Here is a 51,811-nt window from a genome sequence, read left to right as displayed (position 1 = left end):
GCTGGCGGTGCGAGAGAGGCTGCGTCCGGTTTTGCGATGGCGCATGAGTCGTCGAATGTGCTCCCCATGCGGCCGAGGCCGATCACGGCGGCGCGGTATCTGCTGGCCATGCTGTCCTCCGGGTCATCCGGGAGAAACCGGGTGAGGCTCGTGTACCGGGATTATAAGATGGCCCAGGACACGGGACAAGCAACAATTACGCCACATGGGCCTACCCGCGGTCCGCGCGACCGGACCAGAACCGTCCCCACGATTCCAGGTAGTCGGAACTGCTCCAGGCCTTGTCCAACCCCACCCCCGAAATCACTTCGATGCCGAGTTCCTTGCATACGCTCCACTCGGGGATGTTGGACATGCCGGTCCGGTCTCCGCCCTTGGTGAACACGCGGGGCCGGATCACCCTCAGGGCCTCGCAGACCGTATCGTCGTCTTCTATTTCAAAAGGTATGACGAAATCCACGCCGCGGATACAGGAGACCACCTGGCAACGGGCCCTGAGATCCATGAAGGGCTTACCCTTCTTGCGGCGGAGAAAACCGTCGCCGTTGACGATGACGACCAGGGTATCGCCATGGGCGGACGACTCCAGCAGGCAGGAGACGTGGCCGGGATGGAGCGGATCGTACCCGCCGGAAGTGGCCACGATGGCGCCCAGATCTTCTCTGGACCCCAGGCCGGGAAACTCTTCCAGGTCGACGATGCGGGCTGCATTTCGCTTGTGCTTCGGCATGGTCCGGGATGATGGTTGTGGCAGGGAACCCGGAATCCGGCTCAGAAGTCCAGGGTCTGCGTGACCTGCTGGTTGTCGAAGACCAGGCTCTTCTTCTGGCCGTTGGCATTGACGTGCACGAGATTGACCTGGTCTTCGAACGTCTCGAGGAGCAGCGAATTCGTCATGGTCATCGATTCCAGCACCGGGATGTTCTCGACCTCCACGTAACACCAGATCGCGTCCGGGTCCACTTCTTTCCCGAGAAAGGCGGCGCTGACGCGACGTCCGTTTATCTCGATAACGACGTGGCGAGCGAGATACCGGCCGATGTAGATGTCCGCCTTTTCGGCCTCGCGCTCCGTGCCCAGGTGCAACCGTTCTGTGCCCATCGTTTCCAGGGCCAGTTCAAGGTCGTCCATGAAGATGCGAAAAGACATCTCCAGCGCGCCGGTATCGGCGTTGTGATCGACCTGGCAGACGCTGATGTAGAATGGATGGGCCGCGTGGCGCGTTGCTCCCATGGAACGGGCTGCGCTTTCCGCGTCGACCGTCAGAAGGAGTCCACCGGCCAGCAGCGTACTCGACACGGCCATCCAGGTGTGTAACCACTTCATCGGCTCCTCCCATATGCCGGCGCAGCGTGACACTACGCACCACGCCACTGCGCGACACGAATTTCGGGTCGTCCCCGAGCACCGAAGTTATCCGATTTCGGCAAGGCAGGCAACTCGAATCTTTTGTCGGATCTTGCCCTATGCCTGCCTCGATGTCCGCGGGGGTTATCCATAGCGTCTTCGACCGGGACGTAAACGGTCTGCGACCTCATTAAAGGATAACTTCCTGAATCATGCATAATCGGACAAAATCACGGTATTGTCATAGTAAAGGTATAAAACAGTTCGATTTACGAACCCAAAGCATGTATCTTCAGGTACAAATCGAGTAGCCAGGCAGCACCCCGTAGGAAACGGGTATACCAGGCGACAAACCAGATCGGAATACCCATCCTCCCGCGAGAGTTTGGCGGGACCTTCCCGCAGGAGATATGACATGCGCGTTCTACTGATGCTGACCGTCATGTTCACACTGGCCTGTGGCGATGACGACATGCCAACGGCCCCGACGCCTACCCCGGAACCGGATCCTGCCGCCAAACTGATCGGCACATGGAGATATACGGGGAACGATTTCGATGCCAAACTGGCGGCCAACCTGCGGGAGTACCTTGTCGGGGAGGGCCTGACTGCAAGCCAGGCCGACATGGTGATAGCCGACATGCTTGGTGATACCAATGTTACATTCGCCGTTACCCTCCACTTCAGGGCCGACGGCACCGTGGTTTTCGATAACGAACCGCCAGACCGGTTCCAGGTGTCCGGCAATCGAATCAACGTCACCACATCAGACGGCGAGACGTTCAGCGTGGGTTACACGGTTACGGACACCACGCTGTCACTCCAGTTTCCAATTGCTGCGCTGCTGGCTACCGCGGGTCTTGAAGCAGAGGACGAGGAGGAAGCGGAACTGCTGAGAATCATGTTCAAGGATATAGAGGTCGTGACCATGTATTTCGCCAAGGGGTAGGTAGTTTATTGATTGGAGCAAGCCAACGCGAACCAGACGCGGGCCGTGTTGTCCCATGTGGACTGCGTCGTCCATTCGTTCAGCCTTGCGCCGCCCGGCGTGCGCCCCGTCCTCCGGCACGCGCTTCCCGTCCCCGGCACGCGACCTCCGTCCCCGTCCTCCGGCACGCGCCCCCGTCCTTCGTCCCCCCGGATGATTCTTTACACGCGCCCGTCCAATCCATATATTTCATAATTCATATCGATCTGTATTGACTGAAACGCAACACTTTAAGAAACCAGGAGACCATCCATGGCGAAACGCCTTCTATTCTACGTGTACGCGTTGAGCATCGCGTGCCTTTCCACCTCCGTGATAGCCCAGAAGGGCCCTGAATCGATCAATCGGAGCAAGTTCCGCCAGATCAAGCAGGAAGCCCCGACGCCGAACGTGTACCGGACCGCTTCCGGCGCGCCGGGCCACCAGTACTGGCAGAACGAGGCGGATTACGAGATGGAGATCGAGCTCGACGACGAGACGCAGCGTCTCTACGGCACCGAGGTCATCACCTACCACAACAACTCGCCCGACGAACTGGCCTACCTCTGGGTGCAGCTCGACCAGAACGTGAGGGCACTGGACTCGGACACGCGCAAGATCGCGGGCAGCCGGGTTTCGGGGCAGATGAGTTTCGCCCAGCTGCGCAGGCTGCTGAACGACTTCGACGGCGGCTTCAAGATCGAGTGGGTGCGGGACCGGCGCGACAACCCGCTGCCCCATACCATCAACAATACGATGATGCGCGTGGATATCCCCGAGCCGCTCCGTCCCGGTCGGTCCTTCACGTTCAAGATCAAATGGTGGTACAACATCAACGACCGGATGAAGATCGGCGGCCGTTCCGGTTTCGAGTACTTCGAGGAAGACGACAACTATCTCTACGCCATCGCCCAGTACTTCCCCCGCATGGCGGTGTATAACGAGGTCGAAGGCTGGCAGAACAAGCAGTTCCTCGGCCGGGGCGAGTTCACCCTGCCTTTCGGCGACTACAAGGTCAGCATTACCGTGCCGGCCGACCATATCGTCGCGGCGACCGGCGTGCTCCAGAACCCGAAGGACGTGCTGACCGACGAGCAGCAGGCACGTTTCGAGCGGTCCAGGACGGCGGACGAGCCCGTCATGATCGTGACCGAAGCGGAGGCCATCGAAGCGGAGAAGAGCCGTGCGACCGAGAAGAAGACCTGGGTTTTCCATGGCGATAACGTGCGTGACTTCGCCTTCGCCAGTTCCCGAAAGTTCATCTGGGACGCCATGGGCGTCATGTCCGGCCCCCAGCACGTCATGGCCATGTCCTTCTATCCCAAGGAGGGCAACCCCTTGTGGGAACGGTATTCCACGAAGGTGGTCGCCCATACGATGGACGTCTATTCGAAGTACACCTTCTACTATCCCTATCCCACGTCGATTTCCGTGCACACGAACCGCATCGGCATGGAATACCCGATGATCTGCTTCAACGGCGGCCGGCCGGAACCGGACGGCACCTACAGCGAGCGGACGAAGTACGGCATGATCAGCGTGATCATCCACGAGGTCGGCCACAACTACTTCCCCATGATCGTCAATTCGGACGAGCGGCAGTGGACGTGGATGGACGAGGGGCTGAACACCTTTCTCCAGTACCTGGCCGAACAGGAATGGGATACCGAGTATCCTTCCCGCCGCGGACCCGCCCACCAGATCGTGAATTACATGAAGGGTGACGTGGAGCGCATATCCCCCATCATGACCAATTCGGAGTCTGTGTTCCAGCTCGGGCCCAACGCCTATGGCAAGCCCGCTACCGCGCTGAACATCCTCCGGGAGACCGTCATGGGCCGGGAACTCTTCGACCATGCCTTCCGCAGCTATTCACAGCGCTGGATGTTCAAGCATCCTTCCCCCGAGGATTTCTTCCGCAGCATGGAAGACGCGTCCGCGGTGGACCTGGACTGGTTCTGGCGCGGGTGGTTCTACAGCACGGACCACGTGGATCTCGGGTTGGGCGACGTGAAGTGGTTCCAGATCAATACGCGGGATCCGGAGGTGGAGAAGGAGATCGCCCGGACGGACCGGGAAGAGGAGAACCGCGGGATCAGCTACGCGCGCAACCGGACCGATATCACGGACCCGATGGTCGCGCAGGACTCGACGCTGGTCGATTTCTACAACAGGTACGATCCCTTCGAGGTTTCCATCCTCGACCAGGACGAGTATGAAAGCTATCTGGAAAGCCTGACCCCAGAGGACCTGGCCATCCTGGAAAGCGGCAAGCACTTCTACGAACTGACTTTCGAGAACGTCGGCGGGCTGGTCATGCCGGTGATCCTGGAGTTTGAGCTCGAGGACGGCACGAAGGAAGTGCAGCGGATTCCGGCGGAGATATGGCGGTACCGGGACGACAGCGTGACCAAGGTGTTCGTCATGGACCAACCGGTGGAGAGGATCACCCTCGATCCCTTCCTGGAGACCGCGGATACCGATCTGAGCAACAACGTCTGGCCGCCGCAATCGAAACCGACGCGTTTCCAGTTGTTCAAGCAGCGATTCAGGACGCCGGAAAACCCAATGCAGCGTCAGCAGCGCGCGGAAGAGAGAGAGAAGGAAGAGGCAGGGGAAACGAAGACGGAAACGCAGTAGGACCCACGGTCAACCGGGGCCGGTGCTCACCCGGTCCCGCGTTCCGCTACAGCTTCAGCCAGCAGAGGCCTTCGCCGTCGCGGTAGTAGACGGACACGGCCCGGCCGTAGACCGCGTCTTTTGAGATGAATCCGAAGACCCGGCCGTCCTTGCTGTTCCCCCGGGCGTCTCCGATGGCCAGGAGATACCCGGGGGGAATGACTTCCGGACCGTAGTCCTCCCCCCCGCTGTAACTGAGGTTCAGACGGACCCGGCGTTCGCCGTAGAACTCCTCCCGCATATCCGTGTAGGAACCCATCGTCGTGCCGTTGATGGAAACCTGTCCCCCGCGGATAGACACGGTGTCGCCTCCCACGCCGACGATCCGCTTCACCAGGCGGATGTCTTCCACGGGCGAATCGAAGACCACCACCTCGCCCCGTTCCACTTCCCGTCCCTCGGTGAGCTTCCAGTCCGTGAAAGGAATCCGGAAGCCGTAGGTGTACTTGGCCACGAAGATCCGGTCCCCCGGTAGGAGCGTGTATTCCATGGAACCGGATGGGACGGTATAGTGGTCGGCAAGGGTAGACCGGGCCGCCAGCAGGACCAGCGCGATGAGCCCGAAGGAAACGACTTCCCTGCCGATGGTCCTGATTCTGGGGTGCATGCGTACCTTTTCTGATGACACCGCCCGCGGTCCGGTTACTAAGATTACTAAGGTTGCTATGAACGCGGTCCGGTGAAAACGGTGAGCGATGAACGCGGCGTTCTGGGCTAATCCCGTTCGAAGAAGAAGCTGATCCCGCCATCCTCACCGAAAACTACGTCGAAGAGCATCAGCTCGTCCTGCGTCGGGGGTTCTTCGGAACCGGCCTGGATCAACTGCAGCACATGATCCCTGGTCAGGGTCAGGGTCAGGCGGTCGTTCTCGACCACGTAATTGCCGAGAAAAACGACGGTGTCGTCCTGTTTCAGGACCAGAATGCTGCCGTTGGCCGACCACACGGCCGATTCATCCAGGTGATTGGAGGCGGTGGCGTCGGCGTTCAGCGTCAATGTCCCGAGGGACGAGTTCGCCAGGTCTGCTTCGATTTCCTTGAGAAACTCGGCGACAATGGCATCGGCGGTCGCTTCGTCCAGTCCCCCTATGTTCATCAGGAAATCCCGTAGGTTCTGCGCAAGGGTCTGACCGAGATCCGTACCCACGGCCCGCCACGAGCCGATCAGGTCCAGGTCGATGACCCGAACCTCGCCAGGCGGTCCCTGCGGTCCTACCGGTCCCGTACTTCCGTCCGTGCCAGTTGGGCCTCACGGCCCCTCCGGTCCTCGCGGTCCCTCCTGTCCCGGCGGCCCTTCCGGTCCGGTCGGTCCCACCTTTCCCTCGCAAGCCAGCGCAAACAGCGCCGGCACGAGGGCCATCAGGCCTATGGACAACGTAGTCTTGATACGCATGTATTTGAACATCCCTGGAATTCCTCCCTGATCGATGAATTGGCGCCTTGGTGCCTCCTGCCCGGGTGTATTTAGTCTCTAGAGGACAGGAAGAACTGCAGAATGTACCAGAACAACAGCGCCACGGAGGCGAAGAGTTGAAGCGCCGCGCCAACGTGCCGGTCTTCGGGATAGTGATGCAATACGTTCGATGTGTCGTAAAGGATCGCGCCGCCGGCCAGTACGATCATAGCCACGGTGAAGATCGTCCCCAGGTGGAATCCGAATAGCACGCTGGCCACGATCAGCACGAGCGCGCAGATGAACCCCCACCTCAGCAGTCCGCCGAGGAAGGAGAAGTCCTTGCGGGTATGAAAGGCCACGATCGTCAACCCGAGAAACCCGAGGAGCGTAACCGTGGCGGCGCTGTTGATCACACCCGGCGCCATGGAATCGGCAACGTAGAGCAGCGGCGTGAAGATAATGGCCTCGCCTACGACGAACAGCCCCAGCGCGCCGTACTGACCGCCCTTGGTCTGCGCACTGTGCGCGAAATGGGACGCGATCCAGCTCAGGATGATGAACCCGCCCAGTACGATGAGCCAGGACCCGCCGAGCAGCACGCGGGCGATCGATTCCGCCATGCCGGTCTGGAACAAATAGATCTCGATCAGGGCGAAAGCCAGGATCGCCCCGAGAAGATGGGTGTAGGTACGGGTGATAAACGCCCCGCGCACGTCGACACCCAGTTGCGCGACAGGTATGCCTTGCTGTGCCCTGCTGTAGGCCGCCGTCCTGTTCATTGGTTCACGCTCCTTCTATTGGGTTAATCAACCGGTCTTAAGATCCCGTTACTCTTCACCGAGCAGGTCCTCGAGGTCCTGCAGCACGTTGCCGTCGGATCGCACCAGCGCCAGGATGGCGTTGTGCGGGACGATGATATAGGTTTTCTCCTGGTAATTGATCTCGATGGACTCCTTGCGCAGGTAGAAGGCGAAATCGCCCGTCTGGGCCTGAAGCGGCAGGTAGCGCACCGATTCTGCGGGCCTGGTTACCGGGTCGCCCTCGTTGTAGTCCGGATTGGGCATCAGGTGCCCCGGTCCCACGCGGACGACTTTTCCGGTCCCCACCTTTTCCTTCTCGGTCACCGTGGCGGGCAGGTAAAGTCCCGAATGGGTGAGCTGCTCGCCGTCGTGCTGCTCGACGAGCACCCGGTCTCCTACAATAATTAACTCGCTCATATCCCTTCGCATTTCGTGGAATCTGTGTGACGTCCGAACCCCGGCACCTCTCCTGGTCCCGGTTCAGGGTTCGATGCCGAAGCGCTCCCGCAACAACTGCAGGAACTCCGCCTCGTCGGCCAGGTCCCGTTCCTGGCGTCGGGCGTTTTCCGGTTTATCGCTGCCGGCGATAGCCCGTGACGGGAACCCTTCCGTCTCGATCAGGCACCGGTCGCTCAGCGTGATCCGCCCGGTCTTCGTAGCGATCGAACACAAGCGCTGCTGCGTAAAATGGGACTCCGGCGAGTGCTGGTGATGCTCGCAACCGGGCGTAAAGTCTACCAGATGACGCGGCCGCAGCCGGAAGCGATACTCGGTTTTCCAGTCACCGGCTGTCGTGCGGCTCGAATGCAGGCCCTCGCAGCCGTCGTGCTGCACACGCCAGATGCCATCCGAGCGCGCCTGCGGCCTCGCCTCGTCCAGTAACAGCGGTTCGCGAAAACCGTCACCGAAGCCCACATCCACCAGCCAGCGCTCCTTCAGGGTGACCTGCAACGTCATATGGTCCCAGGGCAGGCTGTCCTCCCAGGGTTTCGCGCCCACGCGCGCCTCCAGCAGGTCGACCGTGAAGCCGAGTTCGCGCAGCACCAGGGCAAACAGGCCGTTCTGCTCGTAGCAGAATCCGCCGCGGCTCCGCGTCACGAGCTTCTCGAAGAGCCGCGCTTCCTCCAGCACAATCGGGCGGCCCCAATGGATGTCCAGGTTCTCGAAGGGCACGGCCAGCATGTGCGCATGGTGCAGCCGGCGCAGTGTCGCTGCCGTTGGCGGCAGCGGGCCGCTGACTCCGATGCGCGCGCAATAGGCTGCGATATCAACGTCCATCTGGCTTCCCTGTGCATTCCGAGGCGCAAATGGATTTTGACGCAGCAGTGTACCGTGTGCTTCGCGCCCTCACGCCTTCAACCCGTGTTAATATACGGCATTTCACGTAGTGCCAGCAACCGAAATCCGGTCGTTGGAACAGGGACCGTACCACCTGAAACGATTGGACTACAGGACCGCTCCCGCGTCCCTTAGCACCTGAATCCGTTCCTCCGTATATCCCAGCACTTCGGCAAGCACATATCGACTGTCGGCATCGAATGCCGGAGGCGAATCCAGTGTGGGCGGGGGCGTTACGACATCGCTTTCGAAAGCGACCGTGCGCAGGCCGTGGATCGGGACGCCGTCGCTTCGCTTCCCTTGAAGCAGCAGCGGTTCCACGGACGCGTGGGCAAGAACATCGTCCAGACGCCGGACCGCGCCGGCCGGTACCTGTCGCGCCTGTAACTCCGTCAGCAAGGCGTCCCTCTCCTGCCCGCCGATTCGTTGCGTCAGCAGCGCGTTCAGCGCGTCGCGGTGGACCACGCGTTGCTGGTTGGTGGCGAACCGCCCGTCCGCGGCGGCTTCGGGAATATCCAGGACCTCGCATAGGGCCTGGAACTGGCTATCGGTGCCGACGGCCAGCACGACGGGTTCCCCGTTCAAGGTCCTGAACACCGTTCCATACGGCGCGATGTTCGGGTGATCGGAACCTGCGCGGCCCGGCACGGTACCGGCCACCAGGTAGTTCGCGGCCTGGTTGGCGAGAGACGCGACACCGGACTGGAACAGCGAAACCGTGTTGTACGAGCCCCGTCCCGACTGCATCCGTTCGATGAGGGCGATCAGCAGGGCTTCTTTCAATTGATGGGCCAGCAGCAGGTCGATCAGGGCCACCGGCATCTTGACCGGGCCGCTCGTTTCGGTACCGTTCATGCCCATGAAACCGGTCTCCGCCTGCAGGACGGCATCGAACCCCGGCCGTTCGTCTGTCTCGCCAAAGGCAGTGATATCCGCGTAGATGAGCCGGTCGTTTACATCGCGGAGGACCGGGTAGTCGAGCCCGAACTTGCGGGCGTCGCCCGGTTTGAAGCTCTGCAGGAAGACGTCGGCGCGCCGTACCAGGTCCACGATCACCTCGTATCCCGCAGGGATCGCGAAATCGACGCCGATGGATCGCTTGCCCCAGTTAACCGAAGAGAAATAGGCGGACACATCGGAGTTCCTGTCTTCGGCGGGCAGTTTCCACTGACGGGTCGTGTCGCCGCCGGTCTTGATGTTCTCCACCTTGATCACCGTGGCGCCGAGTTCGGCAAAGAACATGCCCACGGCGGGGCCGGCGAGCACGTTCGCGGCCTCGATGACGATCAGGTCTTTGAAGAGGGTATCGGTGGAAGACAAGGCAGGACTCGCCAGTCAGCAGGATCGCAGTCAGCCGGATCGCCGGTCAGCCGGATCGCCGGTCAGCCGGTCAGGATTTCGAAGAGGCCCATGCACAGGGACCTACTGCGGCCGTCTTCGTCCATGTTGGAACGCCAGGTGGAGATGGAGAGCGCGGCGATGTCGCAATGATCCGCGAGGTGGCGGAACACGCGCTCCAGGTCGGTTGACGGCGGTCCGCCTGGCGCCGGGTAGCCCATGGCGGGCGCCTCCGACGGATCCAGGATGTCCGTATCGAAATGGACGTAGACCGGCCTGCCGGACAGGTCGCACTTCAGGAGTTCGAGCACGTCCGGGAAATGCCGCAACCGGGATGCTTCGACCAGTTTCCGCTCACCGGGGTCCAGGTCGCGGCCGTCCGACATGATGACGTCCCCGTCGGGAATCGGATCCATGTGCAGGTTCTCGACCATCGTCTGCTCGCCCAGTCCGACCATCATGGCCAGCGGCATGCCGCCCAGGAACCCGCTCGGCGTCGTCTCCCAGGTGTTGAAGTCGCCGTGGGCGTCGAGCCACAGGAAAAGGGGTTGAATCCCGGCGCGCTGCAGCCCGGCCATGATCGGTATGGTCGCGCAACAGTCGCCCGCGACGCTGACCGGCCGCCTGCCGGCCTCCGCGGCTTCGGAGACCCGGTCGGCGAGGGCACGGTGTACGCAAAGGGTGCGGGCCATCTCGCTGTCGCCCTGCAGCGCCGTTTCGTTTACGGTCCAGTCGTCCCGCGCCAGGTCGAGGAGCGCCGGGTCGTGCCGGTCCAGGAAGTACGGCGTGAGTATGTATTGATTACGCATGGTTACACCGGGTTGGTCGTGGTCTCTTGTGGTCCTCAGGTGAAGTCCAGCCAGCGGTCCTGCTCTTCCGGCATCCAGCAGGTCTCGGTTACGGTATCCAGGTCGAAGAACTGGTAGGGATCCACTTTCCTGTATTCGGCGTAGGGTCCCGACCAGTCCTTGCGCCTCTCCTTGTACGCGAGAAATCCTGCGTGGGACACGTATTCGAACACCATCACGTAGCGCCCCGTGGCCACGCCGGATTTGTGTTCCACTTCGCGAAAGTAGCGGGCGGACCGCCATTCCGGGAACAGGTCGTCTTTGTGGGCTTCCACGAAAGCGAACCAGGTCCGGATCATTTCGTCGTGATCGACTTTCCGGTCGGGCTTGGGTACCCAGGTTTCCACTTCGAAGAAAGACATGGCCCGTCCGTTCCGGCAAGTCAGCCGCGGCGGCGCCCGGCGTGTGGACCGCGGCGGCGCTCGGCCTGTGATATGGAACAGGGGCAGCAGGATTCGAACCCGCGACCTACGGTTTTGGAGACCGCCGCTCTACCAGCTGAGCTATACCCCTTGAAAAGCCGCCTCGAACTGCACGGCACAAGATACATCGACGCGGCCGGATTGGCAACCAAATTTCCGCCGACGGGCCCGTCGTTCAACGCCCGATATCCCTTGCCCAAAAAGGCATTGCGATCTATGATGCCCTATCATGAACGCCTTTCAAAAAACGGCCCTCGCCACCCTGGCGGCGACGTTACTGCTGATCACTATCGGCAGCCTGGTTCGGATAACGGGCGCGGGCCTGGGTTGTCCCGACTGGCCCCGGTGCTGGGGTTCCTGGCTGCCGCCGGCAAGCGTGGAAGCGCTGGACATGGCCTATGTCCGGGAAAGGGGCTACGATCCCGCGGACTTCAACCCGGTCAAGATGTGGACCGAATACGCCAACCGGCTCGTGGGCGTCGTCATTGGCATACTCATCTTCGTGACCTTCCTGCGTTCTCTTCGATATCGAAAGACGCAGCCGGTGATCTTTTACTGTGCTGGCCTGTGTTTCGTGCTGGTCGGCTTCCAGGGCTGGCTGGGCGGGCAGGTGGTCCGGTCCGGCCTGCAGCCCGGGATCATTACGCTCCACATGGCCCTGGCGGTCATCCTGCTGTGCCTGCTGCTCTTCGTGACTTTCCAGTCTATGGAACAGCGCATGCGCGTTGAACTCTCCGGGCAGGGACGGTCCGTACTGTTGCGGCTGGGACTCGTGCTCCTGGCCGTAACGGCGATCCAGGTGCTCATCGGCACGCAGGTTCGGGAGGGCATCGATCCCCTCATCAAGGACGACGGCGGCCTTCCCCGGGGCGAATGGCTGGCCCAGGTGGGCCTCGTCGACCACGTACACCGGTTTTCTTCCTGGATGGTCCTGATTGCCGGCGTGCTCCTCTACCGGGCGGTCCGGCGACACGGCATGATCGGGCGGCTACCTGCCGCCGCCCGGTTCATCCTGGCCGCCATCCTGCTGCAGATCGCGCTGGGGGTCGTCCTGGCTTACGGCGGCCTGCCGCCGGGGGCGCAGGTCCTTCACCTCACGCTGGCCACACTGCTGGTCTGCGGAGAATGCATGTTTCTGCTCATGGTCAGGGCGTCACGCCGGTAATCAAGGTTTTTTCTTTTCACATTTCTGCCGTCCGGTTATGTTTGCTCAAGTTTATTCGTTGAATCTTCTGGCAGGCCCCGGCCGACACCGGCAGGCCCCGGCCGCTGCAACAGGCCCGGCAGACCCCGGCAGGCCCCGGCCGCTGCAACAGGCCCGGCAGGCCCCGGAAGGCCCCGGCCAACCCGTCCCGGGAAGGAACGATGGACCCACTGACCGCGCAGTTGAAGAGGATCAGGGCACGTTTCGAAGACGGCGTGCTGACCAGGGAGGACATCGACGAAGCAATCGCCCTGGTGGAAAACGCCGATGCGAAGCACGGTCCGGGAAACGGGCGCCAGAGCCTGCTCTACCTGCAGGCGCCCACGACCAACCCCCATTCGGCGGTGGTCGGCATCAGTATCTACGAAGACGGGGCAGACTCCGACGGGCTCGACGACAACGGCGAGTTCCGGTACCGGTCGATCAAGGAGGCCCTGGACGACGGCTGGCGCATCATCAAGTTTCCCGAAGCGTCCCTCGCCATGCGTGAACAGGAAACCTACGGGCTCGGATACGAGTTCGTGCTGGAGCGATGGAGATAGACGATGGAGACCACGATGACCGTGACGCCCTACGGTACGGAGATGGACTGCGCGCCAACGCTGACAGACCGCGAGGTCGTCGATTTCTGCCGGAACGGCTACCTTATGCTCCCCGGTGTCGTGCCGGACGACGTCAACAGGCAGGTCATCGACTACCTGGACCGCGTCGACAGTACCTATGAACCCACGCCCATCATGAAGGAATCCTTCTTCGTGGACGGCGTGCTCATGAACCCGCAGGCGGCGGGCGCCGTCCGGTCCCTCCTGGGAAGCGGCTTCACCCTGCCGCTCATCATAAGCAACCACCGGGGACCCCTGCCCTTCGACCAGCCCCAGAACTGGCACCGGGACGGCGGCACGATCTACACGGATCAGCTCGAATACCTCCAGGTCTTCTATTATCCGGAGGATTGCACCGAGGACATGGGACCGACCGTGGTGCTGCCCGGTTCGCACTTCATGCGGAACAAGGCGCCCATGATGGCTCATCTTGGCTCCATACGGGGGACCGTATCATCGGCCGGTCCGGCCGGCACGATCTTTCTCACCGTTTACGGGATCTGGCACCGCAGGTCCCGGGCCACATCGGGTCCAAAGGGAAAGAGCAAGTACCGCAATCTGCTCAAGTACAACTACTGGCGGACCGCTCCGCCGCGGAGAGACTGGGTCACGGAGGAGGACATCGACTTCAACACAATCAAATTCGATCCACCGGCGGGCGTGTTCGAGCAGTTTCAGGGCGCCATCGCGGCCGCGCGGATGTTCACCTGGCTTTGCGGCGCGGAGGACGAATACCGGAAAAGAGGCGGACAGTGCTGGCCCATCGCCACTACTGTTCGGGAAGGCGTGAACCAGGAGGGGGCGCCCAGGTCGCTGGCGAACCGTTGACATACACCTGAATTCAACCCATAAAAACCAATGGTGCGGTATCCGGCAGGATGAAACCCGCACGGAAAGAAGCAGGCCATGAAAATCACCGATGTCGCAATTACCCATATCAATCCGAAACTCACGGAACGGAACGTCGACAAGCAGGTCCAGTTCAGGACCATCGATACCCAGACAATCTTCAAGGTCACCGCGGACAACGGGGTGACCGGATACGGGGACAGCCGGGGACACGTCACGATGGACATCGCGGAGGTGGAGAGGTTGACGGGCAGCAGTCCCTTCGACCACATCAACGCGGGCTATCCCGTGGGTCTCATGGGCGCGCTTTACGATCTCATGGGCAGGCATCTCGAGATCCCGGCCTACAAGCTCATGGGACAGAAGGTGCGGGACCGGGTGCCCGTCGCGGCCTGGACCCGCGTGGCCTCCCCCGAAGAGCTGGCCGCCGAGGTGGTGCGCGCCGCGGACGAAGGGTACATGACCTTCAAGATGCATACGGGCGAATACTACGATGTATATGAACAGAACAGCGCCGTTGAGGAAGTCGCCCCGTCCGGGTTCAAGATGCACTACGACTTCAACCACAACCGGTCGTTTGCCGACGTGGCGCGCATCGTGGAACACCTCGAGAAGTCGCCCGTCGTCGGCGTGATCGAGGATCCGCTGGTCTGGCGCGACGTGGACGGCTGGCGGCGCCTGCGCGAACAGACGTCGCTCCCCCTGCTTATGCACGTGCCGCAACTCGGCGGCGGTCCGGAGATCGGGCTCGGGTGCGCCGACGCCTACATGGTCGGCGAGCACGGCATCGGCATGAGCCTGAAGCGGGGGTTCGCCTGCGCGGAGGCGAACGTCTCCACCGTGATCCAGTTGACCGGGGGCACGCTCAGCAAAGCGATGGCGCTCCACCTCGGCGCGGTGATACCCAACGTAATGCATACGGTCAACCTGGACGACCAGTACGGAGAGGACGTGACCGGCGGCCGGATCGAGGTGGCTGACGGCAGCTCGCCGGTGCCGGAAGGACCCGGCCTCGGCGTCGAAGTCGACGAAAACGAACTGGTACGCATCGCGGGAAACCCCGTAACCGAGCTCCCCCGGTACATCGGAAAGACCCGTCTGCCCAGCGGCAATATCTACTATACCATCGGGTATCCCTCGGTCCACCGGCTGACCGGTTTCACCGAAGGCAACATCCGGGGAATCCGGCTGGACATCTGGGAAGAAGACGGCAGTTCATCCTGGCAGGAAACCTACGACTGGATCGAACGCCGTGGACCCTTCATGCGCAAGGAGTCGGAATGAACGAAACACCCCGCATACTCGTCACCGGATCGGCGGGAGCCATCGGGACGATCATCGTGAACGGACTTAAAGACAAATACCCCCTCCGCGGTTTCGACCGGGTGTCTACACCGGGAATGGATGACGAGGTCGTCGGCGATATTACCGACATGGACGCGGTGCTCCAGGCCACCGAAGGCATGGACGCCATAATCCATCTGGCCGGCAATCCCTCCGGCGGCGCGTCGTGGGAGGAAATCCTCCACGCCAACTTCATCGGGACCTATACGCTGTTCGAAGCGGCCAACCGCAACGGCGTGCGGCGGGTGGCCTTCGCCAGCAGGGCCGGCTTGCTGGCGCCCTATCCGCAGGATGTGTACCGCAGGATCGACATGCCGCCGCGTCCGGAGAGCTACTATTCCATCAGCAAGGTCTTCGGGGAAAGCCTGGGGTACATGTACGCGGTGCGGTTCGACATGGAGGTCGTGTGCGTGCGCATCGGGAACTTTCAGAAACAGCGGGACCTGCCCGGCCATCCCCACCACCTCAGTCACGGTGACGCGGTGCGGGTGTTCGAACGGGCGGTCATCCACCCCGGCATCCGGTTCGAGATCGTTTTCGGTGTGTCCGACAGCACGTGGGACATGTACGACCTGGATCACGGCCGCCAGGCGATCGACTACCACCCCCAGGACAAATCCGTCATCGATCCGGAAGCCTGATCCTTCCGACGCGTCTGTCCGCGGCCGAACGCGTCTGTCCGCGGCCGAACGCGCCTGGCCGTGTCCGTCTAAAGCGCCGTCCAGCCGCCGTCGACCATGAGCGCGACCCCGGTGACGTACCTGGACGCGTCGGAGGCCAGGTAGACCACGGCGCCCTTTAGATCCTCGTTGTCCAGCATGCGTCCGAGCGGCACGCGGTGTTCATACCGTTGCACGAACGGTCCGGGCTGATCATTGAAATACCCGCCAGGGCAGATGCAGTTGGCCCGTACACCCTGTTTTCCGTAGTAGTTCGCGATGTACCGGGTGAAATTGATCATGCCGCCCTTGACGAAGGTGTAGTCCGGCGGTTGTTTCATTCCGGTTTCTTCGTAGAGGCCGGGGTCGTTGGCCACGACGCCGTAGATGCTCGAGATATTGATGATGCTGCCGCTGCCCTGGTCGGCCATGACGGGGACGAAGGCCTTGCAAAGGGCGAAGAGTCCCACCATGTTCCCCTGGGCGCTGGCAGCCCAGTAGTCCGGAGTCTGCTCGTCGAAACCGCCGCCTCGGCCGACCACGGCGCTGTTGACCAGGACGTCCACGCGGCCGTAACGGTCCATTACGCGTCGTTTCAGGGCGTCGATCGATTCGGTATTCGTGATGTCGAGCGCTTCGGGGTGGGTGTCGAATCCCCGTTCGTTCAGTCCTGCGACGAACTGCCGGTTGTTCTCCAGGTCCCGTGAAGCGACGACCACCGTGGCGCCGGCCTCGGCCAGGGCCTCGGAGATGCTGCTTCCGAACTGCGGTCCGGCGCCACCCGTGACTACGGCGATGCGCCCGGCGAGGGAAAAGCTGTCCAGCACACCCATGTCTAGGCTCCTGTCGTTCAACTGTGTATACAAAGTATCGACAAATACGGAAAAGTATCGACAAAGTATATACCGTTCGATCATGCGGGACAAAGCCTTTGTACCCGCCGGATTTGACTGGGAAGCCGTAGCGCCTTGCAGGTCCTTGAGTAGAGACCTGAAGCCATCTCGACGGAGGAGCAGACCATGATCTGGGGGTCCGGAGACTATTGTTACGAGAAGGTGCTTGGTTGGGGATCCGAACGCACGCTGGGCATCGCCACGGCCGTGGCCGTGGATTCGCGGGACCGGGTCTACGTCGTCGACCGGGAGCCGAATCCCGCCGTGGTGGTTTACGACCGGGACGGCCGCCTGCTGGACGAATGGGGTCACGACATACTGGCCCTGCCCCACGAGATATGGATCGACGGGGAGGACAGGATCTACATTCCGGACTGCAGAGACCATACCGTCCGGGTGTTCGAGACCGACGGCACGCTGCTGCAGACGCTGGGTGAGCCGAACCGGCCCGGAGAGCCGGGCAAGCCCTTCAACATGCCGACCCGCGCCGTCAAGAGCGTCTCCGGGGACCTGTACGTCTCCGACGGTTACGGACAGTGTTACGTGCACCGGATGACGCCTTCGGGAGAACGGGTCCACACCTGGGGCGGCAGGGGCGCCGGGCCCGGTCGGTTCACCCTGCCACACAACATCTTCCCCGTGTCCGACGGCCGCCTGCTCGTGGCCGACCGGGAGACCAACAACCGGATCCAGGTCTTCGATGCCGAGGGAGGCTTCCTCGCGGAATGGCACGGGCGTCCCGCGCCCTGCGGCCTTTTCGTCGATGACGAGGACACGGTCTTCCTGGGCGAGGGCGGCGGGGTCACCATCTTGAACATGGACGGCAGGCTCCTCGCCCAGTGGGTCGTCAGGGGCGGACCGGTCGACCGGGCCCACGGCGCCCACAGCGTCTGGGTCGACCGCCACGGGGATATCTACGTGGGCGAGGTGGGGGTGGAGAACCTCGTGCACAAGTACGTCCGCGTGTGACGGACCGTATTCCCCTGAGTGCATCTCCGCATACTGCTATGAATCTTCTCCCTTCCGGCCATCATTTTCCCCGATGGATCTGGGCCGTCTACGCGGCCCTCTTCGCCCTTTCCATACCGTGGTACCTCCCGGAGATCGAACCGGTACCCGTCTGGCTCGGCGTGCCGTACTGGGTCGTGATCTGTCTGGCCGCCTGCCTGGCCATCGCGTGCTTTACCGCGTTCGTGATACACCGGTACTGGCAGGAGGAAGGATAACCCATGGCAGATCAGCCTTACGGCCCCGGCGCCTTCGCCTTCCTCGCCGCCTACCTCGTCTTCATGATCGTCCTGGGATACGTAGCCCGGGCCCGCCGCCGGGACGATTCCATGTCCTCCTTCTACCTGGCGGGCAAGAACCTGGGCGCCCTGGTCCTTTTCTTCACGCTCTACGCGACCCAGTACAGCGGCAACACGCTCATCGGTTATCCCGGCGAGGCCTACCGGCTGGGATACGCCTGGGTCATGAGCGTCGGGTTCATGATGGCGATCGTAGTGGCCTACCTGCTCTTCGCGCCGCCACTCTACCGCGCGTCGCGGCAGGGCCACTTCGTGACGCCGGGCGACTGGATCACCCATCGATTCGGTGCGGACGGACGATCCGGACTGACCCTCTTCGCCGGCGTGCTGTTCGTGGTCGCCATCGCCAACTACCTGCTCGCGCAGCTCCTGGCGGTGGGGCATATCGTATCCGGTCTCTCCGGTGGCGCCATTCCGTTCTGGGCGGGCGTCGTGATCCTCGCGGTCATTATCCTGTTCTACGAGACCCTAGGCGGCATGCAGGCCGTGGCGTGGACCGACTGCATCCAGGGCATGCTCCTCTTCGTAGGGCTGCTGGGCATGCTGGCCGCCGTGGTCGCGGGGAGCGACCGACTTGGCGAAGCGACGGCGTGGATCATCGCCCATCAGCCTTCGAAAGCCGCGCTTCCCGGGGGAGAGACGATCCGTACCTGGATCAGTACCATACTGCTGGTGGGCTTCGCCGCCGCCGTCTATCCCCAGGCCATTCAGCGCATCTTCGCCGCCCGGAGCACCCGCAGCCTGAAGCGGTCGTTCACCTTCATGGCCTTCATGCCCCTGGTCACCATCTCGGCGGTCGTGCTCGTCGGGATCCTCGCCATCCCGCAGCTGTCGGGCCTCGAGGGCGTCGAAACCGACCAGGTCATGCCCCGCCTGCTCCGGGTCTGGGCCGCCGAATCGCTCTGGCTCTACGTCATGACCGTGCTCGTCCTCACCGGCATCGTCGCGGCCATCATGTCGACGGCCGACTCCGTCCTGCTCAGTCTCTCTTCCCTGCTCGTCAAGGACGTACTGGGCCGATTCCGGATGGGGTCGCTTCCGGAAGCGCGCCTTACCGCGTGGGGGAAGCGCCTGTCCTGGATCATCATGGCTATCCTGGTCCTCATCGCGCTGACGCCGGATCTCACCCTGTGGGGACTCATTGAGCTTAAGATGGAGGTGCTGATCCAGACCGCCCCCCTGTTTGTGCTGGGGGTGCTGTGGCGGCGATTCAGCGCGTCGGGCGCGGCCGCGGGCATGGCCGCGGGCACGGCGCTCGCGGCCGGTTTGACCCTCGCGGGCATGGGCAAGGTCTGGGGCTGGCACGCCGGCGTGCTCGGTCTGGCGCTGAACGTGATCGTGGGGGTGGCGGTGAGTTGGGCCGGGCGGTTTCCCGCCCCTTGCGCCGGGTATCGCCATTCGTTCAATTCACCGAAATAACTTGACTTTTGTAACTAAATAACATATATTAATCGCTACGTTAGGAACCTAGTCGGAAGTCAATCTTCGAAAGGAGTAAAATCATGAGAAGTGGCGATGAAATGTTAAAGCAGATCGTTGAGAAGTCCTCCCTGGACGCAGATTTCAGGCAAAAGCTGATCGCGGACCCGAAGTCGACCATCTGTGAGGAACTGGACATTACGATGCCGGAATCCATGTCGATCCAGGTCCACGAAAGCAATATGCAGACGGTACATATCGCACTGCCCCCGGATGCGAATATCACCGAGGAGCAACTCGAAGCCGTCTCGGCCGGACTCTGCTGCTGCTGGTAAATCGAAATCAACAGTCTGCAAATCGTCAATCATGCGGATGCCTGGCAGTCGCGTGATCAAGTAGATCAAAAAAAGTCCTCCCCGATCGCACTGGTCGAGGAGGACTTTTGCTTTGATTTACAGACGTGGTACTCGATTCGCGTGCGCGGCGTTCGGTTCGCGAGTATGGCGCTCAGTTCGCGTGCGCGCCGGAGAGCACCATGTACAGATAGGCCTTGGCCTGCTCCAGCCTGTCTCCTGTGATGACCAGCTTGATGTGATGAATGCCCCGCAACATGAGAAAAGGCCCGGTCTTGCCAAACAGTGTCGTGGGTTTGGAAGTCCAGTCCGCAAGGGCCGCAAGCTTCTCCTGAACGACATAGTCCTCATAGCCCAACGCATCCAGTATGGGATCCCAGTCGGTCATGCCGTCGATCCAGTAACGGGAATCCTGCGTGTATCTTTGCTTGACGATGGGCGTCAGCCCGAGTGTGGGCCCCAGCCCGTCTGCCCGTACGTCTACGTTTAAGCCAGCGCTCACGATGTCCGCCCTCTCCCTCAAGCGCGTGAGCACGGATTCGACCGCGGAAACCTGCCCCGGCCATCCGGTGTTTTTGAGATAAGTGGCGATTCCGTCCTCCGCGCTGAATCCCATGATCGCCAGGCGGACCGTACGCTTCCGGGACGGGAATACACCGAAGGAATCCAGACGCGTGTTTTCCGGCTGCGCCAGGTAAACCCGTTCCGCGTTTTCCCGCTCAGCGGCTATCTTCTCCCAGCCGACGCAGGAGACTAGGGCGTCTACCACGATGCCGACGTCATGCTGCAGCCCGGCGCCGCCGAACAGCGTGCGTTCGTTGGGCCGCAGAAACAGGCCCGGCAGCGACTTTCTTTCACTGGGATCCGAGCCTACATCATACTCCAGCATCAACTTACGCCCCACGATCTCTCTCAGCGACGAGTGCCGGGCTTCTATTTCCCCGAACAGCCGCATTACCGCTCCAGCCGTCTCATCCGTCCCGTCGGTCCGCGCCTGCGCTTCAAAAAAGTCGCCCGAACGGTTCCCGCTAGCCAGCGAGACGCCAAAGTCCGCCACGGGTCGGCTATCGTGCAGCGGAAGTTCAAAGCCGAAGGGTTGCGCGCCCATCGCAATGGGCAGTTGCCCCGCGCGTTTCAGTATGAGGTCCCATTCCCGCGCTCCGATCAGATCCGGAGAAATCCCATTTCGCAACTGCGCCAGCAATTCGGCCATCGTTTCGCCCTCGTTGGCGAGTCGATCCTGGGTGTGCAGGACGGCATCGTCGATATTCACCTTTACTCCTTACGCGATGACCGGTGAGGGATTCAATTCGGCTTCGGTCAGGGGTTGATTGCGAAAGCCCTTGTCGACCGGTACGTCGTACAGGCGCCCGGGGGCGAATCTTGCCCAGAAATGGCGCATGCCCGGTACGATGACCCGCGCCACCGGCATGCCGATGTCCGGCCGGGTCTGGTCCAGCACGAGGAACTCCATGCCCTGGGCCTCGACCTGCGCTCGGCAGTATTCCACGTCCTCTCGCGTGTCCGTTCTTTCGATCTCCGGAAACTGCCCGGCCTGCCTGAGCGGCGCGTCCGTCGACGGTACCAGCCAGGCGCAATCGGCGATACGAGCCGTCTTCCACCAGTTGAGTGCCATGGGATCGTCGATCATGGACCGGTTGGGCCGATCGGACCGGCCAGACTGCCCGGGCTGCCCGGCCAGCCGAGTTCGACTCGAAGGACCGCCTCCTTCGCGTACGTCGGACCGGGGCAGCCACGTCAGGCACTGGTTCAACTCGCACAGGGCGCGCAGGGCCGCGAGTCGCGGGTCGGAATGAGCGCCCGCGCCGTATATGATATCCTCGGTTTCCGCGTCCGGCCTGCGGGAAAGCGCGACGAAGGACGGAACACCCGTATCGGACGTCACGTCGAGCATCCACACCTCCCGCTCCCATCGTCCGTAATAGTCCGTAGCCGATGCGAGGAATTCATCGTCAAAGCTGGCGAGATCCACGCCGGGGACGCTCAGCCGGTTATACCACCAGATGGCGAACGCATCGCGCTCGACCAGTTCATAGAAACCCTGCAGGATGGCCTCCTCCAGGGTGTTCCCCGCGGCGCAGCCGTTGGAATCGGCAATCAGGTCGGCGGGGCCGCGCTGTTCGGGCGCCATGCTGTAGAGCATCGACGTCGGCAGGTATCGATGCCGGCCTTGCGTGAACGACCACACGGGGGTCCAGTCTATTCCGGCGGTGGGATCGAAACGCGGCGGGACGATGTTGTAGGGGTGGCCTGCCGCGTTGATGCCCTCCGCGTTGTCGAGCTGATCGTCGCTGAACAACTGTACGGCGTTGGGGTGGATCGCCCCGTCTTCCGCGGTGAAATCGGTGAATCGTCCGCGGGTACGGATTTCGTCGCCGCTAAAGGCGCCTGAATGACGTTCGATCGCCTCGCAGAGGGCACTGGCCTCGGACTGTTCCCGCGTACTGCCCTTGCCGGCGCTCTTGCTGCGCAGGCTGCGCCTGAGCGAACTCAGGCTCCGGCTTCTCATGCCGGGATTGCTTCCGGCCCAGTAGACGTGCAGCCAGTCGTCGTTTTCATCGGTCGTGCGCGCCAGCCAGGATATGACACCGCTCACCGGGCTTACCAGGTGGCGGTATCTCGCCAGGGTGGCTTCGGGCGTCACGGACCGCGCCCCGCCGCTGTTCCGATGGATTTTGGGGCTTTCCTTCAGACGAACCGGTACCGGCGCCCGGTCGGGCCGATACAGCGCTTCGTCGCCGCAGGACGGACACTGTGGCCGTCGCAGGACCGCATGCTTCGTGCTTGCGAATGTGCCGACATGCATCGAGATCGCCTGTCCATCGATCGGGGCTCCTTCATCCAGCACCAGCCACTTGACGATTTCAGCCGAAACCAGTCCATACACCGCCTCGAGCACGACGGGGTCGACGGCGAACGGTTTGAAGGCGGCTTCCTCGCCGGCGACGTGCCGAAGGAACTGGTGAGCCTCCTTGTGGCCGCGCAATCGGTGAGCCAGGCAATCCCAGCAGGGGCCCTGCCGGTCCGCGCGAAAGACGGGTCCGAACAGCACTTCCATGCCGCGCGGCCGCACCAGCATCCACGGCGCTCCCGCTTGGAGTCGGCGCTGGTTCACCGCTTCAAACCGCGCGTCGAGATAATCGTCGCACACGATAACCTTGAGCCGGGCGTCGTCGGCCTCTACGTCGGCCACCACGTCGGCCACCGCGCAGGCTCCGCTCGTTTCCAGATGCCGGGAAAGCCTTCCGTCGTCGCCTTCGACCACGACACGCGATTCCGCCAGTCGTTGTTCGACCCATCGGGGCGATGCGCCCAGGGACGTCCAGTATGCCGCCCGGGACCGGTCCATGCTATGTTCGGCTGAGATGACATAGCCCCGGTCGGAGAGCGAAACGATCGCCCCGCGCACATCGGCCGCGGCATGGCGGCCCTCGAGATCGGCGACGATGTGGTCCAGCGGACGCCGGCCGTCGAGGAGCGGCAGCAGATCGCAGAGCAGACCGCCGTGCAGCAAGGTATCGAAGGATTCGGAAACCAGCAGCGTCTGCTTCTCTCCGATGACGTGGGACCGCAAGTGCGGGGTTAGCACGGGAAGTTCGACAAGGCCCTGGTCCTCAGGGGTCGTTCTCGAGAGTTTCCCCTGGCGGGCATTCTTGCTCGTCGATTTCCCCTGGCGGGCGTTGATGCTCGTTGGCCCCCGCGTCCCGGGTTTCCGCGTTTGCTCGGCAGGCGTTTTCATGCGGGTGCGGCGAGCGTGTCGATCCGGGCGGCGGCGCGGGAGGCGGTTTCGACGACCGCCGAGGTCAACGCATCGAAGTCCTCCTGATCGCAGGCATTCGCCACGAGTGATTTGACCTTCGTTCCCGCCGTCGCCGCGTCGAATCCGTCCACTCCGACAAGCCGCATTACCCCTTGCAAATCACGCCACAGGTTCGCGGCCCGCGCCAGCGACTCGTCACCGGCGGCTTCGAACACTGCCGCTGCGGACGGCGCCGGATCGTCGAGGAAGTCACCGGCAAGTTTAAGCTGCAGGAAGCGCGCAGCATGCTCGATATCGTTCAGCCCGCCGGGTATGCACGCGTATTCGGACACGCTCGTCTCCGCGCCGTTTACCGCCTGATCGTCCGGAACGGTGCCGATTTTCTGCTGTCCGTCCGGCCTGGCGTACGCCGGCTCGTTCGCGCTGCATTCAACCAGGAACCCGCGCCGCGCATCTTCGAAGCGGCTTCCGATAACGGATCCATCCGGCTCGAAGACGCAGCGGGCCCGGGTGAAGACGGCGACCGCGCCCGAAGCCGGGTCACGAACCTGCTCGGTCAGTTCAGAGAGCGACAACGCGGGTATGGCCTCCGCTTCGGAGGAGACCGGGGAGAACAACAGGTTGTCCTGTGCCAGGTCGGCCAGGGCCTTTCGGAAACTCCGGAACAGGCGTTCATTTGCGCCGGACTGTGCGCCGTCATGGACGAATAGCATTTCGACCGCGATGCCGGGATAGGCCTCCCGGCTGGCCAGATCGCCCAGGAAGAAGGCGCCGACCTCGCCCACGCTGTCGGTGCCGTACCGCTCGCCGAAATCGGCGACCACGGAAGCAAGCACCGTCGATACGGATGCTTCGGAGAGATTGGACAGTGCCGTTCTCGCCTCCGCCGGGAGCAGGTTGCCGCGTACCACGTGCATGCCGATCTGAAACGCCTTGTCGTTCGACCAGTTACGCACGATTTCGGCGGTTTCCTTCGCATCGACCACGGGCAACTCGACGATCAGGTCCTTCATTTCCTGAACGCCCATTTCGTAGGTCCAGTAGACCCGTGCAAGCCCGCGCCGCGCGATCGACTCGAATTCCTCGTCCTGCTCGAACCCCCTGGGCAGGTCGAGATCGAGGAACTCCTGATCCTGCAGGTTATCCAAAAGCTCCGGGTTCCGTTCGATCCACTTCGCGAGCCGCGGCGCGGCGCCGAAGATCTCGACGATCGTGTCGAAGGCGTCGGGCCGTTTCGCGGCAAGCGGACTGTCGTAGACGCTCCAGTCATCGATCTCCGGATAGAAATGCTTGCGCCACTGGTCCACCAAAGGGTCCATCTTCTCAAACCACTTTTTGGGTTTCAGCACGATGTTCATCATATCGGAGTAGGTCCCCGGCAGTTCAGGCGACTCATCGAGACTGACCTGCAGCAGGGGGTACTGGCGGGATGCCACCGCGTGGTGGTCGGCATGGCGCTGCGCATTGAAGAGCATCCAGTTGCTGAACTTCCAGTCGGCGCTCCAGGAATGACGGGGCATGATCTTCTCCCACCGGCCATTCTCCAGTCGGACCCGGCGCAGGCCGTAGTGCTGGAAGTAGTTGCTGATCTTCATCGAAAACACGCATGACAGGCCGAGGAAGGCGAAGACCGGGACCGCCCAGATCCCGCCCATCCAGAAAACCAGTGCGTACCAGAACGCGACGCCGAAGCCGTAGCGCCAGAAGGGATTGCTGTAATGCCACATGGTCCGTCGGCGCCGCGCCAGGCGTTCTCGCGCCACTTCCCAGGAATTGACGAGGTTGCTGACGATTTCCTTGGGCATGTACCGCCAGAAACTCTCCCCCTTCGGCGCGGACCCCACGTCATAGGGTGTGCCGACCAGGGCGTGGTGGATGTAGACGTGCTCTGTGGCATACTGCGGATAGGAGGCGGAGGAAAGCAGGAACTCGCCGATCCGGCGTTCCCAGGTCGTGCGTCGGTGAATCAGTTCGTGACCGACGACGAACACGGCCTGGGCTTCCATCGTCAGTATGATGGCCAGCACGACGTCCTGCCACCATACGAAGGGATCCGCCACCAGGATCTGCCACAGGCCGAAGACCAGGGTGGGCGGCCACAGAAACGCCCACGACCAGACCGGAAGATTGTGCCAGATCAGGCGGTGTTTCGGCGTTTTCCACGGATCCATGATGCGCCCGTCCCGTCCGAACACCCGGTCGAAGGACCAGGAAAGGCTCATGAAGACCATAGGCGGCAGGAGCCACCAGCCGCCCCACAACGCGGCGAGCACGATCAACGGGTAAACACCCAGTGGCAGGTAATGCGGAAGGGCGGTCAGGATGGACGGCTCAATCTCCTGCGTCGCGTCGGCCTGATCCGGCCCGGCGCCATTGGTTTCGGCGCTGTCGATTTCAACGATGTTTTGTGACATGGCTACACCTCCTTGGTCAGCATAACCTGGCACCTGTGAGTGTGTTCTTTCGTCACCGGACGCCCGTAACCGATTACCCGGAACCGTTGGACTCAGGTTCGCAGGAAGGCGGCTAATCGCTCGAGCGCTTCGATACAGAACGCGGTAGTCACGGCTTCGGAGCCATGGCCTATTTGTCCTACCGCGCCGAACCTGAGCGTCTGGTCGCCAAAGGCGAGCAGTTCCGGCCAGCTGCCGTCCTCGCGCTGCGCGCTCAGGATGCGCCTCAACGACTGCTTCACGTCGGTTCTTCCCAGGCATCCCGCGTCGCAGAGCGTCGACACGGCCTGGGCGGTCTGCAGGACATTGCCGAAACCGCCCTCGTCGTCCGCCAGGCCCAGGACACGATCCGCGAGGACCGGGCGCAGCCGATCCAGTGCGGGCGTCACGCGTCGCACGGCTCGAGCGACCGCATAGCAGATCGCGATCTCGTCCGGGTACCACTTGGACGCGTCCTTGAGATCGCCCTCGGCGATCAGTGCCTCCAGCCATTGCTGGGCAGCCCTGGTTTCAGGGCAGTCGCCGAGATAGGCGATAACGTTCGCATTGACCACGGGATCTGCTTCAATGCGAAATCGCGACACGACATCGGGTTCGTCGCCTTCCAGCATCCAGGTCATGAAGCGGCCTTCCCCGTCACGGTTCGCCAGTATCCGCGGTATGTTCCGCCCCAACAGTATCCAGGGGTGCGTTCCGATCACCAGGGCACAGAGCGTGGTGCTGTCGAGATCCTGGGGCAGATGGCGGTAATAGCGCCAGAACCCGGGATATTCGACGGTGTCGACCAGATAAGCCCTGGTCGCGACGCATATGGACCTGGCCTTCGCTTCCCGGCAACTATCCAGGGCAAGGACGCAGAACGCCGAAATGAAGGGAGGCCTTTCGAAATGCCGCGGCACCTTAGGATCGGCCACGTTGAACCGGATGCAGTGCCAGGCGCCGTGTTCATCAATCGTCGTCTCCAGAAAATCGAGACCGCGACGGACGCTCTCTTTGCCCGCTTCCGCAAGGACCTCTGCGCCGGCATCGCTGCCGGGGACGCGTCCCGCCCCGTCACCCGGCGGACGACGGGGCGGCGCTGGGTCGTACATGGTCTTGCGCAGAAAGGCGAGGGACGACGCGCCGGTACGCGCCTCCTCCCGTTCCTCCCGGGTGAATCGATTGCGCGGGAGCAGGACGATATGGGTCGCGTCGGTGGTTTCTTCGTGTACTTGAATCTCGTGGTCTTCAGCCATCGTCACGCCGAGTTCCTGCTCGATGGTCTCTCTGGGCCTGGCAAGGAGACGTGCCCGCAAGTCGTCGTCGTCACCCGCTCTCAAGATAAGTAAATCGGCCGCGTTGGGGGACTTTTTCATGAACGTCTGCTCCGCTTTAACGGGTATGGTCCGAACGTGCGTCGGGCGGATCAGGCGATCTGCCGCCGGATCAACTCCTTGAATACCCCGTCGGTCTCTTTCAGTTCGTTGAAGGAGCCGCTCTGCACGACCTTGCCGGCTTTCAGCACGTAGATGCGGTCGGCCTGCTCGAGCGTAGACAGGCGATGGGCGATGACGAGGCGGGTTGAAGTCAGGGCGGCCAGGTTCCGCATCACGCTGGCCTGGTTCTCGTTGTCCAGCCAATTCGTCGCCTCGTCGAACAACATGATTCGGGGGCTGCCGATCACCGAGCGGGCGATCGTGATGCGCTGACTCTCGCCGCCCGACAGGACGGAACCGCTGGTGCCCACCATGGTCATCATGCCCATGGGCATGGCCTTGATCTGGTCCTCGACTTCCGCGGTCCGGGCCGCCGCCCATACTTCATCGGTCGTCACGTCTACATGGTGGCTGACGAGGTTGTCCCAGAGATCCTGCGGATGGAGCCCCACCGACTGGGGCACCGCCCCGATCTTCCGGCGTACCTGCTTCAGATTCAGGTGCCTCAGGTCGCGCCCGTCGTAGTACACCGCGCCAGCGGTCGGCCAGTCGATACCGAGCGCGAGCCGGAACAGGGTGCTCTTGCCGGCGCCGGATTCCCCGGCGATCGCGACGAATTCGCCGGGATGGGCGCGTATCGTGACGTCGTCGAGGATCAGCGGTCCGTCGGTGTCGTAGCGGAAAGAAACATGGTCGAACAGGATGTCCCCGCCCAGGTATTCGACCGGTTCGCCTGCCGTTCCCGTCTCGGGCGCCGCCGAAAGCAGCGGACGCATCTGCTCGAAGGCCGGCATCATGGAGGCCAGGACACCGATGGACTCACCGAGCCGGGCAATGGTAGACTGAAATACGATGAAGACCGTGTAGACGACGAGGAAATCGCCGACCGGCATGTTTCGGTCTCCTGCCTCCATCACCGTGAACAGGAGCACGCCAGCGGCAAGGAAAGGCAGCGCGGCGCCGAATGCCCGAGAATGGCCCTCCAGGGCGCCCAATTCGATTTCCGCGCGCTTCTGGGCGCGATAGTCCCGCGCCCAGATGGCGTAAGCCGATCCTTCCGCGTTATCCATGCGCAGCTTGGAAATGCCTCCCACGATCTGGAATAGCCGACCGGCCACGCGTCGGGCCGCCCTGATCATCCACCCGTATGGAGAGATCTGGCGCAATCCCAGCACCAGGGTGACCAGCAGCGAAACCAGGCTGAAGAGGAGCGTGACGACTCCGAGTGTGGTATCGTAGAAGAAAATGACGCCAAAAACCGGAAGCAGGAAAACCAGCGACAGGAAACAGTTGGCGACGACCCCCCGCAATCCATCTCGGAGTTGCTGAAAGGTCATGCCCGACATGGCCAGGTCGCCGGCCGGGTTGCGGTGCAGCATGCCGGGAGGAAGGCGCATGAGCCGGTCCCAGAAAGCGGCTTCCACCCGGGAGGCCGTGCGCCCCTCCAGCCGCATCATCGCCATGTTCTGGAGGAGGTGCAGCATCGCACCGAGCAGGCCGAATGCCGCTATTGCCACGGCGACCGCATAAAGCATTCCCGCGCTTCCACCCGCCGTGATGTGGTTCGCTACGAACCCGAGGGCGAGTGCCGGCAGCAGCCGGATCACGCCGTAAGGAAGTCCGGCGATCACCATCCGCGCCCAATCCGAGGCCGAGCCGCGCAGGGCGATGCCCAGCAGATCCGACGGTTTCACGCCTCTCGCCGGCAGGGGCTGATAGAACATCCAGGCTTCTTCCGCCAGCGCGTCCGTACCGGCCAGGCGGGCCAACGAGACCCGGGTGCGGCGATTGCTGGCCGGGTCGATCTGCCGGTACCGCCCGAACATGCCCGGCAGCAGCGCCACGGGCTGCCCGTCGTCGGCGCGATAGGCCAGCAGCGCGTTGCTGTCGCCGTGCCACCAGCGGTCATCGGCGTTGAAACGCACGCGCCGGGCGCGCACGCCCGTTGCGTCAAGAATGTCCACGAGGCCGACGGGAGTTTCGGACTGACCCGATCGCGCCGGGATCTTGAAATCGATGCCTTCATGGCGTCCGATCAGGTGCAGGGCATCTGCCAGGGCCGTATCCTCGACTCCGGCGTCCCGGTCGGTTGGAAGGTCGTAGATATTGTAGAGTCGCTGCCGCGCAGTATGCTCGGCCGTTCGGCGGCTCGCTGTCCGCGCCCGTTCGAGATTGACGGCGTCTACCACGACCAGCCGGCGGTTCAGGCGTTCCAGGGTGAATGCGACCGTGTGAAACGAGGCGAGCGCCGCCAGCAGCCTGCCCTGCCGGGCTAGTGTTTCCGTTGACTGGCCGGTCAACGTCGCCTCGTCGATCAGGGTAAGCCAGCTTGTCCGGGCCAGCGGGATGACCGTCTCGTGGGGGCTGCCCGTCTCCGCGAGTTCCGCCGTGTCGACGATCCCCATGAACAGGCCCGCGCCGGACGGCGGTTCGGATACCCACACCACGCCGCGACGGACGGACAGCGTACAGGGTGCCAGGGTCTGCGTCAGGCCGGGTTCGGCCAGCGCGGTCGGACGGGGAGGAGGGATGGCGAAACGCGCCAGCGTCTCCGTAATGGCGGTCAGCCACGTATCGGTCTGTTCCGCCAGTTCCGCTGGATCCACCTGGGACAACAGGGAAGCCGGCAGACGTTTGAGCAGGGTGCCCGGCATTCCCCTGGCGATGATACTGAGCGTGGTGTCTGCTTCACTGCCCAGCCGGTGCGGCGCGACCCCCGGCAGCAGCCACCCCGATTCCCGGCGGAGCAGGTGCTGCGGTGCCGACTGCTCCGTCCCGCTTTTGAGTTCGACCAGGAACAGATTGACGACGCCCTGGTCGATGAACCAGACGCTGTCCGGGTCGTCGAGGTTGACGGGCAGGTTGCCCGCGCAGGGCACGGATTCACCGAACTGATCGGCGAGTTCGGCCAATGGCGAGTATTTGGGTTCGCTGGGTTGCATCAGTTCGACCTGACCAGTTTATAGTACGCGCCGTCCCGGTCGGCGATCAGTTCCTCGTGCGTACCTCGTTGCACCGTAACGCCTTCGTCCAGCACGATGATCTCATCGCAGTCCCGCACCGTGCTCAGGCGGTGGGCCACGATCAGGCAGGTGACCCCGCGCCGCCGCAGCGCGTCATCGACGTATTCCTCAGTGGCCGCATCGAGTGCGCTGGTGGCCTCGTCCAGGATGAGCACCGTGGGGTTGCCCACCAGCGCACGGGCGATTTCCAGACGTTGGCGCTGGCCGCCGCTGAAGTTCGAACCGCCTTCTTCGACGAGCGTCGCATAGCCCTGGGGCCTGAGCAGGACTTCGTCGTGAATCTGGGCATCCCGTGTCGCGGCGAAGAGGACTTCGTCCGGGATGGCCGGGTTCCAAAGCGTGATATTGTCGCGAAGGGACGCGGAAAAGAGCACGATCTCCTGGTCCACCATGGAGATGGACTGCCGCAGCACTTCCTCGGGGATCTGATCCCGCAAATGATCGTCAAACATGATCTCGCCCGACCAGGGCTGGTAGACTCCCGAGACCAGCCGCGCAAGGGTCGATTTGCCGGAACCGCTGGGACCGACCACGGCAATCCGCTGTCCCGGCTTGATCACGAGGTTGAAATCCTTGATCAGGGGCGGCCGGCTCCGGTTGTAACCGAAAGTAACGTCGCGCAGTTCCAGCTGGCCGGCGAGCTGGAGCCGGCCGTTGAACGTGTGGACCGCGTCCGATTCAGGGTTTCTGCGGCGAAAGACCGGATCCTCATCGGTTTTCGAAATGTCCTCGAGCCGCTGCAGATCGGTTTCGAGGGCCTGGCGGTTTTCGGCGAACTCCAGGAAACGCTCAACAGGGGCCAGGAACATCTCCGCCAGGATATAGAATCCCACCAGCATGCCCAGCGACATTTCGCCCTGCATGACCATCATGCCGCCGATGCCCAGGATCGCCGCACTGCGCAGCGCGTCAACCAGCCCCGGCAGGGAGGCATTGACGGAGCCCAGTTCCGAATAAAGCTGTCGTGCGCGCAACTCACGGGCCTGCTGCCCGCTCCATCGCGAGAAAAACCGGTCATCCGCGCCCGTCATCCGCAGATTGTCGGCATGGCTCAGCATCTGCATGCCCAGACCGATCAGCAATCCCTGCTCGCGCCTCATCGTCTGGCTGCGTACCGCACGGAGATTGTTGAGAAAACGGGCCAGCACCGCGTGCAGCAGCGCCAGCACGAGTACGATCAGCGTGAGCATGGCGTCGAAGGCGAACATCGCCACGAGGAACACCGCGCTCATGGCCATGTCGACCACGAGCACCAGGAACTGGTCCGCCAGGTTTTTGGCGATCCGGTCGGTGGACGACACACGGTCCGTAACGTCGCCGGCCAGCCTGTTTTCAAAGAACTCCACCGGCAGGCGAAGGAGCCGTGACATCCCGTTGCTGTATCCGGCTACCGATACCCGGACCGCAAGCCGCTTCAGGAACCGGTGCTTGAGCAGGGACAGGACGTACACCAGGACGCCTCCGCCAAGCAGGGCGGTGACCAATCCGCCCCAGGTCCCGTGCTTGGCCATGACGTCGTCGACGAAGACGCCGAGCGACGCGGGAACCACCAGGGTCAACAGCGTCAGCATGAGTCCGCAGGCCACCACGCCGGTCAGCAGGCGCCAGGACCCGGCGATCAGGCCGTTCAGTTGCCTGAACAGATCGGGCTGCTCGCCGCCGGGCGCGAAATCTTCGCCCCGCTTGAAGCGAAGCGCGATGCCGCTGTAGCCCTTCTCGAACTCTTCGGCGGAGACCCTGCGCCGACCCGTGGAAGGGTCGTTAAGGTAGTAGAAACGGCTGTCGACGCCTTCGAGGACGAGGAAATGGCTGAACTGCCAGAACAGCACCAGTGGCATCTCCAGCATTTTCAGCTGTTCGGCGCGCACGCTGAGGCCGTTGCACTCGAGACCGTAGTGCCGGGAGGCGCGCAGGATGCTCGCGGCGCTGCTTCCGTCCCGGCTCACCTCGCATTTTTCCCGCAATTCGGTGAGCGGTACCCATCTCCCGAAATATCCCAGTACGATACCGAGACAGGCCGCGCCGCACTCCGATGCGTGCATCTGCAGCAGAACGGGCGTGGAGATCCGCTTTGCCGAGTCGTCCGCAGCCTTCTTTTTGCCGGGTTGTTTGGTCGTGCTCACCGTCATCCTGCGGTCACCTCATGAGGAACAGCCCGATCGGAGACTGCCTGCCCAGCTCGATGACGATCCGGCATTTCATGCCCGCAAGGGCATCCGGATTCATGTCTTCCTGGAGTGCGGTCTCGAGCGCTATATCGATGCGATGAACGGATACCGGCGCCGCGGTTTCGAAGGCGGCCGGTCCACCTGAGACGGGTTCGGCGGCGATGGTCCTGACCGTTCCGGCAGGCGCGTCTGTATCTCCATCCGCCGACTCCGGCTCGATCAATACCGGCATCCCGGAAGCAATTTCCGGCGCGATTTCGCTATTGATCCAGGCGAGGGCCTCCACGGTGATGCTGCCGTCGGGAAGGGTCTGCCCCTGCTCCACGATGACGCCGTCCACCACGATGCTGCGCGCCACGCTGCCGAAGAAGAGCCATGCCAGGAGGGCACACAGAAAAACAGCGATCGCGGCAACCAGCAGCCTTTCCCGCGGCGTGGATATCGTCAGTAGCCGGTCGAGTTGCTCGCGGTCTTCCTTCGCCTCCGCAACGGTTTCATGAAATGAGTTTAGCAGATTGTTGAACACGGGCGTGGAATAGTCTCCTCATGGCATTCGAGCGGGTTTGCGTGCTCACGAGTCGAGCGGGTTTGCGCACTCACGAAGCGGGTTTGCACGCTCACGAAAGGTAAATTCATTCAGTACGATGCATATAGTATGATGTTTTATATGTTTCAAATCAAGAAATGTCACGATGCAGACGTCGCGGTCTGCCGTTGCGGCCTGCCGAAATACAACCCTTTGATCGGTGTCCAGGTTGCCCTGAACCGGCGCCTGTCAGCCGCTCCAACCCAGCCCCTGGGACATCTGGGCGTAGCTGGTGAGCGGTACCGCGCACATCCGGTGCCAGTCGGCTTTGTCGATGACCGGCCGGGTCAGCAGTTCGAGCATCCCTTCGAATTTCTCGAGCGCATCGCAATCCACCACATCGGGGTCCGTGGCCTCGCGGTGCCGGGGCCAGGCTCGTTCTCGCGCGTGACGCCAGAATGCGCTGTCGAAAATCGAACCGCAGGTATAGTGCCAGCCGACGAACAGGCCGTAGCAGAGCATGTTGTTGATGAGAAACCGATTGACTGCGGGCGCGTCGCGTTCGAGATGCGCTACCGGCCGGTTGAGGCGCGTTTGCAGCACCATTCCGACCTGTAGTTGAGCGGATACGATCGCCGTCGCCTCGAGGGGCTCCATGAAGGCCGCCGCATTGCCGATGCGGGCGACCGCGCCGTCATATATCCGGCGATGGACGAAGTTCGGAAAGGGGATGACGGCCCGTTGCTCGAACTCGGCCACGCCGTCGGACTCCAGGAATGCGTCAAAGTCCGATTCGACTTCCGCAATGTCGGATACGTCGCGGTTGAAGATGTACCCGTAGGACGTGTGCACCGTCAGCGGAATGACGAATATCCACCCGTGCGGACGGGTCACCGCCCGGGTGTAGGTATGTTGCAGTACCGGTCCGTTCCGACCGTCTTCGATGATCGCCGGGCAGCGCCGGATGACGGCGGTATTGGTAGGGATGAAAGAAATGTCGATGTGCTGATCGGGGCGTAGTTCCTTCGGAAACCCACGGGCATCGAAGACCAGGTCGTAGCGTTCCGGCGCCCGGCCCTCGAATTCCACCTGCGCGCCGTCCTCGACCCTGGTGATGTCGAGTACTTTCGCGTCGATGTGGCGTGCACGCGTGCCTTCGCGCAGCAGGTCCGCCATCAGGTCGGCCGAAAGGTGGTAGGCGTAGGACACTTGCTGCGGGGTGAAGTAGTGGGTGAAATCATGGTCGCGCCGGCCCCATCCCTCGAAGGCGACACCGTACTTGCGCGTTCCCTTCAAGCGCTGCTGGACGGTCTCATGGGGCAGCCCCGTCAGCTTCTGCAGTTCCTGCACCAGGCTCGGCCAGCTGCCTTCTCCCACCCCGATGACCGGAATGCGCGAGTCATAGATGTGGTGAAGCTCATGATCGCTGTCCGGATGAAGACGCGTTACGCTGGCGGCTGCCAGGGACCCCGCGGTCCCCTGCCCGATCACCGCGATCTTCCGTAGAGATTCGGCACCCGGCTGAATCATGCCGCGTCCTTTCGCATACCTCTCCGTCGTAATCTATTCGAACCAGAATAGTTAACGAATCGTAACCAGGAAGATACAAAATGCCGGCGGGATGACAATATCTCTATCATCAGCTTCATCGCGTGTTACATCGCGGGATTTAGTGGTAAAGCTTCAGGGTCGCGGTCAGACTAAAGCCGGCAGGTCGGGCAGAATAAGCACATAGATGCTGTGGTGGGGTGGATGGCAGAAGTAATGCCCCAGCAGGATCCTATAGTGGATCCAGCCCCTTCACCGCCGCCTCGATCCTTTCCAGCGCCTCGGCGAGGATCGACCGGGGGCAGGCGATGTTGATCCGCTCAAAGCCTTCGCCTTCCGGGCCGAAGATGAACCCTTCATCGAGAAAGACGCGGGCTTCCTCCATCATGAGTCGCTGGAGCGCGTCCTTGTCCAGCCCCAGGCTCGTGAAATCCACCCACACGAGATAGGTGCCCTCGGTTTCAATGACGGGAATGCCGGGCAACCGCTCGCGGAAGAAGGATTCGAGAAACCGGTAGTTCTCCTCCAGGTAGGCCAGCAGCTGCTCCAGCCATTCCTCGCCGTGATCGTAGGCCGCCTCGACGGCCGCGATGCCGAAGGGATTCAGCGTGAAGATACCGGCGCTGCGGACTGTCTGCTGAAAGGCCTCCCGGAGTGCCGGGTCGGGAATCATCATGTTTGACGCCTGAAGCGCGGCGAGGTTGAAGGTCTTGCTGGGCGAGGTGCAGATGATCGACCGCTCCTCGTATTCCGGACCCAGTGTGGCGTAGGGCGTGAAGGTCCGGTCCCCGAGGATCAGGTCGCTGTGGATTTCATCGGAAACGACCAGCACGTCGTGGTCCATGCATATCCTGCCGAAGCGAAGCAGTTCCTCGCTGGTCCAGATCCGCCCGACGGGGTTATGGGGATGGCAGAGTATGGCCATCTTGACCTCCGGATCGGCGCATTTGGCTTCGAGATCTTCGAAATCCATGTAGTAGCGGCCGTCCCGGTATTGGAGCGGGTTCAGCGCCGGTCTCGTCTGCAGGTTCTCGATGGCATTGTAGAAGGGATAGTATACCGGCGGCTGCACCAGCACCTTGTCGCCGGGTTTCGTGTAGGCGGAGACCAGCATGTGAAGGGCGGGTACGATGCCCGGGGTGAAGCAGATGGTGTCTGGATCGACGGACCAGTCATGGCGCCGCTTCATCCACCGCACCACGGCATCGTAGTAGGACGGCGGCGGGAAGGCGTATCCGTAGACGCCCATGTTCGCAATTTCGGACACCGCGTCCACCACCGGCTGCGGGCACGGGAAGTCCATGTCCGCCACCCACAGCGGAAGCACGGGTTTCCTGTGCCGGCTGGCGTCGGTCTCGTCCCACGGGACAATGGCGCCGTCCCGCTTGACATAGTCCCACTTGTACGAATTGGTTCCGTTGCGATTGATGCGCTGGTCGAAATCATAGTTCATCGGGAAGGAGATCTCCATCGGATCGGGCGGTGCAAAGGCTTTACTAAGTCGTGTAGAAGGTGGCCGTACGGCGTCGTATGTTAACCGGTCGCGGTGGCGCTGTCAATTTGCATTTAACGGTTGCCTTGCATGGTCGGAGCCTGTACCATCTTGACTCGGCGGCCGCCTGTCAGATCCGCCGTCTACACTGCCTTGAACGCCGAATGAATACACGCAATCGCCGGGTTATTCCCTCACGCATGCGCATTGTTGAACGGTTCAAGAACCTGCCCGCCGGAGAAACCCTGGTTATCGCCGGCGTGGGCCAGCGGGCGGGTGTTCCGGCGAAAAAGGCCGACGCCGGTTGGCCCATGGGGGTGGTGCGACGTCCCGATGGCGACCTGGTCGTGATCGACTACCAGTGGCACCGCATCTGGCGCATCGATCGAGACGGGATCCTCCACGCCTTGGCCGGGGACGGCGTCGCAGGCAACTCGGGCGACGGCGGCCCGGCCGCCGAAGCGCGGTTCCGCCATCCCCATGACCTGTACCAGGACCGCCACGGCAACCTGTATCTCTCCGACCTGGGCAACCACACGATCCGCCGCATCGATTACGAGACCGGCGTCATCTCCCGCGTCGCAGGCAACGGGGCGATCGGCCGGGGCGGCGACGGCGGACCGGCGCTGGACGCGGAACTGGACTGCACCTGCGGCGTGGCCGTAGACCGGGACGGCAACGTGTACCTGTCCAGCGAGTGGACGAACAACATCCGGCGTATCGACGCCCGGACCGGTCTCGTCGAGACCGCCTTCGGCCATCACGCCCGGCACTACCCCTCCGAGCGGGGAGAGAGTCGGCCGTACGGGGGGCCCGGTCTGAGCCTGGGCGGGTACCATGGCGACGGCGGTCCGGCCCGCGACGCGGGGTTCTATCATCCGGAACACCTTGCCTTCGATTCCCGGGGCGACCTGTACGTGTGCGACAATTCCAACGACCGGGTGCGCAGGATCGACATGCGGTCGGGGATCATCGACACGGTCCTGGGAAACGGCCAGCGCGCGTCCAACGGTGACGGCGGTCCCGCCGCGGAGGCGAGCACGCTCATGCCGGACGCCATCTGCCTGGACGCCCACGACAATCTCTACGTCGGCGAGAAGTACGGTTTCCGGGTGCGCAAGGTAGAGCGCGATACGTGCATCGTGCGGACGCTGGTCGGTACCGGTGAACCGGGATTCGGCGAGGAAGGACTGCACGGTTCCGTCACACGGTGCAATTCCGTGGAAGCGGGGATCTTCGCGGACCCGGACGGCACGGTGTTCTGGGGGGACTGCTCCGGCCGGCTGCGCCGCTGCGACGGCGACACCGGTATCGTGACCACGGTCCTGGGCGGCACAGGCGTACACGACGGCGAGGCCGCCACGGCAGGCTTTCTGAACGGCCCCGGCGGCCTGTCGGTCGGCCCGGACGGCACACTGTTCGTCGCCGACGTCTGGAACCAGCGCATCCGGGCCATCGACCCGGGAACCGGGGTGATCCGGACGATCGCGGGCACGGGCGCGCGGGCTTACGGCGGCGACGGCGGTCCGGCCGTCGATGCCCATCTCGGCAACCCCCACGACGTGTCCGTGGACCGGGATGGCCGGGTGGTCATCGCCGATACCCGCCACGGCCACGTGCGGCGCGTGGACCGGGACGGCGTGATCCGCAACGTCGCGGGCGCGGCCTTCAAGTGGGACAAGGGGGACGGCGGACCGGCCCTGAGCGCATGCCTGATGCACGTCCTCGCGGTGGCCCACGGTCCTGAAGACGACATTTACATCGGCGACGCCGGCTGCGGCCGCATCCGGAAGATCGACGCATCAACCGGTATCATCACCACGGTAGCGGGCATCGGGCTTCAGGGATATGCGGGAGACGGCGGTCCGGCGACCCAGGCGCGGATCGGATCGCCCACGGCCATCAGCGTCGATGGATCCGGGCACCTGTACTTCGCCGATGACCGGTACCACGTGATCCGGCGGGTAGATGGGGCTACCGGGATCATTTCTACCGTGGCGGGCACAGGAGAAAAAGGCTTCACGCTGGACGGGTCGCGGGCTTCGCAATCCGCGATTTCCACGCCCCGGGGCCTGGCCCTGGACACGCGGGGCCGGGTGTATTTCTCCGACACGGGCAACAACCGGGTGCGTCGCATCGCGGAGAACGGCGCGCACGAGACGGTGGTCGGCAGTGGGTACTTCGGCGACAGCGACCGTCCGGCGCCCGCGACGGATACACCCTTGAACGAGCCCCACGGCCTGTGTTTCTATGGAGACGATGTGCTCGTCTTGAGCGATCATGGCAATAACCGGTTGAAGGCCGTTCGGATAGGTGATTGAGTGTGAACGCCAGTGGCGTACAGGCCATTGAGCAAGCGATGCCGACTTGGACAGTGGTCGACTGTGCACGCGATGCTGGCGCGGAAATGGCCGACGGAGTGCACGTCCGGAAGTCTCGATGAAACCGTGAACAGACAGGAAACCCAGAACCAGACAGGAGAAGGAATGAAGATTACCGAGATAAAGACCGCCGATGTGAAGGTGCCGTCCGGATACACGTATCACTACGTCCGCGTGTACACCGACGAGGGCGTGTACGGTACGGGAGAGACCAGTCACGTGGACGGCGGCTGGCGGGATTCGACCCGCCATATGGCGAAGATGATCATCGGCATGGACCCCCGCGATGTGGACGCCTGCTTCGAACTCATCCGCCGGAAGTACATTTTCATGGGCGGTGCGGGCGGCACCTCCATTTCGGCGCTGACCGGCATCGAGATCGCGCTCTGGGACCTTGCCGGCAAGGCTCAGGGCGTACCGGTATACCGCCTCCTGGGCGGCAAGTTCCGGGACCGGGTCAGGCTGTACGTGGACAGCGCGCACGCCGACTACAACGAGCGCGCCGCAGAGGTGAAGGAACGGGGTTTCACGGCGATCAAGTTCGATCTCGACGATGCGGAGAACCCCCACAAGCTGGACCCCTGGAACTGGTCGGTCACGCCGGACGAGTTGAAGTCGCTCGTGGACCAGGCCTTCGCGATCCGGGAGGGCATCGGCCCATCCCTCGACCTGGCCATAGACCTTCACGGCCGGTACGACGCGACGGCCGGGATGAAGATGGCCCATGCATTCGAGCCGCTGAACCTCCTTTGGCTCGAGGAACCTGTGCCGCCGGAGAACATCGATGCGCTGGCCAAGATCACCCAGGCCACGGAGACACCCATCTGCGTTGGCGAGAACCTCTATCTCCGTCACGGATTCAGGGACCTGCTCCAGCAGCAGGCCGCCGACATCATCATGCCGGATATCTCGAAGTGCGGAGGACTGTCGGAATGCAGGAAGATCGCCAACATGGCCGAGATGTACTACATGCCCTTCGCCCCGCACAACAACTCCAGCGCGCTGAGCACGGTCGGCGACGCCCACGTCTGCGCGAGCGTACCGAATTTCCTGGTTCTCGAGTATCACCGGTTCGACGACCCTACGTGGGACGACGTGCTGGCGACGGATGAGTCGGTCATCCAGGACGGTCACGTGGTATTGACAGAAGCGCCGGGTCTGGGCGTGGAACTGAACGAGGAGTTTCTAGCGTCGCAGATGCCGGAAGGGGAAGCGTTGTGGCAGTGAGATAATCTGCCATGGAATCCTGGCTTGATGTTTCGTGTTGATTAGAAAGATTCACTACAGGGAGGCAACATGCACTGGTACATAGACGTGCTGAAGAAGTACGCGGTATTCGAAGGCAGGGCGCGAAGGAAGGAATACTGGATGTTCGCGCTGGTCTCGGCACTAGTACTGATATTCCTCAGCTTGATCGACGAAATGACGGGATGGAAGGTCTGGGACGACGAAGGGGTGCTCAGCTTGCTTTACAGCATCGCCGTCTTCGTACCCACCTTTGCCGTGCTGGTACGCCGGCTACACGACACGGACCGTAGCGGCTGGTGGTGCCTGATCCTGCTGATTCCGCTCATCGGACTTATTGTGGTTTTCGTGTTCCTGGTCTCGAAAGGTAACGAAGGCGACAACCGATTCGGACCCGACCCTAAGGCGGAAACGGCCAGGTGGTAAGAGGTCGGCGAGACCCGTGGAAAACATTCTGGTTTGCCGTTCGTCTCACGATCGGGACTGGACAATGCTCTCCCGGACCTGACGCATGAGCTCGCTGTTATTGAGCCGGGCCGCATCCATGATCAGGAACCAGTCGATGATCGTCCAGATGAACAACCCACCGAGGGTCAGTAACTTGGCGATGCCGAGGCCTACATCGCCAATATAGAACCGGTCGACACCGAGTGAACCGCCAATGATACTGATTGCGAGAGCGGTTCGGGGGTCTTTACGCCGGGTTGCGAACTGCACGTCGAACTGCAACTTCTCACCGTTCGCCAGATCTTGTTTTGCCAGGTTCGCTTCCCGCAATTCCTGTTCATTGGACATGACATGGTCTCCCGTGGTTTGTGGTCTGGAGTCGAGGACGGCTCGATCCGCGCCATATCCTCGACTGGATTGCATAAGGTCTTGAACACTTGACCAGCGTGTAGTTATAGTACCTGACATATATTGGACAAGCGATTTCGTATTTTAGTTTCCTTCTGTTTTGGCGACAGCGGTTCGAAAGCTTATCGTTGAGCTATAGCATTCTGCATTGCATACGTAGATCCAGCGTCATCCCACGAAAGGACAGACCATGATCAGGGTGGGTTCTATCGGACTTGGCGGCATGGGGTCGCACCAGGCCAGGGCCTTTTACGGGGTTGAGGGTTGCAAGCTGGTCGCGGGCGCCGATCCGTCCCCTGAAATGCGGGCGCGTTTCGCCGAGACCTTCCCGGGCACGAAGCTGTTTGATTCCACGGAGGCCATCGTCAACAGCGGGGAGGTGGACGCCGTCGTGATCGCCGTGCCGACCGGACTGCACTGCGCCGCGGCATTGACCGCCCTGGATTCGGGCATCCCGGTGCTGGTGGAAAAGCCCATGGCGCGCACGGTGGAGGAATGCCGTCGGCTCAACGAGGCCGCGGATCGCAACAACACCTTCATCATGGTCGCCCACTGCCGCCGTTTCGACCCTCACTGGAAGTCCTGGGGCGCGTACGTGGCCGCGGGAAAGCTGGGGTCGCCCATCCTCTGGCGCAACGCCATGGCCGGGTTCGGCCCCGGACGCTGGTACATGGACCACGACATGGGGGGCGGACCCCTGATGGACGGCGCCGTGCACAACTACGACTTCGCCAATTTCCTATTCGGCGATCCCGATAGCGTCCTTTCCAGTTCGATCAACTTTGAACCCGAGTCGTCCGCCCTGGATACCTGTTCCGCCATCATACGCTACGGGAATGGTAACCAGTTGCTCATGTCCTGGAGCTGGGCGGCCCGGGGCAACGGGCTGCACGACATCATCGGACCGAAGGGGTTCATTCAGTTCGGCACCGGGGATCTGCCCGATCCGGAAGACGCCGAACCCCACCAGTACTGCTGCTTCACGGATCGGGAAGGCGAACAAACCCTGATCAAGGCGAAATCGGAACCCGACATGTATGCCTTGCAGGCGGAGCACTTTCTATCCTGCGTGCGCGGTGACGTCACCTGCTTGTCGCCGGGTACGGAGGCGATCAAGGCCATCGCCGTGGCGGATGCGATCCTGCGGGCCGGTCCCGGAGGAGAAGCGCGAGAGGTGGTCTGGACGTAACGGTCCGGATCGAGCGTTCGCACCGACCGGCTCGAATTTGCGTGTACTTGCTTGTTTTTCTTAATCGGTTCAACAAGGATTCACCCAACCCACGAGGGCAACAACATGAATAGACTGGTGTGTTTCTTTACGAAGAACCTCGGTATGACCGATCTCGGTCTGCTTATCATCCGCATCGTGATCGGGTTCAGCATGGCGGCCTATCACGGATGGGGCAAGATTTCCAATCCCGGGCGCTGGGCCGCCATCGGCGGCAACATGGAACTGGTCGGCATCAGCTTCCTACCGGCGTTCTGGGGCTTCATGGCCGGGTTCGCGGAGTTCTTCTGCTCGATCCTCGTGATGCTCGGCGCGTTCTTCCGACCCGCGACGACGCTGCTCGCGCTGACCATGCTGATGGCCATGCTGCGTCATCTGTCGCTGCCGGCGGACGATCCGGCTTCCGGGCTGAACGGCGCATCGCACGCCATGGAACTCTGCGCCGTTTACATTGCCCTCTGGTTTGCCGGACCGGGCAAGTACAGCCTGATGCCGGGAACGATGAAAGAGCAGTCCTAGCGGCCCTGTGGCATCGAAGCGGACTTGGAGACGTATGGATCAAACCGTCGAGATCGGGGTGATTTCAGATACCCACGGCCTGTTGCGGCCGGAGGCCCTCGACGCGCTGGAGGGCGTGGATCGGATCATTCACGGCGGGGACGTGGGCGGCGAGAGTATCCTAGACGACCTGTCGGCGATCGCACCGGTAACGGTCGTGCGGGGGAACACGGACTACCAGCCCTGGGCGGCGCGTTTGCCAGTGACCGAAATGTTGGAGGTGGGAAGCCGGACCATCTACGTGGTCCACGATATCGAAGACCTGAACGTGGATCCGGCCGCGGCAGGTATCGACGTGGTCATTTACGGCCATTCCCACAGGCCGGTATGGGACCAGCGCGGCGATGGGGTATGGCAGCTCAATCCCGGCTCCGCAGGACCCCGCCGTTTCAGTCTTCCCGTCACGGTTGCCCGTCTACAGGTATCTACAAAGTATTTACGCGGAGAGATAAAGTACCTGGTGGTCTAGGTCGCGGTTCGTCGTTCTACGCGGCGGGCGATGACGGACGGCAGGCGGCAGCGGGCAGCAGCGGGCAGCGGGCAGCAGCGGGCAGCAGGCGGCAGCAGGCGATTACGATATCAATACTCGGCCACGGTCATGGCCTCGAAGCGGTCGGTGTCCCACTCCGCGCCCCAGCCCGGGCCGTCGGGCGGTACGATGTGGCCGTCCGCGACGAGTGGCTTGTTGACCATGCCCCAGGTGCTGGCCGTGTCTACGAATCCGTGGGCTCCGGTCTCGTAGAAACCCGTGTTGTCGATACAACATCCGAGATGGGCGTGGACGAGTCCGAAGAGGCCGCCCTCGGCATTCAACTCGATGTTGGTGTCGTACATCTCGGCGAAATGGGCCATCTTGAGCACCTGCGTGGTCCCGAACCGCGCGTTGGCCCGCAGCAAGTCGGTCGCCCCTGAGATCAGCCGCTGGGTCGAAATGCCCAGGTCGTGCATCAGCGTCTCGTTCCCCATCACCGGAATAGTCAGCTCTCGGCACAGTTCCCGGTACTGATGCTCCTTGTGTTCGTGCATCGGTTCTTCCAGCCAGACAAAGTCCAGTTCCTCCATGACCCGTCCCACCTCGATGGCTTCTTGCAGCGTGTAGGAACAGACCGGGTCGTTCAGCAACAGGTAGTCGGGACCGACGATCCTCCGCACTTCCCGGAAAATGGAGATGTCCGCTTTTCCGCCTTTGTAGGTGTGGAACTTGTAGGCGTTTACGCCGTATTCCCTGCCGTCTTCGATCATCTGCAGGTAGGTCCCGATATCGGCATCCCCGCCGGTCAGATACACCGGGAACCGGTCCCGGACCCGGCCGATCAGGGCGTAGACCGGCAGGCCGGCTGTCTTGCCCGCGATGTCCCACAGACAGTTGTCGAAGTCGCCGAACCAGCCGGGTCTCTGATACAGCCAGCGGGTCCCCTTGTGGAGCAGCTGGAAGAGTTCTTCCCGGTTCAGCGGGTTCTTGCCCATCACCTGCGTCCGCAGGATCTCCACCTGCTCCCGGTCCATCGTGGTCGTGCACGTGCCCTCGATGCCCTCATCGGTCTCGACCCGGATGAAGTGCTGCCGCAGGTTCCCGCCTTTAGGATGGGACTTGCTGCCGTGGGTGTACTGCGTGCGCCTCAGGCCGGGGACCTGCTTCAATACGTGATAGTACTGCGGCTGGTCGGGATCTTCGAGTACGAACAGCCGGATGCTGGTGATTTTCATGCGGAATCCCGGTGTGCGGGAGGGGGCGCGGATGCGGAAGGGGACACCGATGCGGGTGATGATCCGGTCGCCGGAAGTTCGGCGATGAACTGGTAATCGGGCTCCATCGCCTGGCGGTCCATGATCTGGATGATCTGCTTCCAGGTTTCCCATAACCCGCTGGTGCAGTAAGGCATTTCGTGCTTGATGAGCCGGTGAAGCCTGCCCAGTTTGTAGCAGGGCACCGCGGCGTACATGTGGTGCTCGGTATGGTAGTTCATGTGCCAGTACAGGAACTGCAGGACAGGGTTGATATAGAAGGTTCTGCAGCACAGGCGGAAGTCGGGGATTTCATCCTGCAGGCCCACGTGCTGGGTCGCGTTGCACAGGAACTGCAGCCAGGAGCCGATCATCTTCGGGAAGGTGATGACCAGGAGCACGACCCACAGCCCGTAGACCAGCGAGACGCCCGCGATCAGCATGTGACCGGTGAACATGAAGCGTTCCCAGTTGGTGTAGGCCCGGCGCCGCTCCGGGTCGCTTTCCGGAAAGAGCTCCTGTGACCACTTATCGTCCGGTATCTTGCCCGCGACGGCCGCCAGCCTGCCCTTCACCAGGTCGTAGGGATAACGGTAGTTGACGATCGACGACTTCCACAGGTTCCGCATGTCGAACTTCGCGGGAAGGACCACCTCCTGGTCGTCCGGGTGGTGCAGCGTATACTTGTGGTGTTCGGTGTGGCTCGCCCAGAAGTGGTGGTGGTTGTGCCATCCCAGGAAGGAATACACGCGGAGGAAGAAGCGGTTCAGCCAGCGGGTCCTGAAGACGGAATCATGGACCAGTTCGTGAAATCCGTTGACCAGGAAATGCCAGAAATGGCCGTTAATGAATACCAGGAGTAACGTAACATACCACGGCCAGTAGAGGGAGGAGTAGATAGCGGCGCCGGCGCCGGCGGCGAGGACGGCGAGATAGCCCACGGTCTGCACGAAACCCAGGAAGTCGCTGCGTTTGTTAAGGCTGGCCAATTGTTCCCGCGTGACGCGGCACCGGTACCACTTCACGCGCTTCTTCGGGGGCGGCGCGTTGTACTGCGGTCCCTCGGTCAGCACTTCCTCGTCGGACAGCACGGATTGATCCGGACCGACGACTTCCGGGGAGTCGCCCGATTCGTTAGGATCTCTGGCAGTTTCGCTCACGATGTCATCCTGCCTGCAACATGTTGTAGGGAACGCAGTTAAAGTAAGGTCGATCTACCATGATCGTCAAGCAGAATCTCCCTTGAGAAAACGGTCGAACCAGTCCACCATCCACTCAAAGTACTCGAATCGAAATACGTGGTTGCCATCGGGCTGATAAACGCGGAAGTGGTCGCCGGCACCGGCGTCGAGGTATACCGGCGCCACCGTGCGAATGAGGGCGTCGACCCCGGACTTCGGCATGTCCTCGTCCGACGTGGGCGCCACCATCATGAAGGGCCGGGGCGCGATGCAGTGCGCGACGATATCGGGATGGTCGAAGTAGCGGAGCATGTGGGGCACGTAGAAGTAGGCGCTGTGGCGGTACAGGTCGCCTCCCCGTATGACGCTCTCAAGCTGTCCCACGCCGCCGCAGATGGGCACGCCGGCCGCCAGCCACGGGGCGCAGGCCATGGCGTACCACGTCGCGTTGCCGCCCAGGGACATGCCCGTCAATCCCACCTTGTTGTTCCCGATCCGGTCCTGGACCTGGAGCACGCGGACGCCTCTGAGCGCTTCCTCCACGAGCAGCCCCATCTGCGAGATGCCGTAGGCGAGCAGGTGCTTGAGCTCGATGTACCAGGACACCTCGTTCGTGCCTCGGCCATGGCAGCCCTTGGGTGAGATGGCCAGCGCGACGTAGCCCCGCCGGGCCAGTTCCCGCGCCCAGCCAAAGAGGGGCGGATCGTCCGGACCGTCCTTGTAGAATCTTTCGAGGGCCATGCGCTCGGCCGATCCGCCCGTACCTGGAACGCAGACCACGCCCGGGAGGTGTTCGGCCGGGTTGTCCAGAGGCTCGATCAGGATCGCTGGGACCGTCTCTGCGTGGGAATTGGCGTAGGTCAGGTCCGTGAGCCGGATGCCGTCTTCCACCCGGGATCGCCCCACGGAATAGCCGACCTGTTCCGGGATGTCCGCCATGCCGAACAGCTCGAGCAGCTTCTCGCGGATCTTCCCGGGCGGAATCGATTCGGAATAACGGGGACGCAGCCCCTTGCGGTCATATGTGGGTTCGAAAGGTTCTTCCATGCCGTACCTCAGCGTGGTTTCAGCGGGGCATCGTTTCTACACGGCGTAGGGCGGAAACTCGTGGGTGTGGCGCTGCGCGACTTCGTTGCTTAACTTTCCGTCGCGCATGAAGTCGCCCTCCCGGCCCTGGTCCACGATCAGGCACCGCAGGTGGTCGCGAAGGGCCCGGGCCCTGGGATGATCATCGCTGTACAGGTTCCGGCACTCGAGCGGATCTTCCTGGAGATCGTAGTACTCGAACTGCCCGGTCCGGTAATGCCAGATGAACTTGTCCCTGTGGCCGATCAGGTAGTGGCCGAATTCGAGGTGTTCGGCGTGCAGTCGCTTCCGGTCCAGCCGGTCCGCTTCGCCCCGCACGAGCGGCATGAGCGAACGGCCGTCCATGCGGCCGGGCGCGGGCAGGCCGCACACGTCGAGCAGCGTGGGCATCAGGTCGGCCAGTCCCACGGTCGATTCCGGGTACCGGACGCCCGCGGGGAAATTCATCTGCGCGGGGAAGTTCAGGACGAAGGGCACGCGGATCGAACCCTCGTACCCGTACGACTTGGCCCAGTAATGGTGGTCGCCCAACATGTCGCCATGGTCGCCGACGAAGGCGAAGACGAGATTGCGCAGCTGGAGCATGCGCCACATGTGATAGGTGACCCGCGTGATCTGGGTGTCCACGTGATCGATGCAGCCGTAGTATCCCGCCCGGGCCCGCCGGACGTTCTTGAGGGACAGGGGGAGGTATTCCGCTTCCGGGAAGGGGCCGTGGGCCTTGACGAAGGACATGCGTCCGCCCACGTACTCCGACGGATCGCCCATGGCCGGATCGGGCAGGTCGGGGTCGTCGGCGTACCGCTCGTAGAAGAACGCGGGCGGGTCCCAGGGCGGATGGGGCTTGCTGAAGGACACGTACAGGAAGAAGGGCGTGTCCCGGCCGTGGTCCCGGACGTGCTCGTCCATGACGCGAATGGCCTGCGTGGCCGTCCAGGTGGTCACGTGGAATTCCTCGGGAAAGACGCAGGGGCGGGACGTGTACCCATTATTGGTCACGCCGGCGTTGAACAGGCCGAAGTCGCCCCAGCCCTGTTCGTCGAGCCAGTCCAGGTAGTCGTCGCGGTATCCGGGAGACAGGTACCGTCCTTCCTCGTGGGCGACGATCCGGTCGAAGCCGTAGGGTTCGTCCTGGGGATAGACGTGCCTTTTCCCGATACAGTAGGTCTTGTAGCCGTTCCGCTGGAAAACCCGGCAGAGCGTGTCCGGCTCGTCCCAGGGCGTCATGTCGTTGAAACCGACCATGCCGTGAGTGACCGGCCACTGGCCGCTGAAGAGCGTCCGGCGGGCGCCCACGCAGGAGGGGACCTCCGAGACCGCGCGGGGAAAGTAGTGCCCGGTATGGGCGAGGGCGTCGATGCCGGGCGTGTGGACCACGGGATGGTCCGCGATGCCCAGGGTGTCGCCGCGAAGCTGGTCGGCGCAGATGAGGACGACGTTGGGTCGGTTGCTGCTTGTCATCGGGGATACCTTAGTCCTGTCGACAGCGAGTTAGTAACGCTCATGGACAGGTGGAATGCTGAACCCCAGGAATTGGTCGTGACTAGGACGGAAGCACTTTCTGTCCCAGAACGATATGGTGGAACAAGGGCCGGGTGCGTTCAGGCAGCGCTTCGTATTGCTCCGGGGTGAGCGGCACGACGTCGTCCGGCCTGAATCCCCGGTTGGCCGCGTCGCGTTCGAAGTCCGAAAGGCCGGGAATAATCGGGTTGAGGTTGAACCACCACGCAGCGTACCGGGCGATGATGGCCATGCGGGTCTCGTCGCTGTTGTTGTGTCCGTTGATATGCCAGGTCCGGCTGTCGAAGATCAGCACGCTCCCCGGCTTGCCTTCAGCCTGGATTTCCGACGGGTGCGTCGTTCCCGGTGCCAGGCTGCTGTCGCCTGTTGGATTGTTGTCGGCTTTGTGGCTTCCAGGTACCAGTACCGTGCCGCCGTTCTCCCGGGTAAAGGGCGTGAGCATCCAGATGCTGGTCAGCAGCAGCGGCGCATCGGGATAGGGTGCCGGAATACGATAGTCGTAGCTCTGCCCGAAAGGCCAGTCTGAGTGCAGGCCCCCGCCCGGATTTTCCGTCCGGGGAAAACCGGGATGGAGAATGACGCCCGTGGTCATGGATATGCGGACGTGCTTGCCGAAAAACGCTTCGGCGACCCCCATGATTCGATCGTCGGACAGATACGGGGCGATCGCCGGATCGCAGGCGATGATCCCGCGAACGGCATGCCGGCCGTTTTCCAGATCCTCCGGCCGGCCATCCGCCGTGGCGACAAGGCTGTCGCGAACCTTCACCACTTCGTCGGGAGGTATCACACCGTCTACGACGCACCATCCCTCGATGTGGATCCGTTTTACGAGATCTTCGACGGTTGACATGCCCGTGCCTTAAGTTTAGAGTTCATTCAGTGTATCGATTGCGTTGGTTTCTACCGCCCGGTTCGCGGTTCAGGATCGATACGTAAAACCGGCTGTTTTGTAAAGTCGATTCTCGCCAAACATAACACCGCAGGAGTTGAAGTGATTTCGTACCGCCCCCTCGGTCGAACCGGTCTGAACGTTTCTACCCTGAGCATGGGATCCGGCGGCTACAACCGGCTGGGGCAGACCAGCGATCCTCCGCTGACCGAATCGGAGATGCACCGGCTCGTCCATGGGGTCCTGGACCTGGGCATCAATCTCTTCGATACGTCTCCGGGCTACCTTGAAGCGGAGGCGATCCTCGGGCGGGCCTTTCGCGGCATACCACGAGACCGTTACTACGTCGCCACACGGGTTGTGCTCTCACAGTTCGACGAGGCTAGCGGTCCTGTCCTGATGACACCGGAACAGATCACGGAATCCATTGAGACCAGCCTTCGCCGCCTGGGTGTCGACGAGATCGACGTGGCGCTGATCGCCGCAACCGAAAAGGCGGATTTCGATTACATGATCAACGAGCAGTTCCCCGTACTTGAACGACTTTGCCGACAGGGCAAGATCCGTTTCATCGGATCCAGCGAAACGGCGTTGACGGACGGCGCCCATGCCTGGTTGCAGGCTGCGGTGCCCACTGGAATGCTGGACGTCATCATGATCGCCTACAGCATGCTCAACCAGTCGGCCCGGCATACGGTCTTTCCATACTGCGTAGCGCACGATGTCGGTGTCATGAACATCTTTTCGGTACGCAATATCTTCAAGGACCCGGACCGCCTTGCCGCCACGATCGAAGACCTGCAGGATCAGGAACTGCTGGACGAGTCCATCGATCCCCATTCCCCGTACGACTTCCTGCTTGAAGATCCCGATATCGCATCGCTGGTCGAAGCGGCCTACCGGTTCGTCGTCTACACCGAGGGCGTCACCACCGCCGTCTGCAGCGCGGTAACCCTGGACAAGATCGAACAGAACATCGAGAGCATCGCAAAGGGACCGCTTCCCGAAATGCACATAAAGCGCATACAGCGGCTATTCGGCCACATCAGCGAACCGGTCGGGAACTAGCTGTCGACGTTTCGTCCCTCAATTTCCGTTCGACGCTCTCGATCTTCTCTTCCATGGTCTGCGTACGGTCGGTTCGCGTACCCAGGCGTATGGTCGTGGAAATCCGCGGAGCGCCCATTTCGTGCACGGTCTCGTGGCATTGCTTCACGGCCTCGAAAACCTCTTCCCACTCTCCTTCGATGTTGGTCCCGTAAGCGTGCATGAACGTCTTCAGTCCCGCATTTCTCAACACTCTTTCACAAGCCGTAACGTACGCTGAAACCGATACCCCGACCCCGATGGGCACCACGCACAGATCGACAATGACTTTCATGGCGTCCTCTCCCTGGTTCACTTCACCCTCGGTTCACTTCACCCGTGGTTCAAGGATCTCCGTGAGCCGTGCGGCCACCAGGACATCCTCGCCGGGCTCCATCATATAGGGCATGATGGACAGGCCGTCGCCCCCGCCCATCTCGACGCGGGGTTCGCCTTCGGACAACTGGCGCACGACTTCGTCCGGATCGATGCCGATTTCCGAGGTCTCCCAGTTCATGTGCAAGACCGGTGCGACGTTGGACCGGCCCGGTTGCCGGATCGACGTCCGCATGGACGGAAGCGCTCCGACCGCATCGATCACGGTCTGGAGATATACCTCCCATTCCTTCCATTCCGCTGCGTGATCTCTTTGTACCCACTGCTCCACGGCGGCCAGCAGCCCCATGATCTCCTCTTTCCCCGCCTTCATGGGACGCGCGATGGAATGATGCGGGGCACCGTTCATGAAAGCCGCCCACAGCAGGTCGCGCTGGCCGAGGACCAGTCCGGAAGCCTGGGGCCCCCGGAGGCACTTCCCGCCGCTGTAGGCCACGGCGTCCACGCCGTCCGCCAGGTACGGATTGGGCACATCCGGACGTTCGGCGGCCGCGTCCACGAAGACGGGAATGCCCTGGCCATGGGCGATGTTGACGATCTCGGCCACGGTCATTACGCCGTCGCCCGCGCGGTCGCCGAACAGGGCGACCATGGCGGTGCGTTCGTTGAAGGCGGCCCGGAGACTATCCGGGTCGTCGTCCGTTTCGACGAGTGTGATTCCCACCATCCTGATCGCGTGGTCGTAGACATGGCGGTGGGTCCTGAGTGTGATGACCTCGTTCTTCATGCCCGTGGTGTCCGGCAACCGGGCGATCCGGTCAGGGTCCGTTCCGGCCACGCAGGCGGCGGTAACCTGGCAGAGCGCAGCCGCGCACCCGTTCGTCACGAGTCCGAATTCCGCTTGCATGACTTCGGCTATTCGCCGGCCGACGCCTTCCATGAGTTCTTCGATATGGACGTACTTCCTGGACGCTTCGGCCATGGCCCTGCGGACTTCAGGCAGCATGACCGACCCGCTGTACATGGTCAGCGTGCCCTTGCAGTTGATGAGGGGTCGGACGCTCACGCTTTCATAAGTGGGGTATTCCGGAGCAGGCATTGAGGAGTTCCTCGTAATGGTTCGGAGTTCCACTGCGGCCGTGATTCGCAGCGTGGCGCGCGTGTCGACGGTGTCCTGCGCGCACTTCAGGTTCCGGATAATCTATCCTCAGCGCGTGCCATGTGTCTAACAGATAATCTTCGGGCGCGCTTAAATCCTTGCAATAGCCGGAAATTGTTGTAGAATCCAACTGTTTAATTGGTAAAAAAGCGGCCGAGTCTTGGCACTTGAAGACGTGATTTATAATGATGAAACCTGGAAACGATCTACATCTATCGGAAAGGATGGGTTCGTGCGAATTTCAATGACAGTGGTATTTGCATTCGCGATCGGCTTGCTTGCATGCAAAGGCGATCAGGGACCGTTGGGTCCACGGGGCGACCAGGGCGTTCAGGGTGCCCAGGGTGTGCAGGGCGTCCAGGGTGTGCAGGGCGTCCAGGGTGTGCAG

General features: G+C 62.4%; 47 protein-coding genes and 1 tRNA gene. 18 read left to right on the top strand and 30 right to left on the bottom strand.

Going from position 1 to position 51,811, the window contains the following annotated elements; all coding sequences use genetic code 11:
- Positions 1 to 211 precede the first annotated feature (211 nt).
- On the bottom strand, positions 212 to 730 hold the full coding sequence (locus OXH56_08550) for an adenylyltransferase/cytidyltransferase family protein (GenBank protein MCY3555357.1): 519 nt from the start codon (positions 728 to 730) through the stop codon (positions 212 to 214).
- A gap of 41 nt (positions 731 to 771) precedes the next feature.
- Positions 772 to 1,326 carry a hypothetical protein gene (locus OXH56_08545; protein MCY3555356.1) on the bottom strand — a complete coding sequence of 185 codons (555 nt, stop codon included), beginning with the start codon at positions 1,324 to 1,326 and terminating at the stop codon, positions 772 to 774.
- 436 nt (positions 1,327 to 1,762) lie between these two features.
- On the opposite strand from OXH56_08545, the gene OXH56_08540 reads away from it, so the two are divergent.
- Together OXH56_08540 and OXH56_08535 are read left to right on the top strand one after the other, a co-directional pair.
- The gene (locus tag OXH56_08540) at positions 1,763 to 2,296 is read left to right on the top strand and encodes a hypothetical protein (GenBank protein MCY3555355.1); all 534 of its coding nucleotides are present in this window, start codon (positions 1,763 to 1,765) and stop codon (positions 2,294 to 2,296) included.
- Positions 2,297 to 2,587: 291 nt separating this feature from the next.
- On the top strand, positions 2,588 to 4,954 hold the full coding sequence (locus OXH56_08535; GenBank protein ID MCY3555354.1) for a M1 family metallopeptidase: 2,367 nt from the start codon (positions 2,588 to 2,590) through the stop codon (positions 4,952 to 4,954).
- Between the two features lie 46 nt (positions 4,955 to 5,000).
- On the opposite strand, the gene lepB is transcribed toward OXH56_08535, so the two are convergent.
- The 10 genes from lepB to OXH56_08485 form a co-directional block, all read right to left on the bottom strand.
- The gene (gene lepB, locus OXH56_08530; GenBank protein MCY3555353.1) at positions 5,001 to 5,600 is read right to left on the bottom strand and encodes a signal peptidase I; all 600 of its coding nucleotides are present in this window, start codon (positions 5,598 to 5,600) and stop codon (positions 5,001 to 5,003) included.
- A 107-nt stretch (positions 5,601 to 5,707) separates the two neighbouring features.
- Positions 5,708 to 6,088, bottom strand: coding sequence for a hypothetical protein (locus OXH56_08525; protein MCY3555352.1), 381 nt, complete (start codon positions 6,086 to 6,088; stop codon positions 5,708 to 5,710).
- A 153-nt stretch (positions 6,089 to 6,241) separates the two neighbouring features.
- Positions 6,242 to 6,397 (bottom strand): hypothetical protein, encoded by a 156-nt coding sequence (locus OXH56_08520; protein ID MCY3555351.1) that lies wholly within the window; start codon positions 6,395 to 6,397, stop codon positions 6,242 to 6,244.
- Between the two features lie 59 nt (positions 6,398 to 6,456).
- Complete coding sequence (locus tag OXH56_08515) at positions 6,457 to 7,167, bottom strand: Bax inhibitor-1 family protein (protein ID MCY3555350.1); 711 nt, start codon at positions 7,165 to 7,167, stop codon at positions 6,457 to 6,459.
- A 48-nt stretch (positions 7,168 to 7,215) separates the two neighbouring features.
- Positions 7,216 to 7,605 carry a co-chaperone GroES family protein gene (locus OXH56_08510; protein MCY3555349.1) on the bottom strand — a complete coding sequence of 130 codons (390 nt, stop codon included), beginning with the start codon at positions 7,603 to 7,605 and terminating at the stop codon, positions 7,216 to 7,218.
- A gap of 63 nt (positions 7,606 to 7,668) precedes the next feature.
- Positions 7,669 to 8,466, bottom strand: a complete 798-nt coding sequence (locus tag OXH56_08505) for an arylamine N-acetyltransferase (protein MCY3555348.1) — start codon at positions 8,464 to 8,466, stop codon at positions 7,669 to 7,671.
- A 168-nt stretch (positions 8,467 to 8,634) separates the two neighbouring features.
- The gene (locus OXH56_08500) at positions 8,635 to 9,846 is read right to left on the bottom strand and encodes a CaiB/BaiF CoA-transferase family protein (GenBank protein ID MCY3555347.1); all 1,212 of its coding nucleotides are present in this window, start codon (positions 9,844 to 9,846) and stop codon (positions 8,635 to 8,637) included.
- Between the two features lie 62 nt (positions 9,847 to 9,908).
- Positions 9,909 to 10,673 carry an arginase family protein gene (locus tag OXH56_08495; GenBank protein ID MCY3555346.1) on the bottom strand — a complete coding sequence of 255 codons (765 nt, stop codon included), beginning with the start codon at positions 10,671 to 10,673 and terminating at the stop codon, positions 9,909 to 9,911.
- A 35-nt stretch (positions 10,674 to 10,708) separates the two neighbouring features.
- Positions 10,709 to 11,074: a hypothetical protein gene (locus tag OXH56_08490; GenBank protein MCY3555345.1), complete on the bottom strand. Its 366-nt coding sequence runs from the start codon at positions 11,072 to 11,074 to the stop codon at positions 10,709 to 10,711.
- Positions 11,075 to 11,152: 78 nt separating this feature from the next.
- Positions 11,153 to 11,225 (bottom strand) — tRNA-Trp (locus OXH56_08485).
- 138 nt (positions 11,226 to 11,363) lie between these two features.
- Here OXH56_08485 and OXH56_08480 point away from each other — a divergent pair.
- The 5 genes from OXH56_08480 (at position 11,364) to OXH56_08460 (ending at position 15,774) form a co-directional block, all read left to right on the top strand.
- On the top strand, positions 11,364 to 12,299 hold the full coding sequence (locus tag OXH56_08480; protein MCY3555344.1) for a COX15/CtaA family protein: 936 nt from the start codon (positions 11,364 to 11,366) through the stop codon (positions 12,297 to 12,299).
- A 200-nt stretch (positions 12,300 to 12,499) separates the two neighbouring features.
- Positions 12,500 to 12,880 (top strand): hypothetical protein, encoded by a 381-nt coding sequence (locus OXH56_08475; GenBank protein ID MCY3555343.1) that lies wholly within the window; start codon positions 12,500 to 12,502, stop codon positions 12,878 to 12,880.
- Between the two features lie 3 nt (positions 12,881 to 12,883).
- Complete coding sequence (locus OXH56_08470; GenBank protein ID MCY3555342.1) at positions 12,884 to 13,768, top strand: phytanoyl-CoA dioxygenase family protein; 885 nt, start codon at positions 12,884 to 12,886, stop codon at positions 13,766 to 13,768.
- A gap of 78 nt (positions 13,769 to 13,846) precedes the next feature.
- Complete coding sequence (locus tag OXH56_08465; GenBank protein MCY3555341.1) at positions 13,847 to 15,073, top strand: hypothetical protein; 1,227 nt, start codon at positions 13,847 to 13,849, stop codon at positions 15,071 to 15,073.
- Positions 15,070 to 15,774 carry an NAD(P)-dependent oxidoreductase gene (locus tag OXH56_08460; GenBank protein ID MCY3555340.1) on the top strand — a complete coding sequence of 235 codons (705 nt, stop codon included), beginning with the start codon at positions 15,070 to 15,072 and terminating at the stop codon, positions 15,772 to 15,774. Before OXH56_08465 ends, OXH56_08460 begins: the two co-directional genes overlap by 4 nt.
- A gap of 68 nt (positions 15,775 to 15,842) precedes the next feature.
- Here OXH56_08460 and OXH56_08455 read toward each other — a convergent pair whose 3' ends face one another.
- Positions 15,843 to 16,625 carry an SDR family oxidoreductase gene (locus OXH56_08455; protein MCY3555339.1) on the bottom strand — a complete coding sequence of 261 codons (783 nt, stop codon included), beginning with the start codon at positions 16,623 to 16,625 and terminating at the stop codon, positions 15,843 to 15,845.
- Between the two features lie 186 nt (positions 16,626 to 16,811).
- Between OXH56_08455 and OXH56_08450 the strand changes: the two genes are divergently transcribed.
- The 4 genes from OXH56_08450 (at position 16,812) to OXH56_08435 (ending at position 19,746) form a co-directional block, all read left to right on the top strand.
- Complete coding sequence (locus tag OXH56_08450; GenBank protein MCY3555338.1) at positions 16,812 to 17,654, top strand: hypothetical protein; 843 nt, start codon at positions 16,812 to 16,814, stop codon at positions 17,652 to 17,654.
- Between the two features lie 38 nt (positions 17,655 to 17,692).
- A complete protein-coding gene (locus OXH56_08445) occupies positions 17,693 to 17,911 on the top strand; it encodes a hypothetical protein (protein ID MCY3555337.1) in 219 nt (72 codons plus the stop codon).
- A 3-nt stretch (positions 17,912 to 17,914) separates the two neighbouring features.
- Positions 17,915 to 19,411 carry a sodium:solute symporter family protein gene (locus tag OXH56_08440; protein ID MCY3555336.1) on the top strand — a complete coding sequence of 499 codons (1,497 nt, stop codon included), beginning with the start codon at positions 17,915 to 17,917 and terminating at the stop codon, positions 19,409 to 19,411.
- A gap of 83 nt (positions 19,412 to 19,494) precedes the next feature.
- Positions 19,495 to 19,746, top strand: coding sequence for an NHLP leader peptide family RiPP precursor (locus OXH56_08435; GenBank protein MCY3555335.1), 252 nt, complete (start codon positions 19,495 to 19,497; stop codon positions 19,744 to 19,746).
- A gap of 172 nt (positions 19,747 to 19,918) precedes the next feature.
- Here the strand turns inward: OXH56_08435 and OXH56_08430 are convergent, their stop codons facing one another.
- From OXH56_08430 to OXH56_08390, 9 genes are all read right to left on the bottom strand, one after another.
- Positions 19,919 to 21,037 (bottom strand): hypothetical protein, encoded by a 1,119-nt coding sequence (locus OXH56_08430; protein MCY3555334.1) that lies wholly within the window; start codon positions 21,035 to 21,037, stop codon positions 19,919 to 19,921.
- Between the two features lie 9 nt (positions 21,038 to 21,046).
- Positions 21,047 to 23,524, bottom strand: a complete 2,478-nt coding sequence (locus OXH56_08425; protein ID MCY3555333.1) for a TOMM precursor leader peptide-binding protein — start codon at positions 23,522 to 23,524, stop codon at positions 21,047 to 21,049.
- Complete coding sequence (locus OXH56_08420) at positions 23,521 to 25,959, bottom strand: fatty acid desaturase (GenBank protein MCY3555332.1); 2,439 nt, start codon at positions 25,957 to 25,959, stop codon at positions 23,521 to 23,523. The genes OXH56_08425 and OXH56_08420 overlap by 4 nt, the downstream gene beginning before the upstream one ends.
- Before the next feature lie 92 nt (positions 25,960 to 26,051).
- Positions 26,052 to 27,353, bottom strand: coding sequence for a hypothetical protein (locus OXH56_08415; protein ID MCY3555331.1), 1,302 nt, complete (start codon positions 27,351 to 27,353; stop codon positions 26,052 to 26,054).
- A 50-nt stretch (positions 27,354 to 27,403) separates the two neighbouring features.
- Complete coding sequence (locus OXH56_08410) at positions 27,404 to 30,355, bottom strand: ATP-binding cassette domain-containing protein (protein MCY3555330.1); 2,952 nt, start codon at positions 30,353 to 30,355, stop codon at positions 27,404 to 27,406.
- Positions 30,355 to 32,559, bottom strand: coding sequence for an NHLP family bacteriocin export ABC transporter peptidase/permease/ATPase subunit (locus OXH56_08405; GenBank protein ID MCY3555329.1), 2,205 nt, complete (start codon positions 32,557 to 32,559; stop codon positions 30,355 to 30,357). The genes OXH56_08410 and OXH56_08405 overlap by 1 nt, the downstream gene beginning before the upstream one ends.
- A gap of 13 nt (positions 32,560 to 32,572) precedes the next feature.
- On the bottom strand, positions 32,573 to 33,130 hold the full coding sequence (locus OXH56_08400; GenBank protein MCY3555328.1) for a hypothetical protein: 558 nt from the start codon (positions 33,128 to 33,130) through the stop codon (positions 32,573 to 32,575).
- Positions 33,131 to 33,379: 249 nt separating this feature from the next.
- Positions 33,380 to 34,660, bottom strand: coding sequence for a tryptophan 7-halogenase (locus tag OXH56_08395; protein MCY3555327.1), 1,281 nt, complete (start codon positions 34,658 to 34,660; stop codon positions 33,380 to 33,382).
- 250 nt (positions 34,661 to 34,910) lie between these two features.
- Positions 34,911 to 36,131 (bottom strand): pyridoxal phosphate-dependent aminotransferase, encoded by a 1,221-nt coding sequence (locus OXH56_08390; protein ID MCY3555326.1) that lies wholly within the window; start codon positions 36,129 to 36,131, stop codon positions 34,911 to 34,913.
- A 239-nt stretch (positions 36,132 to 36,370) separates the two neighbouring features.
- On the opposite strand from OXH56_08390, the gene OXH56_08385 reads away from it, so the two are divergent.
- From OXH56_08385 to OXH56_08375, 3 genes are all read left to right on the top strand, one after another.
- Positions 36,371 to 38,491 carry a hypothetical protein gene (locus OXH56_08385; GenBank protein ID MCY3555325.1) on the top strand — a complete coding sequence of 707 codons (2,121 nt, stop codon included), beginning with the start codon at positions 36,371 to 36,373 and terminating at the stop codon, positions 38,489 to 38,491.
- A 165-nt stretch (positions 38,492 to 38,656) separates the two neighbouring features.
- Positions 38,657 to 39,778, top strand: a complete 1,122-nt coding sequence (locus tag OXH56_08380) for a mandelate racemase/muconate lactonizing enzyme family protein (GenBank protein ID MCY3555324.1) — start codon at positions 38,657 to 38,659, stop codon at positions 39,776 to 39,778.
- Positions 39,779 to 39,847: 69 nt separating this feature from the next.
- Complete coding sequence (locus OXH56_08375; protein ID MCY3555323.1) at positions 39,848 to 40,222, top strand: DUF805 domain-containing protein; 375 nt, start codon at positions 39,848 to 39,850, stop codon at positions 40,220 to 40,222.
- A gap of 45 nt (positions 40,223 to 40,267) precedes the next feature.
- On the opposite strand, the gene OXH56_08370 is transcribed toward OXH56_08375, so the two are convergent.
- The gene (locus tag OXH56_08370) at positions 40,268 to 40,591 is read right to left on the bottom strand and encodes a TM2 domain-containing protein (protein MCY3555322.1); all 324 of its coding nucleotides are present in this window, start codon (positions 40,589 to 40,591) and stop codon (positions 40,268 to 40,270) included.
- Positions 40,592 to 40,841: 250 nt separating this feature from the next.
- Between OXH56_08370 and OXH56_08365 the strand changes: the two genes are divergently transcribed.
- From OXH56_08365 to OXH56_08355, 3 genes are all read left to right on the top strand, one after another.
- Entirely contained in the window at positions 40,842 to 41,840 is a 999-nt protein-coding gene (locus tag OXH56_08365) for a Gfo/Idh/MocA family oxidoreductase (GenBank protein ID MCY3555321.1), read from the top strand.
- 105 nt (positions 41,841 to 41,945) lie between these two features.
- Positions 41,946 to 42,398, top strand: a complete 453-nt coding sequence (locus OXH56_08360; GenBank protein ID MCY3555320.1) for a DoxX family protein — start codon at positions 41,946 to 41,948, stop codon at positions 42,396 to 42,398.
- Between the two features lie 34 nt (positions 42,399 to 42,432).
- Positions 42,433 to 42,906 carry a metallophosphoesterase family protein gene (locus OXH56_08355; protein MCY3555319.1) on the top strand — a complete coding sequence of 158 codons (474 nt, stop codon included), beginning with the start codon at positions 42,433 to 42,435 and terminating at the stop codon, positions 42,904 to 42,906.
- Positions 42,907 to 43,016: 110 nt separating this feature from the next.
- Here the strand turns inward: OXH56_08355 and OXH56_08350 are convergent, their stop codons facing one another.
- The 5 genes from OXH56_08350 to OXH56_08330 all read right to left on the bottom strand — a co-directional run bounded on the left by OXH56_08350 (position 43,017) and on the right by OXH56_08330 (position 48,803).
- Entirely contained in the window at positions 43,017 to 44,144 is a 1,128-nt protein-coding gene (locus OXH56_08350; GenBank protein ID MCY3555318.1) for a hypothetical protein, read from the bottom strand.
- Positions 44,141 to 45,322 (bottom strand): fatty acid desaturase, encoded by a 1,182-nt coding sequence (locus OXH56_08345; GenBank protein ID MCY3555317.1) that lies wholly within the window; start codon positions 45,320 to 45,322, stop codon positions 44,141 to 44,143. The genes OXH56_08350 and OXH56_08345 overlap by 4 nt, the downstream gene beginning before the upstream one ends.
- Positions 45,323 to 45,388: 66 nt before the next feature.
- A complete protein-coding gene (locus OXH56_08340) occupies positions 45,389 to 46,390 on the bottom strand; it encodes a hypothetical protein (protein MCY3555316.1) in 1,002 nt (333 codons plus the stop codon).
- 36 nt (positions 46,391 to 46,426) lie between these two features.
- Positions 46,427 to 47,890, bottom strand: a complete 1,464-nt coding sequence (locus OXH56_08335; protein MCY3555315.1) for a sulfatase-like hydrolase/transferase — start codon at positions 47,888 to 47,890, stop codon at positions 46,427 to 46,429.
- A gap of 82 nt (positions 47,891 to 47,972) precedes the next feature.
- Positions 47,973 to 48,803, bottom strand: coding sequence for a phytanoyl-CoA dioxygenase family protein (locus tag OXH56_08330; protein MCY3555314.1), 831 nt, complete (start codon positions 48,801 to 48,803; stop codon positions 47,973 to 47,975).
- A gap of 141 nt (positions 48,804 to 48,944) precedes the next feature.
- Here OXH56_08330 and OXH56_08325 point away from each other — a divergent pair, with 141 nt between their 5' ends.
- Positions 48,945 to 49,910, top strand: coding sequence for an aldo/keto reductase (locus OXH56_08325; GenBank protein MCY3555313.1), 966 nt, complete (start codon positions 48,945 to 48,947; stop codon positions 49,908 to 49,910).
- Here the strand turns inward: OXH56_08325 and OXH56_08320 are convergent.
- Complete coding sequence (locus OXH56_08320; GenBank protein ID MCY3555312.1) at positions 49,888 to 50,223, bottom strand: MTH1187 family thiamine-binding protein; 336 nt, start codon at positions 50,221 to 50,223, stop codon at positions 49,888 to 49,890. The two genes, OXH56_08325 and OXH56_08320, sit on opposite strands and share 23 nt — an antisense overlap.
- Before the next feature lie 33 nt (positions 50,224 to 50,256).
- The gene (locus OXH56_08315) at positions 50,257 to 51,363 is read right to left on the bottom strand and encodes an aminotransferase class V-fold PLP-dependent enzyme (protein MCY3555311.1); all 1,107 of its coding nucleotides are present in this window, start codon (positions 51,361 to 51,363) and stop codon (positions 50,257 to 50,259) included.
- Positions 51,364 to 51,811: the final 448 nt, after the last annotated feature.

Source organism: Gemmatimonadota bacterium, from assembly GCA_026702745.1.
Classification (GTDB): Bacteria; JAAXHH01; JAAXHH01; order JAAXHH01; family JAAXHH01; genus JAAXHH01.
Note: the sequence above shows the minus strand (reverse complement) of the source record. Positions and strands in the feature narration are given on the sequence as shown.

Coding starts and splice junctions, on each gene's coding strand:
- OXH56_08490 (MCY3555345.1), bottom strand. CDS start 11,074: ATGTCTTTCTTCGAAGTGGAAACCTGGGTACCCAAGCCCGACCGGAAA.
- OXH56_08475 (MCY3555343.1), top strand. CDS start 12,500: ATGGACCCACTGACCGCGCAGTTGAAGAGGATCAGGGCACGTTTCGAA.
- OXH56_08545 (MCY3555356.1), bottom strand. CDS start 1,326: ATGAAGTGGTTACACACCTGGATGGCCGTGTCGAGTACGCTGCTGGCC.
- OXH56_08495 (MCY3555346.1), bottom strand. CDS start 10,673: ATGCGTAATCAATACATACTCACGCCGTACTTCCTGGACCGGCACGAC.
- OXH56_08440 (MCY3555336.1), top strand. CDS start 17,915: ATGGCAGATCAGCCTTACGGCCCCGGCGCCTTCGCCTTCCTCGCCGCC.
- OXH56_08320 (MCY3555312.1), bottom strand. CDS start 50,223: ATGAAAGTCATTGTCGATCTGTGCGTGGTGCCCATCGGGGTCGGGGTA.
- OXH56_08480 (MCY3555344.1), top strand. CDS start 11,364: ATGAACGCCTTTCAAAAAACGGCCCTCGCCACCCTGGCGGCGACGTTA.
- OXH56_08375 (MCY3555323.1), top strand. CDS start 39,848: ATGCACTGGTACATAGACGTGCTGAAGAAGTACGCGGTATTCGAAGGC.
- OXH56_08335 (MCY3555315.1), bottom strand. CDS start 47,890: ATGACAAGCAGCAACCGACCCAACGTCGTCCTCATCTGCGCCGACCAG.
- OXH56_08465 (MCY3555341.1), top strand. CDS start 13,847: ATGAAAATCACCGATGTCGCAATTACCCATATCAATCCGAAACTCACG.
- OXH56_08340 (MCY3555316.1), bottom strand. CDS start 46,390: ATGGAAGAACCTTTCGAACCCACATATGACCGCAAGGGGCTGCGTCCC.
- OXH56_08435 (MCY3555335.1), top strand. CDS start 19,495: ATGAGAAGTGGCGATGAAATGTTAAAGCAGATCGTTGAGAAGTCCTCC.
- OXH56_08525 (MCY3555352.1), bottom strand. CDS start 6,088: ATGAACATAGGGGGACTGGACGAAGCGACCGCCGATGCCATTGTCGCC.
- OXH56_08355 (MCY3555319.1), top strand. CDS start 42,433: ATGGATCAAACCGTCGAGATCGGGGTGATTTCAGATACCCACGGCCTG.
- OXH56_08385 (MCY3555325.1), top strand. CDS start 36,371: ATGCGCATTGTTGAACGGTTCAAGAACCTGCCCGCCGGAGAAACCCTG.
- OXH56_08445 (MCY3555337.1), top strand. CDS start 17,693: ATGAATCTTCTCCCTTCCGGCCATCATTTTCCCCGATGGATCTGGGCC.
- OXH56_08365 (MCY3555321.1), top strand. CDS start 40,842: ATGATCAGGGTGGGTTCTATCGGACTTGGCGGCATGGGGTCGCACCAG.
- OXH56_08550 (MCY3555357.1), bottom strand. CDS start 730: ATGCCGAAGCACAAGCGAAATGCAGCCCGCATCGTCGACCTGGAAGAG.
- OXH56_08470 (MCY3555342.1), top strand. CDS start 12,884: ATGGAGACCACGATGACCGTGACGCCCTACGGTACGGAGATGGACTGC.
- OXH56_08360 (MCY3555320.1), top strand. CDS start 41,946: ATGAATAGACTGGTGTGTTTCTTTACGAAGAACCTCGGTATGACCGAT.
- OXH56_08455 (MCY3555339.1), bottom strand. CDS start 16,625: ATGGGTGTGCTGGACAGCTTTTCCCTCGCCGGGCGCATCGCCGTAGTC.
- OXH56_08380 (MCY3555324.1), top strand. CDS start 38,657: ATGAAGATTACCGAGATAAAGACCGCCGATGTGAAGGTGCCGTCCGGA.
- OXH56_08540 (MCY3555355.1), top strand. CDS start 1,763: ATGCGCGTTCTACTGATGCTGACCGTCATGTTCACACTGGCCTGTGGC.
- OXH56_08370 (MCY3555322.1), bottom strand. CDS start 40,591: ATGTCCAATGAACAGGAATTGCGGGAAGCGAACCTGGCAAAACAAGAT.
- OXH56_08415 (MCY3555331.1), bottom strand. CDS start 27,353: ATGAAAAAGTCCCCCAACGCGGCCGATTTACTTATCTTGAGAGCGGGT.
- OXH56_08350 (MCY3555318.1), bottom strand. CDS start 44,144: ATGAAAATCACCAGCATCCGGCTGTTCGTACTCGAAGATCCCGACCAG.
- lepB (MCY3555353.1), bottom strand. CDS start 5,600: ATGCACCCCAGAATCAGGACCATCGGCAGGGAAGTCGTTTCCTTCGGG.
- OXH56_08520 (MCY3555351.1), bottom strand. CDS start 6,397: ATGTTCAAATACATGCGTATCAAGACTACGTTGTCCATAGGCCTGATG.
- OXH56_08425 (MCY3555333.1), bottom strand. CDS start 23,524: ATGAAAACGCCTGCCGAGCAAACGCGGAAACCCGGGACGCGGGGGCCA.
- OXH56_08515 (MCY3555350.1), bottom strand. CDS start 7,167: ATGAACAGGACGGCGGCCTACAGCAGGGCACAGCAAGGCATACCTGTC.
- OXH56_08410 (MCY3555330.1), bottom strand. CDS start 30,355: ATGCAACCCAGCGAACCCAAATACTCGCCATTGGCCGAACTCGCCGAT.
- OXH56_08510 (MCY3555349.1), bottom strand. CDS start 7,605: ATGAGCGAGTTAATTATTGTAGGAGACCGGGTGCTCGTCGAGCAGCAC.
- OXH56_08395 (MCY3555327.1), bottom strand. CDS start 34,660: ATGATTCAGCCGGGTGCCGAATCTCTACGGAAGATCGCGGTGATCGGG.
- OXH56_08450 (MCY3555338.1), top strand. CDS start 16,812: ATGATCTGGGGGTCCGGAGACTATTGTTACGAGAAGGTGCTTGGTTGG.
- OXH56_08460 (MCY3555340.1), top strand. CDS start 15,070: ATGAACGAAACACCCCGCATACTCGTCACCGGATCGGCGGGAGCCATC.
- OXH56_08330 (MCY3555314.1), bottom strand. CDS start 48,803: ATGTCAACCGTCGAAGATCTCGTAAAACGGATCCACATCGAGGGATGG.
- OXH56_08420 (MCY3555332.1), bottom strand. CDS start 25,959: ATGTCACAAAACATCGTTGAAATCGACAGCGCCGAAACCAATGGCGCC.
- OXH56_08390 (MCY3555326.1), bottom strand. CDS start 36,131: ATGAACTATGATTTCGACCAGCGCATCAATCGCAACGGAACCAATTCG.
- OXH56_08315 (MCY3555311.1), bottom strand. CDS start 51,363: ATGCCTGCTCCGGAATACCCCACTTATGAAAGCGTGAGCGTCCGACCC.
- OXH56_08535 (MCY3555354.1), top strand. CDS start 2,588: ATGGCGAAACGCCTTCTATTCTACGTGTACGCGTTGAGCATCGCGTGC.
- OXH56_08505 (MCY3555348.1), bottom strand. CDS start 8,466: ATGGACGTTGATATCGCAGCCTATTGCGCGCGCATCGGAGTCAGCGGC.